The organism is Corynebacterium sp. HMSC04H06 (genome assembly GCF_001815935.1).
In the GTDB taxonomy this organism is placed as follows: Bacteria; Actinomycetota; Actinomycetes; order Mycobacteriales; family Mycobacteriaceae; genus Corynebacterium.
Window position 1 is genome coordinate 1 of the sequence record NZ_KV823433.1, and the last position, 55,781, is coordinate 55,781.

Annotated in this window: 52 protein-coding genes (1 of these 52 running past the window's edge); 11 read left to right on the forward strand and 41 right to left on the reverse strand. The window is 66.0% G+C overall.

Going from position 1 to position 55,781, the window contains the following annotated elements; all coding sequences use genetic code 11:
* Positions 1-46: 46 nt before the first annotated feature.
* Positions 47-1,276: a DoxX family protein gene (locus HMPREF3067_RS06750; protein ID WP_070768965.1), complete on the reverse strand. Its 1,230-nt coding sequence runs from the start codon at positions 1,274-1,276 to the stop codon at positions 47-49.
* A gap of 149 nt (positions 1,277-1,425) precedes the next feature.
* Between HMPREF3067_RS06750 and HMPREF3067_RS06755 the strand changes: the two genes are divergently transcribed.
* On the forward strand, positions 1,426-2,511 hold the full coding sequence (locus HMPREF3067_RS06755) for a glutathione S-transferase C-terminal domain-containing protein (protein WP_070768966.1): 1,086 nt from the start codon (positions 1,426-1,428) through the stop codon (positions 2,509-2,511).
* Positions 2,512-2,517: 6 nt separating this feature from the next.
* Here HMPREF3067_RS06755 and HMPREF3067_RS06760 read toward each other — a convergent pair whose 3' ends face one another.
* Complete coding sequence (locus HMPREF3067_RS06760) at positions 2,518-3,393, reverse strand: LysR family transcriptional regulator ArgP (RefSeq protein WP_070768967.1); 876 nt, start codon at positions 3,391-3,393, stop codon at positions 2,518-2,520.
* A gap of 69 nt (positions 3,394-3,462) precedes the next feature.
* Here HMPREF3067_RS06760 and HMPREF3067_RS06765 point away from each other — a divergent pair, with 69 nt between their 5' ends.
* Entirely contained in the window at positions 3,463-4,173 is a 711-nt protein-coding gene (locus HMPREF3067_RS06765; RefSeq protein WP_070768968.1) for a LysE/ArgO family amino acid transporter, read from the forward strand.
* A 47-nt stretch (positions 4,174-4,220) separates the two neighbouring features.
* Here HMPREF3067_RS06765 and HMPREF3067_RS06770 read toward each other — a convergent pair whose 3' ends face one another.
* Entirely contained in the window at positions 4,221-5,645 is a 1,425-nt protein-coding gene (locus HMPREF3067_RS06770) for a YkvI family membrane protein (protein ID WP_070768969.1), read from the reverse strand.
* A 361-nt stretch (positions 5,646-6,006) separates the two neighbouring features.
* Positions 6,007-7,512, reverse strand: a complete 1,506-nt coding sequence (gatB, locus tag HMPREF3067_RS06775) for an Asp-tRNA(Asn)/Glu-tRNA(Gln) amidotransferase subunit GatB (protein WP_070769025.1) — start codon at positions 7,510-7,512, stop codon at positions 6,007-6,009.
* Between the two features lie 66 nt (positions 7,513-7,578).
* On the opposite strand from gatB, the gene HMPREF3067_RS06780 reads away from it, so the two are divergent.
* Positions 7,579-8,370: a DUF4261 domain-containing protein gene (locus tag HMPREF3067_RS06780; RefSeq protein WP_141759355.1), complete on the forward strand. Its 792-nt coding sequence runs from the start codon at positions 7,579-7,581 to the stop codon at positions 8,368-8,370.
* Between the two features lie 55 nt (positions 8,371-8,425).
* Here the strand turns inward: HMPREF3067_RS06780 and HMPREF3067_RS06785 are convergent, their stop codons facing one another.
* On the reverse strand, positions 8,426-9,457 hold the full coding sequence (locus tag HMPREF3067_RS06785; RefSeq protein ID WP_070768971.1) for an ATP-dependent 6-phosphofructokinase: 1,032 nt from the start codon (positions 9,455-9,457) through the stop codon (positions 8,426-8,428).
* Positions 9,458-9,467: 10 nt separating this feature from the next.
* The gene (locus tag HMPREF3067_RS06790) at positions 9,468-10,904 is read right to left on the reverse strand and encodes an MFS transporter (RefSeq protein WP_070768972.1); all 1,437 of its coding nucleotides are present in this window, start codon (positions 10,902-10,904) and stop codon (positions 9,468-9,470) included.
* Between the two features lie 94 nt (positions 10,905-10,998).
* Here HMPREF3067_RS06790 and HMPREF3067_RS06795 point away from each other — a divergent pair, with 94 nt between their 5' ends.
* Positions 10,999-11,322: a hypothetical protein gene (locus HMPREF3067_RS06795; RefSeq protein WP_070768973.1), complete on the forward strand. Its 324-nt coding sequence runs from the start codon at positions 10,999-11,001 to the stop codon at positions 11,320-11,322.
* Between the two features lie 75 nt (positions 11,323-11,397).
* On the opposite strand, the gene HMPREF3067_RS06800 is transcribed toward HMPREF3067_RS06795, so the two are convergent.
* Positions 11,398-12,465 (reverse strand): siderophore-interacting protein, encoded by a 1,068-nt coding sequence (locus HMPREF3067_RS06800; RefSeq protein WP_083319189.1) that lies wholly within the window; start codon positions 12,463-12,465, stop codon positions 11,398-11,400.
* 168 nt (positions 12,466-12,633) lie between these two features.
* Here HMPREF3067_RS06800 and HMPREF3067_RS06805 point away from each other — a divergent pair, with 168 nt between their 5' ends.
* Positions 12,634-13,650 (forward strand): formamidase, encoded by a 1,017-nt coding sequence (locus HMPREF3067_RS06805; RefSeq protein WP_070768974.1) that lies wholly within the window; start codon positions 12,634-12,636, stop codon positions 13,648-13,650.
* A 157-nt stretch (positions 13,651-13,807) separates the two neighbouring features.
* Here HMPREF3067_RS06805 and HMPREF3067_RS06810 read toward each other — a convergent pair whose 3' ends face one another.
* The 4 genes from HMPREF3067_RS06810 to HMPREF3067_RS06825 all read right to left on the reverse strand — a co-directional run bounded on the left by HMPREF3067_RS06810 (position 13,808) and on the right by HMPREF3067_RS06825 (position 17,600).
* The gene (locus tag HMPREF3067_RS06810) at positions 13,808-14,734 is read right to left on the reverse strand and encodes an META domain-containing protein (protein ID WP_070768975.1); all 927 of its coding nucleotides are present in this window, start codon (positions 14,732-14,734) and stop codon (positions 13,808-13,810) included.
* 102 nt (positions 14,735-14,836) lie between these two features.
* On the reverse strand, positions 14,837-16,330 hold the full coding sequence (gatA, locus tag HMPREF3067_RS06815; protein ID WP_070768976.1) for an Asp-tRNA(Asn)/Glu-tRNA(Gln) amidotransferase subunit GatA: 1,494 nt from the start codon (positions 16,328-16,330) through the stop codon (positions 14,837-14,839).
* Positions 16,331-16,627, reverse strand: a complete 297-nt coding sequence (gene gatC / locus HMPREF3067_RS06820; RefSeq protein WP_070768977.1) for an Asp-tRNA(Asn)/Glu-tRNA(Gln) amidotransferase subunit GatC — start codon at positions 16,625-16,627, stop codon at positions 16,331-16,333.
* 163 nt (positions 16,628-16,790) lie between these two features.
* The gene (locus HMPREF3067_RS06825) at positions 16,791-17,600 is read right to left on the reverse strand and encodes a sulfite exporter TauE/SafE family protein (protein ID WP_070768978.1); all 810 of its coding nucleotides are present in this window, start codon (positions 17,598-17,600) and stop codon (positions 16,791-16,793) included.
* A 208-nt stretch (positions 17,601-17,808) separates the two neighbouring features.
* Between HMPREF3067_RS06825 and HMPREF3067_RS06830 the strand changes: the two genes are divergently transcribed.
* Positions 17,809-18,495: an ACT domain-containing protein gene (locus tag HMPREF3067_RS06830; RefSeq protein ID WP_070768979.1), complete on the forward strand. Its 687-nt coding sequence runs from the start codon at positions 17,809-17,811 to the stop codon at positions 18,493-18,495.
* Here HMPREF3067_RS06830 and HMPREF3067_RS06835 read toward each other — a convergent pair.
* Complete coding sequence (locus tag HMPREF3067_RS06835) at positions 18,492-19,262, reverse strand: HAD family hydrolase (protein WP_070768980.1); 771 nt, start codon at positions 19,260-19,262, stop codon at positions 18,492-18,494. The genes HMPREF3067_RS06830 and HMPREF3067_RS06835 overlap by 4 nt on opposite strands.
* A 59-nt stretch (positions 19,263-19,321) precedes the next feature.
* Entirely contained in the window at positions 19,322-21,400 is a 2,079-nt protein-coding gene (ligA, locus tag HMPREF3067_RS06840) for an NAD-dependent DNA ligase LigA (RefSeq protein ID WP_070768981.1), read from the reverse strand.
* Between the two features lie 107 nt (positions 21,401-21,507).
* Between ligA and HMPREF3067_RS06845 the strand changes: the two genes are divergently transcribed.
* Both HMPREF3067_RS06845 and HMPREF3067_RS06850 read left to right on the forward strand, forming a co-directional pair.
* Positions 21,508-22,179 (forward strand): 3'-5' exonuclease, encoded by a 672-nt coding sequence (locus HMPREF3067_RS06845; protein WP_070768982.1) that lies wholly within the window; start codon positions 21,508-21,510, stop codon positions 22,177-22,179.
* Between the two features lie 129 nt (positions 22,180-22,308).
* Entirely contained in the window at positions 22,309-23,463 is a 1,155-nt protein-coding gene (locus tag HMPREF3067_RS06850; protein WP_070768983.1) for an ATP-binding protein, read from the forward strand.
* Here HMPREF3067_RS06850 and HMPREF3067_RS06855 read toward each other — a convergent pair.
* Both HMPREF3067_RS06855 and mnmA read right to left on the reverse strand, forming a co-directional pair.
* Positions 23,460-24,380, reverse strand: coding sequence for a uroporphyrinogen decarboxylase/cobalamine-independent methonine synthase family protein (locus HMPREF3067_RS06855; RefSeq protein WP_070768984.1), 921 nt, complete (start codon positions 24,378-24,380; stop codon positions 23,460-23,462). The two genes, HMPREF3067_RS06850 and HMPREF3067_RS06855, sit on opposite strands and share 4 nt — an antisense overlap.
* 87 nt (positions 24,381-24,467) lie before the next feature.
* Positions 24,468-25,553 carry a tRNA 2-thiouridine(34) synthase MnmA gene (mnmA, locus tag HMPREF3067_RS06860; protein ID WP_070768985.1) on the reverse strand — a complete coding sequence of 362 codons (1,086 nt, stop codon included), beginning with the start codon at positions 25,551-25,553 and terminating at the stop codon, positions 24,468-24,470.
* Between the two features lie 159 nt (positions 25,554-25,712).
* Between mnmA and HMPREF3067_RS06865 the strand changes: the two genes are divergently transcribed.
* On the forward strand, positions 25,713-26,558 hold the full coding sequence (locus HMPREF3067_RS06865) for a spermidine synthase (RefSeq protein WP_070768986.1): 846 nt from the start codon (positions 25,713-25,715) through the stop codon (positions 26,556-26,558).
* Here the strand turns inward: HMPREF3067_RS06865 and HMPREF3067_RS06870 are convergent.
* From HMPREF3067_RS06870 to HMPREF3067_RS06910, 9 genes are all read right to left on the reverse strand, one after another.
* Positions 26,539-27,690 carry a glycoside hydrolase family 25 protein gene (locus HMPREF3067_RS06870; RefSeq protein WP_070768987.1) on the reverse strand — a complete coding sequence of 384 codons (1,152 nt, stop codon included), beginning with the start codon at positions 27,688-27,690 and terminating at the stop codon, positions 26,539-26,541. The two genes, HMPREF3067_RS06865 and HMPREF3067_RS06870, sit on opposite strands and share 20 nt — an antisense overlap.
* Before the next feature lie 56 nt (positions 27,691-27,746).
* Positions 27,747-30,107 (reverse strand): bifunctional lysylphosphatidylglycerol flippase/synthetase MprF, encoded by a 2,361-nt coding sequence (locus HMPREF3067_RS06875; protein WP_246819261.1) that lies wholly within the window; start codon positions 30,105-30,107, stop codon positions 27,747-27,749.
* The gene (locus HMPREF3067_RS06880; RefSeq protein ID WP_070768989.1) at positions 30,100-31,311 is read right to left on the reverse strand and encodes an alpha/beta hydrolase; all 1,212 of its coding nucleotides are present in this window, start codon (positions 31,309-31,311) and stop codon (positions 30,100-30,102) included. Before HMPREF3067_RS06880 ends, HMPREF3067_RS06875 begins: the two co-directional genes overlap by 8 nt.
* 60 nt (positions 31,312-31,371) lie before the next feature.
* Positions 31,372-32,508 (reverse strand): cysteine desulfurase family protein, encoded by a 1,137-nt coding sequence (locus tag HMPREF3067_RS06885; protein WP_070768990.1) that lies wholly within the window; start codon positions 32,506-32,508, stop codon positions 31,372-31,374.
* A gap of 1 nt (position 32,509) precedes the next feature.
* A complete protein-coding gene (locus HMPREF3067_RS06890) occupies positions 32,510-33,457 on the reverse strand; it encodes an electron transfer flavoprotein subunit alpha/FixB family protein (RefSeq protein WP_070768991.1) in 948 nt (315 codons plus the stop codon).
* Between the two features lie 40 nt (positions 33,458-33,497).
* Positions 33,498-34,295, reverse strand: coding sequence for an electron transfer flavoprotein subunit beta/FixA family protein (locus tag HMPREF3067_RS06895; RefSeq protein ID WP_070768992.1), 798 nt, complete (start codon positions 34,293-34,295; stop codon positions 33,498-33,500).
* An 80-nt stretch (positions 34,296-34,375) separates the two neighbouring features.
* A complete protein-coding gene (locus HMPREF3067_RS06900) occupies positions 34,376-35,563 on the reverse strand; it encodes a THUMP-like domain-containing protein (RefSeq protein WP_070768993.1) in 1,188 nt (395 codons plus the stop codon).
* An 85-nt stretch (positions 35,564-35,648) separates the two neighbouring features.
* The gene (locus tag HMPREF3067_RS06905) at positions 35,649-36,476 is read right to left on the reverse strand and encodes an NUDIX hydrolase (protein ID WP_070768994.1); all 828 of its coding nucleotides are present in this window, start codon (positions 36,474-36,476) and stop codon (positions 35,649-35,651) included.
* A gap of 63 nt (positions 36,477-36,539) precedes the next feature.
* On the reverse strand, positions 36,540-37,457 hold the full coding sequence (locus HMPREF3067_RS06910; RefSeq protein WP_246819262.1) for an ABC transporter ATP-binding protein: 918 nt from the start codon (positions 37,455-37,457) through the stop codon (positions 36,540-36,542).
* A gap of 58 nt (positions 37,458-37,515) precedes the next feature.
* Between HMPREF3067_RS06910 and HMPREF3067_RS06915 the strand changes: the two genes are divergently transcribed.
* Together HMPREF3067_RS06915 and glgB are read left to right on the forward strand one after the other, a co-directional pair.
* The gene (locus tag HMPREF3067_RS06915) at positions 37,516-39,534 is read left to right on the forward strand and encodes a maltotransferase domain-containing protein (RefSeq protein ID WP_070768996.1); all 2,019 of its coding nucleotides are present in this window, start codon (positions 37,516-37,518) and stop codon (positions 39,532-39,534) included.
* Between the two features lie 77 nt (positions 39,535-39,611).
* Positions 39,612-41,777: a 1,4-alpha-glucan branching protein GlgB gene (gene glgB, locus HMPREF3067_RS06920; protein WP_070768997.1), complete on the forward strand. Its 2,166-nt coding sequence runs from the start codon at positions 39,612-39,614 to the stop codon at positions 41,775-41,777.
* Positions 41,778-41,815: 38 nt separating this feature from the next.
* On the opposite strand, the gene HMPREF3067_RS06925 is transcribed toward glgB, so the two are convergent.
* The 17 genes from HMPREF3067_RS06925 to prmC all read right to left on the reverse strand — a co-directional run.
* Positions 41,816-42,799, reverse strand: coding sequence for a tetratricopeptide repeat protein (locus HMPREF3067_RS06925; RefSeq protein ID WP_070768998.1), 984 nt, complete (start codon positions 42,797-42,799; stop codon positions 41,816-41,818).
* Between the two features lie 44 nt (positions 42,800-42,843).
* On the reverse strand, positions 42,844-43,149 hold the full coding sequence (locus HMPREF3067_RS06930) for a thiamine-binding protein (protein WP_070768999.1): 306 nt from the start codon (positions 43,147-43,149) through the stop codon (positions 42,844-42,846).
* 39 nt (positions 43,150-43,188) lie between these two features.
* On the reverse strand, positions 43,189-43,473 hold the full coding sequence (locus HMPREF3067_RS06935; protein ID WP_070769000.1) for a hypothetical protein: 285 nt from the start codon (positions 43,471-43,473) through the stop codon (positions 43,189-43,191).
* 48 nt (positions 43,474-43,521) lie between these two features.
* Positions 43,522-44,214 carry an endonuclease NucS gene (nucS, locus tag HMPREF3067_RS06940; RefSeq protein ID WP_070769001.1) on the reverse strand — a complete coding sequence of 231 codons (693 nt, stop codon included), beginning with the start codon at positions 44,212-44,214 and terminating at the stop codon, positions 43,522-43,524.
* Positions 44,215-44,335: 121 nt separating this feature from the next.
* Positions 44,336-44,854: a DUF2550 domain-containing protein gene (locus HMPREF3067_RS06945; RefSeq protein ID WP_070769002.1), complete on the reverse strand. Its 519-nt coding sequence runs from the start codon at positions 44,852-44,854 to the stop codon at positions 44,336-44,338.
* 222 nt (positions 44,855-45,076) lie between these two features.
* Positions 45,077-45,448 carry a F0F1 ATP synthase subunit epsilon gene (locus tag HMPREF3067_RS06950; protein ID WP_070769003.1) on the reverse strand — a complete coding sequence of 124 codons (372 nt, stop codon included), beginning with the start codon at positions 45,446-45,448 and terminating at the stop codon, positions 45,077-45,079.
* A gap of 10 nt (positions 45,449-45,458) precedes the next feature.
* Entirely contained in the window at positions 45,459-46,904 is a 1,446-nt protein-coding gene (gene atpD, locus HMPREF3067_RS06955) for a F0F1 ATP synthase subunit beta (protein ID WP_070769004.1), read from the reverse strand.
* A gap of 3 nt (positions 46,905-46,907) precedes the next feature.
* Entirely contained in the window at positions 46,908-47,897 is a 990-nt protein-coding gene (locus HMPREF3067_RS06960; protein ID WP_070769005.1) for a F0F1 ATP synthase subunit gamma, read from the reverse strand.
* Between the two features lie 56 nt (positions 47,898-47,953).
* Positions 47,954-49,594 carry a F0F1 ATP synthase subunit alpha gene (atpA, locus tag HMPREF3067_RS06965; protein ID WP_070769006.1) on the reverse strand — a complete coding sequence of 547 codons (1,641 nt, stop codon included), beginning with the start codon at positions 49,592-49,594 and terminating at the stop codon, positions 47,954-47,956.
* An 81-nt stretch (positions 49,595-49,675) separates the two neighbouring features.
* The gene (locus tag HMPREF3067_RS06970) at positions 49,676-50,494 is read right to left on the reverse strand and encodes a F0F1 ATP synthase subunit delta (RefSeq protein ID WP_070769007.1); all 819 of its coding nucleotides are present in this window, start codon (positions 50,492-50,494) and stop codon (positions 49,676-49,678) included.
* A 6-nt stretch (positions 50,495-50,500) separates the two neighbouring features.
* Entirely contained in the window at positions 50,501-51,067 is a 567-nt protein-coding gene (locus tag HMPREF3067_RS06975; RefSeq protein ID WP_070769008.1) for a F0F1 ATP synthase subunit B, read from the reverse strand.
* A 44-nt stretch (positions 51,068-51,111) separates the two neighbouring features.
* The gene (locus HMPREF3067_RS06980) at positions 51,112-51,354 is read right to left on the reverse strand and encodes an ATP synthase F0 subunit C (protein ID WP_070769009.1); all 243 of its coding nucleotides are present in this window, start codon (positions 51,352-51,354) and stop codon (positions 51,112-51,114) included.
* A 105-nt stretch (positions 51,355-51,459) separates the two neighbouring features.
* Positions 51,460-52,260: a F0F1 ATP synthase subunit A gene (gene atpB, locus HMPREF3067_RS06985; protein WP_070769010.1), complete on the reverse strand. Its 801-nt coding sequence runs from the start codon at positions 52,258-52,260 to the stop codon at positions 51,460-51,462.
* Between the two features lie 529 nt (positions 52,261-52,789).
* Positions 52,790-53,167 (reverse strand): Cg1360 family ATP-synthase-associated protein, encoded by a 378-nt coding sequence (locus HMPREF3067_RS06990; RefSeq protein ID WP_070769027.1) that lies wholly within the window; start codon positions 53,165-53,167, stop codon positions 52,790-52,792.
* Between the two features lie 116 nt (positions 53,168-53,283).
* Positions 53,284-54,447: a glycosyltransferase family 4 protein gene (locus HMPREF3067_RS06995; protein WP_070769011.1), complete on the reverse strand. Its 1,164-nt coding sequence runs from the start codon at positions 54,445-54,447 to the stop codon at positions 53,284-53,286.
* On the reverse strand, positions 54,447-55,115 hold the full coding sequence (locus HMPREF3067_RS07000) for an L-threonylcarbamoyladenylate synthase (RefSeq protein ID WP_070769012.1): 669 nt from the start codon (positions 55,113-55,115) through the stop codon (positions 54,447-54,449). The genes HMPREF3067_RS06995 and HMPREF3067_RS07000 overlap by 1 nt, the downstream gene beginning before the upstream one ends.
* Positions 55,116-55,203: 88 nt before the next feature.
* Positions 55,204-55,781, reverse strand: partial view of a peptide chain release factor N(5)-glutamine methyltransferase gene (gene prmC, locus HMPREF3067_RS07005; RefSeq protein WP_070769013.1) — the 3' portion only. 295 nt of this gene lie beyond the right edge of the window; only the last 578 of its 873 coding nucleotides appear in the window; the start codon falls outside the window, past its right edge; its stop codon occupies positions 55,204-55,206.

Here is a 55,781-nt window from a genome sequence, read left to right on the forward strand (position 1 = left end):
CACTCCGTAGCGCCTACTCGGCGTGCCTAATCGGCGTGCGTTTAGGCTAGTTCAGCGGGTTTAGCCCTGCGCCGAACCACCAGATGGCCCCTAGGGCGACCAAGCCCAGAAGGATGAAGACCCACGAGGACGCCAGCGGACGACGCGCCCACGAGCGGCCGAAGTCCAGCGAAATAACGCCCGGGCCGGTGAACTGGACACCCAGAGCGATAACGAACAACACGACCGACAGCCACACCGATTCCGGCCAGTTAAAGACGTTGATCCCGGCCCCAGAGACAGCGAGGGCGTGCAGAGCGGTAAAGCCGGTGACGACGGTCGCGAGCATCGCGGCGACCGGCGTCAACAGACCCAAAACCAGGAAGGCTCCAGCGACCAACTGCGCGACTGGGACGCCAACGCCCAGTATGTCGGCCCACGGGTAGCCGGCGAACTGCTCGGTGACCTCGCTCAGGCCGGCGGAATCGCCCAGCTGCAGCAGCGGGCGCAGGCCCGCCAGGATGAGGTAGACACCCAAGCCGAGGCGGACCAGCAGCAGGCCGAAGTCGATGGTGCCGCGCTTGGCAGAGGCGGCGGTTTCGGAAGCCTCGGGGGCCTCAGCCGCGTCGGGAGCATAGGAGGCATCGGTGGTGCCGGCGTAGAGGGACTGGCCGTCGGCATCGTACTGCTCGCTGGCCGGGACCTGGGAGGTCGCGGCGTAGTCCGGCCCATTCGGATCCAGCGCCATGGTCTCCTGCGGCGCGGCGGCCGGTTGGTACCGGGTGGCGGGCTCGTCGGCGCGACGCTCGGCGAAGTCGCGATCGGCATAGGCCTCAGACTCGCTGGAGTCGCGGGAGTCGCGAGGATCGCGTGCCCCGCGGTCGAGCTGGACGGTCGGGTCCGCCGCGGAAGCCGGCGCGGCGGCCGGCGCACCGGAGGCGCTAAAGGCGGTGGTCTCGGCCTCGTTGCCTGCCGCCGAGACTCCGGCGGCGTCCTCTGCCTCCGGCTCGGCGGCGGCAGCGCGCGGCTCAATGTTCTGCGGCTGGGCGCGGCCGGCGCGCTCGAAGAGGGAGCTTCGCTTCGGCGCGGGCTTGCTTGGGGCGCCGGCCCGGGCGGACTCGGCCGTCTCGCCCGGCTTGGCGGCCTGGCCGAACTCGGTGGTCTCCGGGGCATCGTCGCGCTTTAGGGGACGCGCGGTGCCCTGGCCGGAAGACTGGGAGGGCCCAGTGTAGGTAGGAACGTCGTCAAAGTCATCGCCTAGGTCACGGGCGTTATCTGGCTTGTTGTTCTGGGTCATACCTGCCAACTTAGGCCAGCTGAGCGTCTGCGCGAACCACCGCCCTCGGCGCGCCGCGACATCGTGTGCAAATCGAGACCCTCCCACCTTTGTTGACGCGTCACGCTTTTGGGTACACTAGGGTCATTAGCCAAGACCTAGGAGGAACCATGACCGACAAGGACCAAGACTGGGCCGGCGACCCGCACAACGCCTCCCCGGACGGCGAATTCGTCCGCGACACCAACTACATCACCGACCGCTTTGTCGCCGGACTCACCGAGCGCCACAACAACAACGACGACGGCACCGTCAGCTGGCCAATGGCCGCCGACCACTACCGGCTCATCGCCGCCCGCGCCTGCCCCTGGGCGCACCGCTCCGTCATCACCCGCCGCCTGATGGGCCTGGAGGACACCCTTTCGCTGGGACTGGCCGGCCCAACCCACGACGTGCGTTCCTGGACCTTCGACCTGGATCCCGACGGCGTCGACCCGGTCCTGCGCATCCCCCGCCTGCAGGACGCCTACTTCGCCCGCTTCCCCGATTACCCGCGCGGGATCACGGTGCCGGCCATCGTGGAGGTGGCCAGTGGTAAGGTCGTGACGAACGACTACGACTCCATCGTGCGCGACTTCATCACCGAGTGGACCGACTACCACCGCGCCGGCGCCCCTAACCTCTACCCCGCCGCGCACGCCGCCGAAATCGACGAGCTCAACGATTACATCTTCCGCAACATCAACAACGGCGTCTACCGCTGCGGTTTCGCCGGCAGCCAGGAGGCCTACGAAAAGGCCTATGCGGATCTCTGGGAGGCCCTCGACTGGGTCGAAGAGCGCCTGGGCCAGCAGCGCTACCTTGTCGGCGAGCACGTCACCGAGACCGATATCCGCCTCTTCGTCACGCTTGTGCGCTTCGATCCGGTCTACTACTCCCACTTCAAGTGTTCCCGTCACAAGACCTCCGAACTGCCGAACATCCGGGGCTACCTGCAGGAGCTCTTCCAAATCCCGGGCTTCGGCGACACCACCGACTTCACCGAAATCAAGCAGCACTATTTCATCGTGCACAAGGAAGTAAACCCCACCCAGGTCGTCCCGGTCGGCCCGGACATGTCCTGGCTGGCCCAGCCGCACGACCGCGACCGCTTCGGCGGCAGCCCGTTCGCCGAGGGCACCACGCTGCCCGGCGCCCTTCCGAAGGGCGAGGAGCTCAAGAACCCGGAGCCCTTCCAGGAAGAGCTCTTCGGCTAAGCCGCGCTAGGCGACTAGCCCCTCCCCGGCGGCGCGCACGACGGAGTCCGTAAGCTCCTCAAGCACCTCGGATTCAAGCCGCCAGCGCTGCCAGTACAGATCGACGTCCAGCGGGTCGCCGTCGAGCTGGACCACCTGCCCGCTGTCGAACAGCGGCCGCGCCTGGGCCTCGGCCACCAGACCCCAGCCCAGGCCCGCGCGGACGGCCTCGACGTAACCCTCCGCCGATGGAATCTCCGAGATATTGGCCCGGATAACATGCGAGTCGATGAAGCGCTCCTGCATAGCGTCGTCGAGCACCTGGTCGTGTGGGCCGTACATCACCACCGGCATCTGCGTCCACGACATGCCCTCCGCCGTCCGATGCCGCCGCGCCAGCCCCGGCGCCGCCACCGCCACCAGCCTCTGCTTGCCCAGGTACGTCGACTCGCAGCCGCTGACCGGCAGCTCCTCGCGGGTTACCGCGCCGAGGACGTCGCCGCGCCTCAGCATCGCCAGCGTGCGGGCCTCGTCCTCGATAAGCAGGCGCAACGATGCCTTGCCCCCGTCAGCCACGTCCTCCAGCACTGGGCGGAACCAGGTCGCCAGGGAGTCGGCATTGACGGCCACGGACAGGGGCACGCGCGCCAGCCGTTTTTGCAGGCGGGCGTTGGTCTCGGCCTGGACGAGGGCCATGCGGCGGGCAGCTTGGACGAGGACTTCGCCGGCATCGGTAGCCATCACGGGAGTCGAGCGGCGCAGCAGGACGCGGCCAGTGCTGGTCTCCAGGGCCTTGACGCGCTGGCTGACGGCGGAGGGTGATACCCCTAACACTCGGGCGGCGCCGTCGAAGCTGCCTTCGTCCACAATTGCCAGCATGGTTTCCAGATGAAGCGGGTTCATGAAGCATAGCTTAACTAGATTTAGTCTGATTAACTAGACTTCACTTGTTCCCGGCGGCACACTAGAGGTATGTCGATCATCGTAGCTGGTTTCGCCCTGGGTATCTCCCTCATCGTCGCCATCGGACCCCAGAATGCCCTCCTGCTGAAACAGGGCATCCGCCGCCACGCTATCGGCGTGGTGATCGCTATCTGCGCGGCCAGCGACATCATCTTGATCCTCGGCGGCACCGCCGGCGTCGGCTACTTGGTCGACCGCTTCCCCTGGGCGCTGACCATCCTCAAGTACGCGGGCGCGGCCTACCTGGCCTATTTCACGTTCCTGTGCTTCCGCGACGCCCTCACCCCCGACGGCAAGGCCCTGGACGCCGGCGCGACGCCCAACAAGACCGAGGAGATCGAATCTTTCGGCCAGTCCCCCGATTCCCGCGCCGGCGTGGCCACCGTGGCGACGAAGACCCGCCGCGTCATCCGCCGCAAGATGCAAGAAAAGACCTGGCTCAAGCCCGCTCTGGCCGCCGTAGCCATCTGCTGGCTCAACCCGGCCGCCTACGTCGACGTGCTGGTCATGCTGGGCGGGGTGGCCAACCAATACGGCCCCGACGACCGTTGGCTCTTCGCCGCCGGCGCCATCTGCGCCAGCCTGGTCTGGTTCCCCACCATCGGCTACGGCGCAGCCAAGTTCTCCGACGTACTGGCGCAGCCGAAGGTCTGGCGGGTTATTAACTTCGCCATCGGTTGCATCATGATTGGCCTGACCATCAAGCTCCTGATGCACTAAAAGCCCCGCCGGAGAGTACGTCCCCGCGGGGCCAATAGGTCATCTAGCTAGTTCTTCTGCTCGCTAGCAGAAGCGTCGGTGCCGGTGGTCTCGACATCGTCGGCCTCGGGGTCTCCGGAGGCGCCGGTTTCCTCGATCCACTGCTTGATTTCTTCCTCGGAGCGGCCTTCCTCAACGTTGTCGCGCTCGGTGTAGTAGCTGACGTCGTTGCGGTTTTCGTCGTAGTCCTTGAGGTCGAAGTCGACTTCCTCGTCGCTGGCGAGGTCGCTCGTGACCTCCTCGACGATGTCGTTGTAGAGTTCCTCGCGCTCCAGGTTGGAGTCGACCAGCTGCTGGCCGATCTCGTCGTCGTAGCGCGCGGCGTCGTAGGCCTTGTCCGGGTGCAGCTTCAGGTGCAGCAGGGCGCGGATGCGCTCGCGGCGCACGCCCTCGTCCTTGATCTGGGACTGGCTGCGGAACCAGGCGAAGACCAGGATGGCCACCATGACGATGCCCATGTAGCCGATGACCGGGTAGACGTAGTTCATCAGGGTCTTGAAGCCGGCAAACGAGACCGCGAAGCCGGCCAGGCAGCCCGCGACGAAGATGACGCGGTAGCGGCCCTCATGACCCGCGGACAGGCGCTTGCCCAGCGCGTAGAACATGCCGATGGCGGTGTTGAAAATCATCAGGTAGATGATGACGGCCATGATGCCGCCCAGCACGGAGCCCATCTCGTCGACAAGCATGAGCATCGGGATGTCGGAGTCGCCGATCTTGTCGGCGTTCATCAGCAGGGAGAAGCCCGCCATGCCCATCATGATGAAGTAGATGACGCCGCCGATGATGCCGCCCATGCCGGCCTCGCGCGGGTTGATGTTGTCGCCTCCGATAACCAGGGACATGGACACGGCCAGCATCAGGGCCAGGCCGTTGTAGTTGAGGGCGGAGACCAGCCAGTTGCCGATGGGCGAATCGATCTGGCCGGAGTGTTCCATGGCCAAGCTGACGTTATCAGGCATGTTAAACAGCGTGTAGATGAAAACCAAGATGACCGCGATGATGATGGTCGGGGTCAGCGCGCCGATGACCTTGGAGACCTTGTCGACGTCCAACATGCCGCAGACCAGCACGAGGACAAGCATCAGCAGGGAGCCGACCCAGGCCGGCCACCCGAACTGCTGCTCCATGTTAGAACCGGCGCCGGCGAGCATCACGAAGCCGACGGCGAACAGCGTGATGACCACGGCGATGTCCAGCAGCTTGGAGACGATCGGGTGGGTCACGCGGCGGAAGACGGTGTTGTGCTCCGCGGCGTGGAAGTAGCTACCCAGCTGCAAGAAGACGGTGCCGGCCAGCGTCATGATGATGCCGGCGACGATGATGCCCCACACGCCGTTGGCGCCGAAGGAGGTGAAGTATTGCACGACCTCCTGGCCCGTCGCGAAGCCGGCGCCAACCAACAGGCCGACGAACGCCAAGGCGATGCTCATTGATTTGGTAATAGACACAACTTTCCTAGTTCTACTAGACAATGATCAAGTCTCAAGCGCGCACCGTCGGCTAGGGGCCCGGCCGAAAAGCCGGCGGGCCCGGCCAGCCTGTTCCCACCGCGGACCGAGGGAGCAAGCATGCAACTCAACCTCTGGCGCAGCGAAGTGGCGCGCGCTGTCGATTAAAAAGCATAACGCACCAGCACCAAACACCCCGTGTGCGGTGGCACCAGTTCACCCCTACCTGTGAGGAACCTAACTTTTAGCAGGACCTTTCGGCAGGAAAGGTCGCCAAATACTCCACAGACCCGCGGATACCATTTTGATAACATCCGCGGGTCCTGGCAGACCGCTGTGCGGTCTAGTTGAGCTTTTCCGCAATCAACTTGTTGACCTGGCCTGGGTCGGCCTTGCCCTGCGTGGCCTTCATGACCGCGCCCACGATGGCGCCGGTGACCTTCTTGTTGCCGGCGCGGTACTTCTCCACGATGTCCGGGTTGGCTGCCAGGGCGTCGTCGACGGCCTTCTCGATGGCGCCGTCGTCGCGGACGACCTCGAGGCCGCGCGCGGCGACGACCTCGTCGACGTCACCCTCGCCGGCCAGCACGCCGTCGACGGCCTGGCGGGCCAGCTTGGTGGTCAGCTTACCCTCGGCCACCAGGGCGCACACGCGGGCGACCTGCTGCGGGGTAATCGACAGCTCGGCCAGCGCCAGGCCGGCCTCGTTGGCCTTGCCGGAGAGGTAGGCGACCCACCAGGAGCGGGCATCGGAAGCCGGGGCGCCGGCCTCGACGGTGTCCACGATGAGATCAAGGGCGCCGGCGTTGACCAGGTCGCGCATCTCCTCGTCCGTCAGGCCCCACTCCTTCTGGATGCGGGCGCGGCGGACCCACGGCAGCTCCGGCAGCGTGGCGCGGATTTCCTCGACCCATTCGCGCGGGGCGATGACCGGCGGCAGGTCCGGGTCGTTGAAGTAGCGGTAGTCCTCGGCGGTCTCCTTTGGGCGGCCCTTGGAGGTGGTTCCGTCGGCCTCCTGGTAGTGGCGGGTCTCCTGGACGATCTCGCCCCCGTCCTCAATGACCTGGGCCTGGCGTTGCATCTCGAAACGCACGGCCTGCTCGACGGACTTCAGGGAGTTGATGTTCTTGGTCTCGGTGCGGGTGCCGAACTCCTCCTGGCCGATGGGGCGCAGGGACAGGTTGGAGTCCACGCGCATGGAGCCCTGGTCCATGCGGGCATCGGAAACCCCCAGGGCGGCCACCAGGTCGCGCAGGGCGGAGACGTAGGCCTTGGCGACCTCGGGGGCGCGCTCACCGGCGCCGATGATCGGCTTGGTGACGATCTCAATCAGCGGGATGCCCGCGCGGTTGCAGTCCACCAGGGACTTCGTCGCGCCGTGGATGCGGCCGTCGGCGCCGCCCAGGTGGGTCAGCTTGCCGGTGTCTTCCTCCATGTGGGCGCGCTCGATCTCCACGCGCCACTCGGTGCCGTCCTCCAGCTGGACGTCCAGGTAGCCGTCGTAAGCGATGGGCTCGTCGTACTGGGAGATCTGGTAGTTCTTCGGCTGGTCCGGGTAGAAGTAGTTCTTCCGGGCGAACCGGGAGGACTCCGCGATGGAGCAGTTCAGCGCCAGCCCAATCTTGATGGCCCACTCCACGCCCTTGGCGTTAACGACCGGCAGCGCGCCCGGCAGCCCCAGGGACACCGGGTCCACGTTGCTGTTCGGGGCGGCGCTGAAATTGGTGGCCGAGGTGGAAAACATCTTGGTTTCGGTATCCAACTCGACATGCACTTCCATGCCCATGACGGGTTCAAACTTTTCCAAGACCTCATCGAAGTCCATCAGGTCATACATCGCAGCAGTCATGCGTGCCATCTTAGTACGTTATTTTTCTTCGCCGGCAACTGGTCTTTTTTGCCTATGCTGGGGCGCATGGATACCCCGAATAGCGTCGCCGCCGACCTTGTCAACGCCCCGTTGGTCAACGTCGTCTATTGCCGCACCTTACCCACCGAGAAAGAATTAGCCGCTGCCGTGTGCGACACCTTCGGCGATCAGCTCAGCCCGCTGAAACGCGGCCCCTCGGCGGAGCTGCAGGTGGCCCAGGCCCGCGACTGCACCATTTCCTTCAAGCTTGTCGATGCCGCCCCGGATCTCAGCGAGGTCGAGCCCCACCCGGAGCTCAACGACGGCTCGGTCGACGTGTCCAGCGCCGCCAGCTACCTGCTGGTCACGGTCTTCCCCGACAACGCCCACCTAGAGCGCGGCACGAAGTACCGGGAGGACCGCCTGCGCCAGCTCTACATGCTGTCGGTGGCCACGCTGGCCGCGCTCAAGGCCCCGGGGGCACTGGCGGCCTTGGTGCCGCGGGCCGGGGTGACCATTAGCGCGCCGCGCTTTATCCAGCTAGCCGACAACGGCGAGCTGGTGATGACGGCCGCGGGCGTCTGGGTACGCCCCTCCGAGGACGCCGACCACTGGTATGCCTACTCCATCGGGCTTATCCAGGCCGGACACCCGGAGGTCCAGATCCGGAACGCGCCTGGGGATCCCAACAACTTTTACGCGGTGCTGCGCGGGCTTGTTTCCTATGTCCTAGACGGCAACACCGTCCGCGCGGGCGACTCCCTGACTATTGCCGAGGACCGGCCGGCCATCACCGTGGCCGAGGACAGCTGGGTGGTCGACCCGCAGCTGCCGGCGCTGCGCCTGGACGTCGCGTAGGCGCTGCCCTGCCGCCGGCTTACCGACTGCCCCCGCGGGCACGGCCGGGGCCACGCTAGCCGAAGAGAGCCTTGGCGGTGGCGTAGCGGGCGGGCGGGACGACCTTGAGCTCGCCGACGGCATCGGCAAGCGGGACCAGCTCAATCTTCTCGCCGTGCAGGGCCACGCACTGGCCGGACTTGCCGGCGTGGGCGGCCCGGGCGGCGTGGACGCCGTAGCGGGTGGCCAGCACGCGGTCGTAGGCGGTCGGGGTGCCGCCGCGCTGGATGTGGCCGAGCACCGTGGTGCGCACGTCGTAGCCGGTGCGGCGCTTGATCTCGTCGCCGATGACCTGGCCGATGCCGTTGAAGGTCTGGTGCCCGAACTGGTCGGTGCCCCCCTCGGTGAAGTCCATGGTCCCCTCCTTCGGGAGGGCGCCTTCGGCCACGCAGATGATGCCGTACTTCTCCCCCATCTGGAAGCGACGCTCCATGGCCTTGGTGATTTCGGCGATGTCGAAGGGTTCTTCGGGGATGACGGTGTAGTGCGCGCCGCCGGCCATCCCGGCGTGCAGCGCGATCCAGCCGACGTGGCGGCCCATGACCTCCACGATGAGGATGCGGTTGTGGGACTCGGCGGTGGTGTGCAGGCGGTCTATAGCATCGGTGGCCACGGATACGGCCGTGTCGAAGCCGAAGGTAAAGTCGGTGGCGTTGACGTCGTTATCGATGGTCTTCGGCACGCCGATGACCGGGACGCCGTTGTCCGCCAGCCACTGCGCGCCTTTGAGGGTGCCCTCGCCGCCGATGGCGATGAGCGCGTCCACCCCGGCGTCAGACAGGTTTTCCTTGATCTGATCCAGGCCGGCCTTGAACTTGTCTGGGTGCAGGCGGCCGGTTCCCAGGATGGTGCCGCCGCGCAGGAGGATGCGGTCGATCTCGGCGTCGTCGTAAAGGTCGCGGCGGCGGTCTTCCATGAGCCCTACCCAGCCGTCTTCGTATCCGACCACCGTGTCGCCGAATTCGCTAGAGGCGGTGCGCACCACGGCGCGGATTACTGCATTCAGCCCGGGGCAGTCGCCGCCGGAGGTCAAGGTGGCAAGTCGCATGCTAACCAGCTTAACGCCTCTTGGCCTCCGCTGCCCCGCCGTGGAGCGTATCCCGGAAGAAGCTGACGGTCACCAGGCCCACGGCCAGCGCCGCGATGATCGCCCAGAAGGAGTGTGCCAGCCCGGCGCCCAGCCCGAAGGCGACCTGCCCGGCTTGCATGGCCGCCGAGACGACCGCCACGCCGATGACTGAGCCGACCTGCCGGGCGGTGTTGTAGGCGCCGGAGGCCGCGCCCATGAGCGTGGCCGGGAGGTCTCGCATGGAGGTCGCGGAGTTCGTACCCCAGATAAACGACTGGCCCAGGCCTAGTAGTCCCAGCGGCAGGGCCAGCCACGCCGGCGCCTGCCCGCTAAGCATCACCCACCACGCGATGACGAACGCGCCCAGCGAGACCGCGAAGCCGAACTGCGACAATGCCCGCGGGTGCAGTTTGTCCACTAAGATCCCGGCAAACGGGGTCACCAGCATGGAGACGACCGCCATGGGGACCACGATGAGTCCGGCTTGGTTGGCCGGCAGACCCTGCACGTCCTGCATCCACATCATCATCGGCAACATCATCGCCGCGGCCATGAAGCCCATGCTGGAAATGGAGGCCACGCCCAGACGGTAGTTGCGGTCGGCGAAAAGCTCGGGCGGGATGAGCGGCTCGGTGCCGCGCCGGCGGGCCGTGACTTGTAGGCGCGCGAAAAGGCAGAGCCCGGCGATGCCGACGGCCAGCAGCGCCCAGATCCACCAGCGCCAGCCGAGCTCGGGGCCCTGCTGGATGGCGAAGACGATGGCGGCCATGGAAAGGAGGGAGACGGCGGCGGAGGTGGCATCGATAGCGCGGGCGACCGTGGGCAGCTTCGGCACCCAACGGGTGGCCAGGTAGATGGCGGCCGCGGCGAAGGGCAGGTGGAGCCAGAAGACGCCGTGCCAGCCGACCAGGCTGACCATGAGCCCGCCGGCCACGGGGCCGGTTAGGGAGGCTAGTGAGCCGACAATACCCCACACCCCGAGCGCCCGGCCACGGCGCTCCCGGGCGAAAACGCGGTTGATAACGGACATCGTCTGCGGCATCTGGATGGCCGCACCCAGGCCTTGGACGGCGCGGGCGGCGATGAGCCATTCGATGCCCGGCGCCAGCGCGCACAGCAACGCACCCAGGGCAAAGAGCCCGACGCCGAGGCGGAACATCAGGCGCTGGCCGTAGATGTCGCCCAGGCGGCCGGTAAACAGCAGCGGGACCACGACGGCGAGCAGGTAGATGGACGAGACCCACATCGCCTGGTTGAGGGTCGCGCCCATGTCCACGGCGATGGCGGGCAGGGCCACGGCCACCATGGTCTGGTCCAGCAAGGAGATGAAGAACCCGAGGCTCAGCGCGATCATCGCGCGCCACGCCTGCGGTTCGGGCAGAACCGTCGATGCCGCGGGCTGCGGCGGGGTCGTATCACGCGTCATGGTCAACGAGTCTAGCCCCCAGCGGGAAGGCCGGGGCGCTGCGTGGTCCACGCGCCTGTTTACCGCGGGTCGGAAGCGGGACTAGTGTGGTGGCATGGGAATGATTGATATCAAGAAGCCAGAAAACGTCAGCACCGCCACGACGGTTGCCCTGGGCTTGGTCGGCGGTTGGGTCACGGCCAAGGAGACGGGTGTGCGCCCGCTGGGCGGGGTCATCCTGGGCGCTGCGGGTCTGTGGGCGGGCCGGTCCTGGGCGGCCAAGACCAACGCCTCCACTACCGCCGGCCTGTCGGCGCTCTACCTGGGCGCGTTCGGTGCCTCGCACCCGCTGGCCAAGAAGATCGGCGCGTGGCCGTCCGTACTGGCGGTGACCGCCGCGACCGCCGGGGCCGCCTATGCCCTCTCGGACGCCAAATAAGGCAGCGCCCAGTAGCGCGGCGCTAAGTTATAAGACGCTGAGTAATAAGAAGAAAAGTGCGCGCGGTGGGATGAATTAATCCGCCGCGCCTTTTTCTTCGGCCTCCATGGCCGCGACGAATTCGCCCTTGGTGGACTGCCACAGGTCCTCGGTCATGCCGAGGCGCCAGTAGCCGGAGATGGACGCATCTGCCTTATCGACGCCGTTTTCCTTGAACAGGAAGCGGCGCAGGTCCTTGATCATCTCGGCCACACCGTGGATGAACCAGCTGGTGTGCCCTGCCGGGATGCCGTTCTTACGGACCGCGGCGGCCAGCGGCGCGCCCGGGGTCGCGCCGCTGCGATAGACCCACTGGAGGGTGGCGTTCGGGCGCTCGGGCATCTCGATTTCGTGGCCCGGAGCCTTGACCTCCACGAAGGCGGTTGCCTGCGCGTCGGCGGGCAGCTTCTCTAGTGCGGCGGCCACGGCCGGGGCGGCCGCCTCGTCGCCGGCCAGGACGAAGGCGTCGTAGCCGGGCTCGGGTTTCCACTTGCCGCCGGGGCCGGCAAAGCCGAACTCGTGGCCTACCTCGACGTCGCGGGCCCAGGGGCCGGCGAGTCCGGTATCGCCGTGCAGGACGAAGTCGACCTCGCACTCCCCTGTTTCGGTGTTGATGCTGCGCAGGGTGTAGGTGCGGGTGACCGGGCGCAGGTGACGCGGCTGGTTGGCGCGGGCCGCAGCCAGGTCGAAGGGCCAGGCGTAGTCCGCACCCTCGGGCACGAAGAGGATCTTGATGTAGTGATCCGTCTTGTCGAGCTCCTGTCCGACCAGGTCCGGCGCTGAGATGGTCAGCCGCACCATGTCGGGGGAAATCTGGCGCTTAGCGGTGACGGTGGCGCCGTGGGCCTTGCGCTTGGGCTTGCGTGGGGCCGCTGCCGGGGCTTGGCCGGCGGACGCGGTGGCCTTTTCCTCGCGCCGCCGCAGCTTCTCTGCCCGCTTTTCTTCCTTGCGGGCGCGGCGGGAATCATAGTGGGCTTGGGACTGCCCGGCCTGGAAACCGCGGTCGAAGCCGTTTTCAAAGCCATCCCCGAAACCTTGGGTGAAGCCGGCCTGAAAACCGGCGCGGTACGGATCGTCCGGGGTGTAAGCAGAATTCTCGCTCATTTGTGTAAGGCTACCCTACGAAAATTTTTCTCGCTAGGGGTTTAGGGCCCCAGAACTGGGCAGTCTGGAAACCCAGATGATTCCCCGCCCGCAGGAGCCACTGTGCCGGCCGTCACACCGTAGTTTGGGGCCTGCACCCGTATTCGATTTTCCAAAGGAGAGATTCCCATGTCCAGCACCGGTAGCGTCAGCGCCTCCCCCAACGGCCTGCTGATGGCCCTTATCCAGTACCCCGTCCCCGTGGTCAACCACCCCGACGACGTACAGCGCAACGTCGACGAGATCTGCCGCATGGTCGCCAGCACCAAAGCCGGCTACCCGGACCTCGACCTGATTGTCTTCCCCGAGTACTCCTCCTCCGGGCTCAACACCAAGATCTGGTCCTACGACGAGTTCCTCATCGGGCTGGACGACCCCAAGGTCGAGCAGTACAAGGCCACCTGCCGCGACAACGACGTCTGGGGCGTGTTCTCCATCATGGAGCCCAACCATGAGGAGGGCAAGCCGCCGTTCAACACCGCCATCATGATCGACAACACCGGCGAAATTGCCCTACACTACCGCAAGCTGCAGCCGTGGACCCCGATTGAGCCCTGGTACCCGGGCGATCTGGGCATGCCGGTGGCCGACGGTCCGAAGGGCTCCAAGATTGCCCTGAACATCTGCCACGACGGCATGTTCCCGGAGCTGGCCCGCGAGGCGGCCTACAAGGGTGCGAACGTCTACATCCGCATCTCCGGCTACTCCACCCAGACCCAGGACTCCTGGATCATGACCAACCGTTCCAACGCCTACCAGAACCTTATGTTCACCGCGTCGGTGAACCTGGCCGGCTACGACGGCACCTTCTACTACTTCGGCGAGGGCAACGTCTGTAACTACGACGGCGGCATGATTTCCGAGGGTCACCGCAACCCGGGCGAGATCGTCACCGCGGAGATCTACCCCGCGCTCTCCGACGACGCCCGCAAGAACTGGGCGCTGGAGAACAACATCTACAACCTGGGTAACCGCGGCTACGTCGGCTACCCCGGCGGAAAGACCGAGAACTACCTGACCTGGGTCCGCGACCTAGCCAACGGCGAGTACAAGCTGCCGTGGGACGACGAGGTCCGCATCAAGGACGGCTGGAAGTACTACCCGGACGGCCCGCAGCTGGGCCCACTGCCGGACGAATACAAATAAGGCTACAAATTACAAATAAGGCTACAAATAAGACGGCGAACGCCAATAGGGGCTAGCCTTCCCCAGAGCACACTTGACCCCTCCCGCCAGGTTGCGGGAGGGGTCAAATTGAGGAATTACGCGGCGGGACTGTCAATATCCGCGTGCGAAGAACGCCTTAGGCCGTGGCACCTGCCGGACCGGTCTGGTCGGCGGTGGTGTCCGGCTGAACGACGCCTTCGTCGTCTACGTTAGCAGTCTCGGAACCGGTGTTCCCAGCCTGGGATGCATCCTGGTTCACTTCTGCCCCCGTGGCAGGGGTCTCGTCACTTTCCGTGCCGGCAGCCTCCGGCGCGGCGGACTCGCTCGGGCCCACCGGCTGGGTGGCCGGGGCGCCGTCGCCGCTCTCCTCGGCCTGGGCGGGCTTGAACTCGATGGCGTCGTCGCCGGCGGCCAGGGCCAGGGTGGAGTCGTCAAGCTGGTAGATGGCCGGTTTGGACTCGAGGATCTTGGTGATGGCGGCGGCATCGGCCATGGCGGCCGGCTCGCAGGCCATCTGGGTCGAGGCGATGGGGCCGACCTCGAGAGCGCCCTCGGAGTCGAAGCTGTACTCGGCGGTGCCGCCGTTGCAGCCGTCCTCGAAGCTCAAGGTGCCGTCGTCCTGGAGCGTGATGCTGACAGCCTCCGGCTTGACGGTGGAGACCAGCTTGCCGGAGATGGCCGTGTTGCCTTCCTTCGGCTGCAGCTTGGTAGCACCCTCCGGCAGGGTGGTCACCAGCTCAGACTTTGCTGCCTCGCCGTCCTCGGACGGGGTGGCGGTCGCGGCAGAGTCAGTGGACGCTGCCGAGTCAGTGGACGTTGCAGACTCAGTCGACTCGGTGCCGGCGTCAGCGGCGGTCGAGGCGGCCTCACTGTTGGAGCTCAGGCCCAGCAGCTGCTCGAGCAGCTCCGGGGTCACGACGCTGGACAGCTGGTTCACGGCGGACGTTTCCTGGGCAGGTTCTTGAGAATCGGCGGGCGCGGCCATTGCTGCCGGGGCCGACAGGGCAAGGCCGGCGGCCACGGCGGTCGAAGCGGTCAGGGTCTTGATTTTCTTGGAAACCATGTGCCATAACCTACCGTCACATTCGTCACACGCAACCCATCCGATACAAAAAGAAGGTTCCCCCTATGGAAAAAACAGGGAACCTTCAGGAACCGGCGGCGGTTAGTCCGCGGAGTTGCGGCCGGCCTCGTAGGCGGCGCCCACCTTGTACAGGCGGTCATCAGCAAAGGCCGGGGCCATGATCTGCAGGCCGGTCGGCAGGCCGGAGTCGCTGGCCATGCCAGACGGCACGGACATGCCGCACAGGCCCGCCAGGTTCAGCGGCAGGGTGCACAGATCGAAGTTGTACATCGCCATCGGATCTTCGACCTTCTCCCCCAGCTTGAACGCCGTGGTCGGCGTGGTCGGTGAGACCAGCACGTCGACCTGCTCGAAAGCCTTGGCGAAGTCCTGGGCAATCAGGGTGCGCACGCGCTGGGCCTGCAGGTAGTAGGCGTCGTAGTACCCCACGGACAGCGCGTAGGTACCCAGCATGATACGGCGCTTGACCTCGGGGCCGAAGCCCTCAGCGCGGGACATACTCATGACCTGCTCGGCGGAGTGGCTGCCGTCGTCGCCCGCGCGCAGGCCGTAGCGCATGCCGTCGAAGCGGGCCAGGTTAGACGAGACCTCGCAGGGCATGATCAGGTAGTAGGCGGCCAGGGCGTCGTCGAAGTGCGGGCAGTCGACCTCCACGGTCTCCGCACCCTGGGCGACCAGCTGGTCCACGGCCTGGTGATAGGCCTCCATCACGCCCGGCTGCCAGCCGTCACGCTCGAACTGCTTGATAAGTCCCACCTTGACGCCGCTGAGATCGCCCTGCGCGCCCTCGCGGGCCGCGGCCACGACGTCGGCGACCGGCTTGTCCACGCTGGTGGCATCGAAGGCGTCGTGGCCGGCGATGACCTCGTGCAGCAGGGCGGTATCCAGGACGGTGCGCGCGCACGGGCCGGCCTGATCCAGGGAGGACGCCGCGGCGATGAGTCCGTAGCGGGAGACGGTGCCGTAGGTCGGTTTCACGCCCACGGTGTTGGTCAGGGCGGCCGGCTGGCGGATGGAGCCGCCGGTATCCGTGCCGATGCCTAGAGGGGCCTGGCCGGCGGCCAGCGCCGCGCTGGTGCCACCGCCGGAACCGCCCGGGGTGCGCTCGGTGTCGTACGGGTTGTGCACCGGGCCGAAAGCGGAGTTCTCACTGGACGAGCCCATGGCGAACTCATCCAGGTTGGTCTTGCCCAGGATCGGGATGCCGGCTTCGCGCAGCTTGGTAACCACGGTGGCATCGTAGGGCGAGACCCAGCCCTCGAGCATCTTGGAGGCGGCGGTGGTCGGGGCATCGGTAGTAGTCAGCAGGTCTTTGAGCGCCAACGGGACGCCGGCCAGGGATGAGGCCGGCTTCTCACCGGCGTCGAGGGCCTTATCGACGGCATCGGCGGCCGCCAGCGCTTCCTCCGCGCCGACGTGGAGGAAGGCGTTGAGCTCGTCGTTAGTCTCCGCGATGCGATCGAGGAAGGCCTGGGTGACCTCGCGGGAGGTCAGCTCCCGGGAGTGGATCTTGTCCGCCAGCTCGGCGGCGCTCAGAGAGGTAATCCCCTCATTCGGGGTGATGAAAGTGCTCATTTATTCTCCTCCCAGAATCTGCGGAACCGCGAAACGATCGTCCTCTGCGGCCGGGGCCTGATCCAGCGCCTGCTCGGCGCTCAGGGTCCGGACCACCTTGTCTTCGCGCATGGTGGCGTTCAGCGAGTGCGGGTGGCTCATCGGCTCCACGCCGTCGGTGTCCACCTTGCCTACCGCAGAGACCGAGTCCACGATTTCATCAATCTGGCTAGCAAACTGTTCGAGCTCTTCCTCGCTCAAGGCCAAGCGGGAAAGCTTAGCCAAGTGCGCGACCTCGTCACGCGAAATCTCCGACACGCGAACTCCATCCCTTCTCTATGTGCGCCGCCCGCACCGGCCCGTCCCACCCAGCGGGCAGTCGACCAGTAGACCGGGCAAGCGCACGGTAGTTTCTATTTCAAGCTTTTGCTCCTCACCATGCTACTGCACCGCCCGCGCCAGCCGCGTAGGTGGTCTTCGCCTAGACGAACTGCCGCACCAGCGCCACCAGCGCGACGGCGACGATCACCGCGCGCAGCACCTGGTTCGGCAGGCGCTTGGCCACCTGGGCGCCGACCAAGCCACCGACGAGTCCCCCGGCGGCCACCGCCGCCACCCCGATCCACAGGATCTCGGCGCCAAAGAAAGCCCAGGCTACAAGGTAGACCAGCGCGGCGGTGACGTTGACGAACAGGGACAGGAAGTTCTTCACCGGGTTGATGGCCTTGAGGCTGCGCCCGGTCATCACCGACAGGATGGCCATGTACAAAATCCCCTGGGCCGCGGTGAAGTAGCCCCCGTAGACCGCGGCCAGCCCCATGGGAGCCACCACCCGGGGCCGGCGGTAGGCCTGGCCCACCTCGGCGGCCGAGGCGGCATCGCCAGCAGCTACCTGTCCGGCCTGGGAACGCGCGGCGAGCCAGCGGGTCAACCTGGGCTGGAAGGTCACCATCACCAGGGCCACGACGATGAGAATGGGGATGACGAAGTCGAGGGCGTGCGACGGCGAGGCCAGCAGCAACAGGGAGCCGGCGGCCGAGGCCACGATGGTCACCAGGACCAGCGGGCCCAGGTAGGGCAATTCGCGCCGGATTTCCTTGCGGAAACCCCACGCCGAGCCGACCGAGGCGAACATCATGCCGGTGGTATTAGTACGCACCGCCACCCCGGGCGGCACGCCCAGAGCCAACAGGACCGGAAGGGTGAGCAAGGAGCCGGACCCCACCGCCGAGTTGATGATCCCGGCCAGCACGGCCATGACAAACAGCAATGCGCCGCTGACAACGGACATGATGGACTCCTCTCGCCGGGGTGCGCACGCGCGCTATTTAACGTGCCTCACATAGTAGTGTCCACACACTGCGTTTTCGCTACTAGTTTCCGCGTAGATAAAAATATAAGGGTACAGGCTATTGAGACTTGCGACACCCGGCGGGTAATATTTACGGGAAAACATCCCGTCTTCATCGCGCTAGCCACAGAAAGAATTGCCTACTGTCATGTCCTTCCTCATCCGCGTTCTTCTTCCCGACACCCCGGGCAGCTTGGGCCAACTGGCGGACGCGATCGGCATGGTAGACGGCAATATCCAGTCGGTGGACATCGTCGAGAACTTCCCCGACGGCACCGTCATGGACGACATCGTGGTCGAGCTCGCCGCCGGCGGTATGGCCGATTCGCTCATCACCGCCGCCAGCACCGTCGACGGCGTCGAGGTGGACTCCATCCGCCCGTTCTCGGGCCGGGTGGACCGCCGCGGCCAGATTGCCCTGCTGGCCCGCGTGGCCTCCCACCTGCACGACGTGCGCGCCGCGATGACCGAGGTGGTCGCCGCCATCCCGAAGGCGCTGACCTCGACCTGGGCCATCGTCATCGACAACAACGAGCCGATCCACCGCATCGCCAGCTCCGACGCCGCCCCAGAGGACGACGGGACCACCCCGCACGACATCGAGGTCACCCAGGCCCGCGCGCTCAACCCGGAGGTCGACTCCTGGATCCCGGCGTCCTGGTCCCTGCTGGACTCGGCACTTGCGGCCGCCCCCATCGGGGACACCGGCCTGGTCATGGCAATCGGCCGCACCGGCGGGCCGGACTACCTGGCCTCCGAGGTCGAGCACCTGGGCAACCTGGGCACCATCCTGGGCGCCTTCCTCAGCGACGGCCGCGCGGGCACCGCGCACTAGGCCAGCAGCTGGCGCAGGCCCTCTGCCGCGCTGCCGACGACGGTCCCGGCGGCCTCCTGGACGTCCCGCGGGGCCCAGGGGAAGGAAAACGCCTGGCGGGAAAGCCGGAACATGGACAGATCGTTCCAGGAATCCCCGAAGCTGTAGATCTCCATCTCCTCCCGGTCCCAGCCGGCGTGTTGGGCCGCCCATTCCACGCCGTTTCCTTTGGTGGTGCCGGCCGGCAGGATGTCCACGAAGCCCTGGTTCTTGGTAGACTCCACGGCGAAGTTCTCGCGCGCCCAGCGGTGGATTGCGTCCTGCACCTGCGGGTTATCCGGCGTCCAGGTCGCCACCGCCACGAAGTCTTGGTCCGGGATGGCCTCCGGGGAGGCGTAGGCAACCTCGGTGATGACGCCGGTATCTGCCGTGCTCACGCACTCGCGGAAGCAGTAGTCCAGCCCGGTAGAGGAAATGCCGTAAACGTTCGTGCCCGGGTTCCCGACCAACCCGTGGACCAGCTGGGCCACCGTTTCCCTGTCCAGACCCGCGTAGTGGACTACCTGCCGGTTCTTGTCCGCGATGACCGCGCCGGTTGCCAAGATGGAATAGTCGAATTCCACGCCGGAGCCGGCCAGCGCCCGGTAGGCCTCGTTGTAGGACTTGCCCGTCGCCGCGACCGCGATATTGCCGGCCGCCTGCCACTCGGCGATGGCCTCGGCAATATCCGGGTCAAGCCCATCGGGGAAATAGATGGTCCCGTCAAAATCGAAAGCGGCAATCTTCATGCTGTTGGTCCTTCCTCCAGGCTTCGGCGGTAACGCTTGCGGCGTGATAAGCCTTAAGCCTATCCGTCCGCGTCTTCGCCGGCTGGCGCGCCGTGGGCCAAAAGCTCCTCGAAGCCGGCCTCGTTAAGGATGGGCACGCCCAGGTCCTGGGCCTTCTGTTCCTTGGATCCGGCGTTTTCCCCGGCGACCAGGAAGTCGGTCTTCTTGGACACGGAGCCGGTGGCCTTCCCACCGCGGCTGACGATGGCCTCCTTGGCCTCGTCGCGACTGTAGCCTTCCAGGGTGCCGGTGACCACGATAGTCAGCCCCTCCAGGGTCTGGGGGCGGCGGGACTCGGCCGCGACCTCCATGCGCACGCCCGCGGCGGCCCAGCGCTCCACGATGTTGACGTGCCAATCGACCTCGAACCAGGACTTGAAGGACTCGGCGATGATGGTGCCCACGCCCTCGGTCTCCGCCAGCTCCTCGACGTCGGCCGCGCGCAGCGCCTCCATCGAGCCGTAGCGGGTGGCCAACGCCCGCGCCGCAATGGGCCCGACGTGCCGGATGGACAGGGCCACCAGCACGCGCCAGAAGTCGCGCTCCTTGGCCTCACCCAGGTTGTCGAGCAGCGCGCGGCCGACCGTGTTGACCGCAATGTTGTCTGCGGACTTCGGACCCTTTGCTTTCTTATCCGCCTTGGAGGTGTAGACATCGGAAGCCAACAGCTTGTCTTCGGTCAGCTCGAAAAGCTCTGCCTCGTCTTCCAGGATGCCCTGCTCGATGAGATCCCAGGCGCCCTTCTCCCCCAGCGCCTCGATGTCGAGAGCCTTGCGGGAGGCCAAGTACTCCAGCCGCGCCGACAGCTGCGCCGGGCACGAGCGGGTGTTCGGGCAGCGCCAGTCCGCGTCGCCCTCCTTTTGCGGGGCGAGCGGGGTCCCGCAGGACGGGCAGTTGTCCGGGAAGGTCCACTCGACCTCGCTGCCGTCGCGGGCCTCGACGACCGGGCCTAAGACCTCGGGGATGATTTCGCCGGCCTTGCGGATGACCACGGTGTCCCCCACCAGCACGCCCTTGCGCTTGACCTCGGACTGGTTGTGCAGCGTGGCCATGGACACCGTCGAGCCGGAGACGAAGACCGGGTCCATCACCGCGAACGGGGTCACGCGCCCGGTGCGGCCCACACCGACCTGGATATCCCGCAGGACGGTGGTGACCTCCTCGGGCGGGTATTTGTAGGCGATCGCCCAGCGCGGCGCCCGGGAGGTAGCGCCCAGCTGCCGCTGGGACGCCAAGTCATCGACCTTGACCACGAGGCCGTCCATCTCGAAGATGGCGTCGTGGCGGTGATCGGCCCAGTAGTTCACGCGCTCTATTACCTCTTCCGCCGAGTCCACCTGCTCGGTGTACGGCGAGACCGGCAGCCCCCAGGCCGCCAGGGCCTGGTAGGCGTGATACTGCGAATCCGGGCTGAAGCCCTCGCGGGCGCCGATGCCGTGGCAGACCATCTTCAGCCGGCGCTTTTTCACCTCCGCCGGGTCCTTCATCCGTAGCCCGCCGGCCGCGGAGTTGCGCGGGTTGGCGAACGCGGGCTTGCCGTCCTCGACGCGCTCAGCGTTGATCTCGGCGAAGTCCTCCGGCCGCATGTAGACCTCGCCGCGGACCTCGACCAGCTCCGGTACCGGGAAGTCCGCGGTGCCCTGCAACTGCTGCGGGATGTCCTCGATGACCCGGGCGTTGGCCGTGATGTCCTCGCCGATCTGGCCGTCGCCGCGGGTAGCTGCGGAGACCAAGCGCCCGGAGCGGTAGACCAAGTCGATGGAGAGCCCGTCGATCTTCAGCTCGGTCAGGTAGGTCTTGGCCGGGGTGCGGTTAAGCCAGTCGCGCATCTCCGCTTCGCTGAAGACGTTGTCCAGGCTCATCATGCGCTCGAGGTGCTCGACGTCGGCGAACGGTGAGGCCGCGCCCACCTCGCGCGTCGGCGAGTCCGGGACCGCCAACTCCGGGTGCTTTTCCTCCAGCTCCTGCAAGCGCCGGAAGAGCTTGTCAAAATCGGCATCTGGGATCACCGGCTGCTCGTTGTAATAAAGCTGGCGGTGCCGCCGTACTTCCTGGGCGAGCTCGTTCCATTCGCGTTGCACATCTACTGGATTAGTCACGGTGCTCCAGTCTAGTCGCCTAAGCGAGGCTTCCCGCCCGGCGGGTAAAGCCGCCGCATTTGCCCAGTCAGCCTCGTATGTCCGGGGTGGCGACTAAGGTGAAAGCCATGAACTTCGACGCGACCCGCATGCTCTCCTTTGACCTGGAAACCACTTCGACCGACCCCCGATCCGCCCGCATTGTTACCTCCGCGCTGGTCACTATCGACGGGCGCCACGTGGACAAGAAGGAGATGCTGGCGGATCCCGGCGTCGAGATCCCCGAGGCCGCCGCCCAGGTCCACGGGATTACCACCGAAAAGGCCCGCGCGGAGGGCCGGCCGCACGATGAGGTCCTAGAAGAAACCGTAAACGCCATCAAGCAGGCCTGGGACAACGGCCTGACCCTGGTGGTCTACAACGCGGCTTATGATCTCTCGGTCCTGCGCGCGCTGACCGGGGACTTTACTGTGACCGGCCCGGTCTACGATCCCTTCGTCATCGACCGGGTCATGGACAAGTGGCGCAAGGGTAAGCGAACCCTAGGCGCGGTCTGTGAGCACTATGGGGTCAGCCTGGACAACGCGCACGAGGCGACCGCGGACGCCCTCGCCGCCGCGCGCGTGGCTTGGAAGCAGGTGCGCCAGGTCTTCCCGGAGCTGGCCCAGAAGGACGTCAACGAGCTGATGGAATTTCAGGCCGTACGCTGGTACCACGACCGGATGGACTTCAAGAAGTACCTGGAGGGCAAGGGCCGAGACGCCGAGAGCGTTTCTACTGCCTGGCCGATGATCAGCTAGGGCCCGACGCACCGCGCCGAAGCCCTCACGACTACCCGAACTCTCCAGAATCTCCAGAGTCTCCAAGACCTTCATAAGTCTCCCCAGTCTCCACTTTCTCCATAGTCTCCAGCTGATAGGATCCGGGCCATGTCTGCACCCTCCCTCCCGCGGGACAACCCGTTCCGCCCCACCTTCGGCGCCGCTCCCCTGTATTGGGTCGGCCGCGAAGTCATCCTCCGTTCCTTCGAACGCGCGTTGGTCGGCACCGCCGGCACTCCCGGGCGCTCCCTGGTCATCAGCGGATCCCGCGGAATCGGCAAGACGGTCCTGCTCAACGAGCTCGAGGATCGCGCCCGCACCCAAGGCTGGATCGTGCTGCGTGCCTCGGACCGCAGCCCCATCGTGGAAGACTTCGTCGAGACCACCATCCCCGCGGCCATCGAGGACATCAGCCCACGCCCGACCACGCGGGTCAAGCAGTTGGGCCTCGGCAAGGTGGCCAGCATCGGCTTCGACACCGACGACCAAGCGCCCTACAAGCACAACCTCAACACCCGGCTGCGCGAACTGTCCGGCCACCTCACCGGCACAGGCGTCCTCATCAGCATCGACGAGGCCCAGGACGCCTCGCTGGAAGATCTCACCACCATTGCCGTCGCCTACCAGGACTTAATCCGCGACGACCTCAACGTCGCGCTGGTGGTGGCGGGCCTGCCCCAAGGCATCGACAAGCTGCTGAGCCTGCCGGGAGCTACCTTCCTGCGGCGGGCGGAGAAATATCTGCTAGGCCCGTTGAACCAGTCCCTGACGGCGGAGGCCTTCGAGCTGACTGCCCGGGATAGCGGGATCAGCTTCAGCCCGGACGGCATCCAGGCCGCGGTGGAGCTCTCCCACGGCTACCCCTACCTCGTGCAGCTGGTCGGCTCGCTGTCTTGGCAGCAGGCGGCTCTGCGCACGGCTGGTGAGGACAGCGCCGCCGTTACGGAGGCCGATGTCGCTGAGATAGCACCCCAGGCGATCTCCCTCATGGGCACCCAGGTCCACCAGCCGGCGGTCAAGGAGCTATCCCCGGCGCTGCGGGAATTCTTGGAGGCCATGGCCCAGGCAGCGCCCGCCGACCCGGTGCCGGTGCACGATATCGCCGCGGCGCTGGGCCGGACTTTGCGTTCCCTCTCCGGCACGCGCCAGCGGCTCATCGACGCCGACATCATCGAATCTCCCCGCTACGGCGAGCTCAACTTCACCCTGCCCTACCTGCGCGAGTACCTGCTCGCGCGGGACTTCGGCGGGCGGGTTAGCTAAAGGTCGCCCGCGTCGCGCTCGAGCATTGTTGCGACTCGATGAGCAAGCCGGTAGTCCCTGGCGGGCTCGTTAGGCCGGGCTGGGTAGACGTCCACCGCGTGGGTCAGTAGCGTGCGCGGCAGGCCCAGCCGATCGAGCAGGCGCGCGATAGCGATCGCCACGCCGCGGGTAGCATCCGGTTGGCCGGCCACGGCATCCCCCGCCGTGATGCCCAGGCCCACGCGCGCGCCCGAATCCAGGTGTTGGCCCAGCCCATCCAGGTCTTTGGGGTTGTCCAGCCGCGGCAGGTCGAGCAGCACCGTTTGGGCGGTGCGTGCCAACTCCCACTGCGGCTGGTCCAGGTGCAGGTACCGGGCTTGGAAGCGCCCCAGGGTGTCCGCGGCGACTTCGGCGGGCACCGCCGCAATGTCCTCGAAGTCGGTCACCCCCGGCAGCGTGCCGGCCAGGATTTGGCCCAGGTAGGGCTCGTCCAACTGCAGCACGACCTGCGCGCCGAAGCGGCGCGCCACGTCGGCGGCGTGGCGGGAAATGCCCTCCTGCAGGCCGAGGAAGAGGTCGCGGCGCGCGCCGCTGTCGGTGATAACGCGGTGCCCGTTGGCCAGCTCGATGGCGGCGGTAAGGCTCCACGGCCCTACGGCCTGGATCTTGACTTGGGGCACGCCTTCTCCCCAGACGGCCTGCATTTCGTCCAGATCGCGCTCCATCCGGTCCCAGACCCGGCGGGTAAGCAGCTGCGGGCGGTCGGTCATCTGCCAGGCGCGCGGTCCGCGGTCGACGGTCACGAACTCCACTAAGCCGGCGGTCCGGCCGATAGCGTCGGAGCCCAGCCCTCGGTCGGGCAGCTGCGCTAGGTGCGGCAGATCGCCGGTCTCCCCCAGCACGATATCGGCGGCCTCCGGCATGGAAGTTCCCGGCATGGGGCCTAGCCCGAATCCTGTCACGCTGTCACTATCTCCTTCGTTGGGTGCCTCGAGTCGAAGGCCCGCCGGCGCTCAAAGGGGCGCCTAGGCCGTCTCGCAGATCGTGCCAGAGCCCAAGACGATATCGCCAAGCTCGTCGTCGGTCGGCAAGTAGAGCACGGCGGCCTGTCCCCGGGCTACGCCGGAGAGCTCCCCGTGCAGGTCCAGGCGCATCTGATCGGCCGCGCGGTCGATGTGCGCGGTGCACGGCACAACCGAGCCGTGGGCGCGCACCTGGACCTCGCACTCCAGTGTGCCGTCCATGGCCGGGTGTAGGTACTTCAGCCGGTCCGCGCCGATGGAGGTCACGGCCAGGTCCTCCCGGGCGCCGACGGTGACGGTGCCAGTGGCGGCGTCGATATCCGTGACGTAGCGGGGCCGGCCGTCGGCGGCGGGCTGCTTGATGTCCAGGCCCTTGCGCTGGCCGATGGTGTAGTTCCAGGCACCGGCGTGCTCTTTAAGCTCCTGCCCCTCTTGGTCCACGATCATGCCCGGGCGCAGGCCGATCCGCGCGCCCAGGAAGGCCTGGGTGTTGCCGTCCGGGATGAAGCAGATGTCGTAGGAGTCCGGCTTCTTCGCGGTGGAGAAGCCGTGGGCGGCCGCCTCCTCGCGGATCTGTGGCTTCGGGGTGTCCCCGATGGGGAAATAGCAGTGCTCCAGCTCGTCGGCGGAAATAACTCCCAGCACGTAGGACTGATCCTTGTTCTCGTCCTTGGACCGGCGCATGTAGCCGTGCTGGTCCAGTGTCGCGTAGTGGCCGGTGGCCACCGCGTCGAAGCCTAGCGCCATGCCCTTTTGTAGCAGCGCGCGGAACTTGATCTTCTCGTTGCAGCGCAGGCAGGGGTTCGGGGTCTCGCCGCGGGCATAGGAGTCCACGAAGTCCCCGATGACCTCCTCCTTGAACTGCTCCGAGAAGTCCCAGACGTAGAACGGGATGCCCAGCTTGTCGCAGATACGGCGGGCGTCGGCGGAGTCCTCCAGCGAGCAGCACCCGCGGGCTTTCTCCCGGGTCTGTTGCGCGTCCTTGTGCAGCGCCAGGTGCACGCCGACAACCTCGTGGCCCGCCTCGACCGCGCGGGCAGCCGCCACGGAGGAATCCACTCCGCCACTCATCGCCACCAGTACTCGCACGCCGCGCCACCTTTCTTTCCATCACTGCCGCCTGCCGGATTATCTAAAGCGGCTCAAAAGTCTACTCCCTCGGCCCAACGCAGGGATAATCATCGCCATTCCCGCCCGGATCGGGCCGGGCATTGGTCTACCTCCCCTCGGTGTCTACAGTAAGGGGTCATGGGTAGGAAACGGAACCGAGGCAGTGAGGCTGGCGCAGGGATTATCGGCCTCTACGACATTGATACGGGCCAGGCGGAGGTGGTCGCGGACGAGTTCCGCCGCGACGGCTATATCCTCAACGTCAATGGAGTGCCCAGCAGCCACATCGTGCTCGGTTCGCCGGGCGAGCTGGAATTCGAGTACATGCGGTGGATCGCCGCCGCCGTTGAGGTGCTCAACCCCGTCGACCCGGTGGCGCTGCGCGTTACCCACCTGGGCGGGGCGGGGTGCTCGCTGCCCCGCTACTTCGCCGACCTGTGGCCGCGCTCGCGCCACACCGTCGTGGAGCTGGACGCCAAGCTCGCGGAGCTGACCCGCACGCTGTTCGACGTGCCGCGTGCGCCCACGGTCAAAATTAGGGCGGGCGAGGCCCGCGCGGAGACGATGGCCTTCCAGCCGGCCAGCCGGGACATCATCATCCGCGATGTCTTCGCCGGGGCCACCACGCCGCGCCCGCTGACCACGGTTGAGTTCTTCGCCGCGTGCCGAAAGGCCCTGGCGGGCGCGGGGCTATACGTATCCAACTGCGGCGATCACTCGGAGCTGCAGGGCGCCAAGGCGGAGCTGGCCGGCATGGCGGAGGTCTTCGACCATCTGGCCGTCATCGCGGATCCGCCCATGCTCAAGGGCCGCCGCTACGGCAACATCATCCTGATTGGCTCGGAGTCTCCCCTGCCTGCGGCCGGATCGGTCGAGGCCGCCGCCCTGGCCAAGCAGCTGCTGGGCGGCGCGGTGCCCGCCCACTACAAGGACGAGGCTTTTACTCGCAAGTTTATCGGCGGGGCTAGCTCACGACGCGACTGACGATGCCCGCCAGCTGCTGCACGTCCAGGTGCCCGCCGTTGGCCCCTGCGGCCGTGGCGGCCTGGGTGGCGTCCGCGACCGTCTGCTCGTCGACCTCGATGCCGGCAGTGTGCCCGGCGTTTTCCAGCAGCAGCGCCAGGTCGCCGACGGAGTAGTCACCCGCGGCCATGGCCTCGAGCTGCTCGACCGGCAGGGCGCCCTCGGCGTTGAGCTTTTCGACGTAGTCGATAAGACCCTCCGCGGCGTCGCGGTCGATGCCCGCCTCACCGGCGGCATCGGCCAGCTGCGGGGCGGCGGCCACGCCGGCGGCGATAGCTAGGATGGCGGCAACCAGGGCGGTCGAGTCCTTGCCCAGGTCCGGGGCGCCGGTCACCACGAGGTCCTCGAGGACCCCGCCAAAGTCGACGTAGTTGCCGGCGCTGAAGGAATCCAGCTGGGCGTGGGTACCGTTGAACAGGTTCATGTCCACCTGGGTGGGGATACCGGCGACCTTGCCGGAGCCCGAGCGCTGCCAGAAGGACAGCTTGTTCCAGCCGCCGACGGGCTGCGGGGCGGCGTCCTGGTAGGCGGCCAGCCACAGCGGGTACTCCGAGAACTGAGTGGTATTGCCCATCTCCACTTCCCAGAAGTACTTGTAGGTGTAGATCATCGGGGTCCGTCCGGTGAGCTTCTTGAGCTCATCGGTGAATTCGCGGACCCAGGCCTGCATCTGCTGCGGGTTCTTGCCGTCGGTGACCTCGATGTCGAGCACCGGCGGCAGGGACTGATCCGCCACCAGGGCCAGCTGGGAGGCGAAGTGCGCGGCCTGCTTCTTCGGGTCCGTGTTCGGGCGCCCGTAGTGGTAGGCGCCGACCTTCAGCCCGCTGGCGGCAGCCGCGTTGGCGTCGACGGCGAAGTGCGGGTTGCTAAAGCCCTCGCCTTCGGAGGCCTTGACGAAGGCGAAGGACTGCCCGTCGGACTTCACCTGGCCCCAGTCGATGGGCACCCCGCCGGGGTGCTGGTGAGCGGCGACATCCACGCCCGCGGGCGCAGACGTGCTCAGCGGAGCGGCGTGCGCGGGGGCGGCGGTGGCGACGAGGACGCTGGCGACGACGGCGGTCAGGGCGGACTTGAGCGACTTAGTGACGGTCATGCCGGCGAGTGTACCGACTAAACCACAACAGTCACACAAATAACACGCGTTTCAGATCATTTTTCTTTCTCCGGCCGCCGCGCCTGGGTCCACGTCCGCACCGCGGACAGGGCCTGCCCGACGTTGAGCTCGGGCAGGTAGGCGTTCGTCGCCGCCAGGCCGATGGCCGGCAGCTTCAGCTCGTCGTCGAAGCAGAGGAACCAGGGGTGCTCTTCCGGCAGGAACTTACGCTTGCTGGCCGCCAAGGAGCGGAAGCCGTAGAGCGGCTCCAGGTCCTGGCCCACCCGGGACAGCGCCTGGTCCAGCCAGCTGGGATCCTCGGCCGCGCCGGCCAGCGGCGCGCCGGATAGCGAAATCCACTCGCAGCCGCGGTCCGCGGCGATAATGAGCGCCTCCGAGATCACAAGCTCCATGACGCCCTTGAAGCCGTCCGCGGCCCGACGCATCACGTCCAGGGTGTAGCCGACCACCTCGCCGTCGCGGCGCACCGGCAGCCAGCTGGTGACCCCGTGTAGTACGCCTTCCGCATCGATGGCGTAGAGAATCTGGGTGCCAGGCACCTGCATCTCCTTAAGGCCGCCCAGGGTATACCCCATCTCCGGCAGCGGCTTGTCCGAGACCCACTCCTCGCTCAGCGCCTTGATCTTCGCCGCCACCGCGAGGTCGAGCTCGTCCCAGGTGGTCCAGACGGTTTCCACCCCTTGCTTGGCCGCCTTGTTGCGCGCGGTGCGGATGTTTTGGAACTTCTTGCCCTTGAACTCGGTGTTGACGCAGCTGAGCACGGCCTCCTCCGCGACCTTGACGCGCTTGAGCCTCGGGTGAGCGTCGGCGAAATCCGCGTCGACGGAGTACCAGGCAACGCTGAGTCCCTGGTGGTGGGCGAATTCCTCGAAGCGCGCGGCGATGTCCTCCCCCGCCGGGCCCACCGGCGCCCCGACGGTCAGGGCAATCCCGCTGCTCGCGTGGTAGGCCACGTAAGACCCACCGAAAAAGAAATAGCGGTTGCCTTCCCAGAGCGTCATAAACGACAGGTGGTCGCCGCTGGTAGAGCCGAGGATCTCCCGGGCGCGGGCGCGGTCGGCAGCGTTTTCCGGATCCGCTGGGCGCGCGAAGCAGGTATACAGCTGCCAGGCCAGAGCCGCCCAGGCGAGGATACCGACCCATTCGTAGACCAGCCAGCCAAACCACGTTGCCGGGACCACGTAGTGGGGCCCGATGAGGGAAACGACCGTCGGCAGGAAGCGCAGCGGCAGCTCCGCCAGCACGTCACCTGCCGTGTTGATGGTGATAAACCCCTCCGGGTAGAGCAACGCCACGGCCACCCAGGTCCCCGCCCCGACGAGCACGACGCTGGCCACCAGCACCCCGGCCCGCCGCAGCAGCGCCGGGTTGGTCGCAACGTGGAAGAGCGAGCGGGTGGCGACCAGCACGGCCGTGGCCATAATCCACGGCAGTAGCACCAGCGCGAGGTTGATGACCAGCAGGTCGACCTCGCCCGGCACCCACAGCTGGGCCACCAGCACGCCCATCACGCAGAATTGGAAGGCCAGCGACAGCCACCAGGCCAGGCGGCGGCCGCGGATGAGGCCGAAGGCCAGCACAAGCTGGACGATAAAGGGCATCAGGTTGGCCACCACGGGGCCTATCCCGTGGGCCCGAGCGATGTCGAGGGCGTTCAAGCACTCGTCGCTCAACGGGCTGGCCGTGCACAGCTCGGCCACCTCGATCCGGGATAGGTCCGCCGACCACAGCAGCTGGGTGACCACGCTAAAAGGCCCTTCGGCCAGCGGGTCCAGCGCCACGAAGAACGGGCCGACGGCCACCGAGAGCACCACGACCGCCACCAGCACGCGCCGCTCGGCCACCGACGCCTCCACCCGGTGCGGCCGGTAGAGCGCCTGGCCGGCCGCCAGGCCCAGGGCCATGGCCACGACTGCTTGCACGTCCGCCAGGGTCCCCGAATACAACACGAAGGTCAGCGTCAGGGCAATGATGCTCAGGCGCAACCGGCGGCGCCACAGGCGCGGCATCTGGGCGGAGGAAAACGCCCCCGCCCCCGCGATAAAGCCCACCGGGGTCAGGAAGCTGGCGTGCAGCAAGTCGTCGCCCCACTGGTTCAGCCCGGCCAGCTCCACCCCGCGGGCGGCGTAGACGGCCAGCGGCGTGGAGACTACTTGCGCGACCACCCCGACGGCGGCGTAGCGCAGCGAACCCATCTGCCATTCCGCCGGCACGCCCCAGGCCAGTGCCAGAATGGTCAGCACCACTGCCCCGCCGACGTGGCCGGCGGTTAAGCCGATGGTTTGGATTCCCGCGACGGGCCACACCTGCAAACCCCACATCACCGCCAGCGCCACCAGCGTCACCGAGAAGCGCGGCAGGGTCTTTAACACCCAGGCCAGTGCGCTTTTAAGCACGTACATCCTGGTCCTCAATTCCGTCGAAGGGGTCTTTGTCGATTTTCATCCCGCCGCGCTGGGCGGCCCAGGCCAGCACTTCCCGCAAGGCCGGGCGCCACACCTGGAAGCTGTGCCCGCCGGGCCGGGTGCCGTTATAGGTGCGCATCCCCGCCGCGCGAGCCTGCTGGGATAGGGAGCTCAGTGCCGCGACCGAGGCATGATCGTCGTCGCCGGCGATGAAGACTGCCGCTAGCCCCGGGTAGCGGTTCTGCTTGAGCAGGTGGGCGGGGTCTTGGGCGTTGAAGGCTTTCTCGTCACCGCCGAAGAACTTGTCCACGGTGGCCTGGTGGCTGCCGATGGTCGGCTCGGCCTCGCCGGAGATATCCACGATGGACCCGTACGCGGTAGGCTGATTGGTGGCGATCTGCAGCGCGCAGGTGCCGCCGTAGCTTAGGCCCGCGACGGTCCAGTGGGACTGGTCCTGGTTCACGCGGAAGGCCTGCTTGATCCCGGCCGGCACGTCCTGGGACAGGTAGGTCATGACGTGGGCCAGGCTAGAATCCGCGCAGATAGGATTGGCGGTCTCCGAGCCAGTGGAATCGACGGCCACGATGATCGGGCTGCGCCCGTCGTTGGCGGCCTGGAACTGGTCGGCGGTCTGGGCTGCCTCGCCGGAGCCGAACCACTGGTCGGGCCCACCGGGGTTGCCGTGGAGGAGCACCACGACGGGGAGGTTCTCGCCGCGCCAGTAGGCTGGCGGGACGTAGGCGATGGCCTGGCGTGCCGCGAACTGCGAGCGCGTGCCCGGCAGGTCCAGGTGCACGATCGCGGCGTCTTTGAATCCCTGGGCGGACTGGAACTCGGCCAGGCTCATCTCCTGGGCCACCGGCGTCGGGTCGAGCGACCCGACGTCCGGATAGGTCTGGTATTCGATGTTGACCAACCCAACGGTGGCCAGCAGGGAGAAAGCGCCGGCGAGCACCGTGGGCACCTTCGGCTTGCGAATCAGGGCGGCCAGCGGGACGGCGGCGGCTGCCACGAGGTAGAAAGGCACGTCCCAGCGCTGGAGGAAGAATCCGGCGGCTATACAGATGACCGCGGCAACGGCCACCGGCCACCAGCGGCGCTGCCACACCACGACGCCGGCCGCGATGACCAAAATGCCGATGACGATGGCGGCATCGACTGGCTCGGCCAGGGGCAGATCAGAAAGAAAGTTCACCCTCTCAACATAGGACTGCCCCGCCCCAGAATCACTGGGGCTTAGCTGGGAATATGGTGTCTATACGCTCCGGGCCCGACGAATGACCTCCGGCAGATGCGCCAAGACGTAGTCCACGTCCTCGTCGCTGGTGTTGCGGCCCAGAGTGAAGCGAAGGGAGCCAATCCCCTCGCTTTCGGTCACGCCCATGGCCTCGAGGACATGGGACATGCGGTTGACGCCGGCCGAGCAGGCCGAGCCCGTCGAGGCCTCGATGCCCAGCTGGTCGAGCAGCATGATGAGGCTGTCGCCATCGGTGCCCGGGAAGGACACATGCAGGTGCGACGGCAAGGCGGGCTCGCTGGAGTTGACCACGACGTCGTCGATCTCGCGCAGAATGCCCTCGCGCAGCCGGTCCCGCAGGGCGCCCACGCGCGCGGACTCGGCGGGGATTTCGGCCACGGATTCTTCCAGGGCCGCGGCCAAGCCGGCCGCGCTGGCCACGTCGACGGTGCCGGGGCGAATACCACGCTCTTGGCCGCCGCCGTAGGCGATGGGCTGGGGCGCCGGGCTGCGGCGGGCCAGCAGCAGGCCGATGCCGCGCGGGCCGCCGAACTTGTGCGCGCTGGCCGCCAGGGTCGTCGCCCCCAGTTCCACGAAGTTGATGGGCAACTTGCCGACCACCTGCACCGCGTCGATGTGGACCGGGATTTCCTGGGCGCTGGCGCGCGCCACGATATCCTCCACCGGCTGGAGGGCGCCGATCTCGTTGTTGGCCCACATACAGGTCGCCAGGTCCGCCGGGGTGTCCAGGGCGCTCAAGTCGCTGACCCGCGAGTGCCGGTCGACCGGCAGCAGCTCCACGGTCGCGCCCTGGCGCTCCAGGGTGGCCACGGTATCGCGCACCGCCGGGTGCTCGATCGGGGTGGAGATAATGCGCCGGGTGCGGCGCTCCGCCGGCCCGCGCTCGGCGGCCCGGTAGAGGCCCTGGATGGCGATGTTGTCCGCCTCGGTACCGGAGGCGGTAAAGATTACCTCGATGGGCTCGCAGCCCAGCAGCTCGGCGACCTTCTCGCGGGCGTCGTCGAGCACCGAACGAGACTTGCGCCCGGAGGCGTATTGGGCGCCGGAGTTGACGCTGTCGGCGGCGGCAACCCAGGCGTCGATGGCGGCCTGGCGCATGGGCTGGGTGGCGGCGTAATCGAAATAGTGGGACATCTTAGGCGCGATTCTTCAGCTGCTCGGTCAGCGCCGGGGCGATCTCGTGCAGGTCCCCAACCACGCCCAGATCAGCGATCTGGAAGAAGGGCTCGTCCTGGTCCTGGTTGACCACGACGATGTTCTTGGCCGTCTGCATGCCCGAGGTGTGCTGGATGGCGCCGGAGATACCCAGGCCAATGTAAAGGTCCGGGGTCACCGTCACGCCGGTCTGCCCAATCTGGTAGGCCGCGTCGTAGAAGCCCTCATCGACGGCGTCGCGGGTAGCGCCCACGGCCGCTCCCAGGGCGTCGGCGAGCGGCTCGACGACACCGGCAAACTCATCGCCCACGCCGCGGCCACCGGCGACCACGGTGGCCGCCGACGGCAGGTCCGGGCGGGCGGATTTCTCGGCTGGGGTAAAGGATTCGACCTTGACATCACGGTCGGTCGCGGCCGGCAGTTGCATGGCGGCCACCTCGCCGACGCTGGCCTCGGCCTCGGCGGCCACGCTGCCCGGCAGCAGGGTGTAGATCGGGCAGGGGCCGGCCGCGGTGGCATAAGCGTCGTAGGAGCCGCCGAAGATGGCGTGCTGGGCCGCGCCGTCCGGGCGGATGCCGGAGACGTTCGACAAGACGCCGGAGGCCAAGCGGGCGGCCACGCGGCCGGCGATCTCGTTGCCGGTGGCGGACGCGGCAATCAGGATGGGGGCCGGGTTGGCCGCGCCCAGCCCGTGCAGAGCGTCGACCTCGGGGGTCAGCAGGCGGGAATCGTAGTCCGCAGCCTGGGCGTCCACGACCTGGGCCGCACCCCAGCGGGCCAACTCCGGGGCCAGCTTGTCGCCGGTGCCGGCGGGACCGACCACGACGGCGGAGACGGTGCCCAGCTGGCGGGCAGCGGTAATCAGCTCACCCGTGACCGGGCTCAGCTGGTCACCGGTGTGCTCGACCAAAACATAAACGTGAGACATGAAAAGAAAACTCCTTATAAGCGTTCGCGGCGAGCGGGTGTTAGAGCAGGTTCTTGGACTCGAGGAACTCGACAATCTTGGCGGCCTTGTCCTCGGCAGAGCCGGTCTCCACCAGCTCGCCGGCGGTGCGCGGCGGGCGCTGGGCGGCCTCGGTGATCTGGGTGGTCGCCGAGTTCAGACCCACCTGCACCGGGTCGACGCCGATAGCGGCCAGATCCAGCGTGGTGATCGGGTGCTTCTTGGCCGCCATGAGGCCCTTGAAATTCGGGAAGCGCGGCTTGTCGGCCTTGTCTCCCACGGCGATAAGGGCCGGCAGCGGGGCGGACAGCTCCCAGGTGCCGCGGTGGTCCTCGCGGGTACCACGCACGGTGCCCTCAGCCAGGCTCACCGCGTGCAGCTGCGTGAGCGCCGGGATCTGGCGGTACTCGGCCAGCAGGCCGGCCAGCAGGCCCGTCTGCGAATCGGAGGCGTCCGTACCCATGGTGATAAGGACAACGTCGTCCAGGGTGTTGATGGCGTTGCTCAGCGCCCAGGCGGTGCCGATGGCATCCGAGCCCGCCAGCGCCTCGTCGCTGAGCAGGACCGCGTCGTCGGCGCCCATGGCCAAGGCCTTGCGCAGGGCCTCCTCGGCGCCGGCCGGGCCCATCGTCAGGGCCACCACGCGGTAACCGGCTTCTGGGTTCGCGTCGCGCAGCCGCAGCGCCTGTTCCACCGAATACTCATTGACCTCATCAATAATGTTGTCCACCGCGTCGCGGTTTAGCGTGTTGTCCTCTTCCAACGTCTTAGTGGACCACGTATCGGGTACGTACTTGACCAGAGCCACGATAGTGGGCATGGGTATTCGACCTTTCCGTCAATTTGGTTGAAGCGTTCTAGAAACTTATTCTCCGCGCCATAGTAGTAGCGAAGGCGGGACTAATTCCATTGGCGTGGCTCACAAACCAGCGCCACGGCGCCGCGGCCCAGCCGCGTGACGACCACCGCCAGAGGGCGCGAGCCCCGCAGCTTCAGCTTCTTGCGCAGCTGGTCCGGGTCAATGTTGACACCGCGGACGAGGATCTCCAGGCTGCCGGCGTCCAGGGACTTCAGGCACGAGCTCAAGCGCTTCAGGCTCACCTGCTCGATGAATGGAAACCCCGACCGGCCCGGTGGGATTGTCTCCCCCGTCAGGTAGGCGATTTTCTCGTCCAGCTGCCGCAGGCCGTGGCGCGCCGCGTAGTGCTTGACGAGGCCCGCGCGCACCACCGCGCCGTCCGGGTCCACTATGTAGCGGCCCACCTCCCCGGCCGCCGGCAGCTCGTCCGCGGCAAAATCGGCGCTACTGATGGTCTCGTCTCCGTCGCGGGAGTCGGCGCCGCCGCGAAGCAGCCACGCCGCGCGCACCGGCTGGCCGTCCGGGGCCGAGCGCTGCTGCAGATCCGGGGTGTAGAGGCAGGCCTCCTTGACCGCGCCGTCGACGCTGGCCACCACCACCGGGCCCGCCCACTCGCTGTAGTCCAAGCCGGGCGCGCACTTCACGGCCATGGGGCGGCCCGGGTAGGCGGCCAGCAGGTCCGGCAGGGTCGGCAGCAGCTGTTCCGGCTTGGTGATGCGCTGCCCGCCTGCCCGCCGGGCCGGGTCCGCCACGACCACCCCGCGCGCGCTGACCGGCGCCAAGGCGTCGGCGACCACGAAGGGCACGCCGGGCACGTTGTGCTGGGCCATCGCCACGCGCGGCCTATCCAGGTCGCTGCCCAGGTAGCCGATGCCGGCTGCCTGCAGGGCCGGGGCCTCGGTGCCCACCGAGCAGGTGACATCGTGGACGAAGTCCACGCCCATACCGGCCAGGTGCCGGGCCCGAGCCCGGGCCACCGGCGCGGGCGTGGCCTGCTGGACGGCGTCGACGTCGCTTAACCAGGTGTCCGCGAACTTCGCGGCGCGCAGCGCGCGCCGGCGGGCGTCGGCCAGCTCCCCCACCGCGCGCCCGTGCTCGCCGAAGCGCTCGCGCAGGAACTCGGCCTCGGCCAGCGCCTTGGCCCGGGTTCCCTCCAGCCGCTGACTGGCCTGCCGGATGTCGGCGGCGTTGTCTTGGAAGAACCGGATGTCGGCTAGTTCGAATGCCACGGTGCAGCGGTGCCTTTCTCGACGGGTCGGGAGGAAAGAGGGGTAAAGGTAAAAATTAATTTGGGCGCCAGGCAGCTTGCTCGGCCTAAATGCGGTCGACGGGCCGGGTGGTGAAAAACTCGCGGTAGCGCGGGTCATCCACCGGATCGCCCACCACCGGCCGCATGTCGGAATAATCGACGTCGTCTAGGACCTCCTGCACGGTGCTTAGCCGGCACAGGCGCTGCAAGTTCGCCCAGGTCGGCGCGACCAAGCGCACCAGCCCGGCGCGCCAACCGTCGATGAGCAGCTGCGGAGAGAACCAGCCGGCATCGGCGGCCTCGCCCGTGTTGCCGTCGGGCTCCTGGCCGGGCGGCAGGGTGGCGACGAAGAAGAAGGTGTCGAACCAGTGGCCGGCCGGGGAACGGCCGACCCAGCGGCCCCAGGGAAGCAAGCGGTCAGAGTCCATGCGCAGCGACTCCTGGCTCAAGAAGTCGGAAAACGACAGCTCGTGGCCTTCCAGCTGGAGGCGTTCGGCGTGAAAGCGTGCGGCGTTGGACTCGACGCGGCCTTTCTCGTCGACGACCAGGAGCGTGCCGGCTTCCTCGAACAGTTCCCGGGCCGCCGCGAAGACCAGGGCGTGGGCCTTGTATTTGGTCACCCCCAGCCGGCGGGCCTTGGAAACCAGGGAGGCGCCGGCCCAGAGCTTGCCGGAGTCCCAGCTGCGCGGCGGGAAGTCGCGGGGGTCTACCCCGCCGCCCGGGAAGACGGCGTGGCCCGGGTAGTTGCGCATGGTGGCCACGCGCTCTTGGACCCAGACCTTGAGCCCGTCGGGTTCGTCGCGAATGAGCAGCACTGACGCCGACAGCCGGCCGCCGTTGAAGCCGGTTGTGTCGGTCGTGTCAATGACATCTAAGGGGTTTATCTTGCTCATCTTCTCCACCGGGACTTGGGCGCGGCGAATTCTTCGTCCACCAGTTAGGGAGGTCGTGGCCTCCTAGCGTACCCGGCGCGCGAAGTAGCGCTCGCCGATCCGGTCGACCTGGATGGGCTGGCCGAAGGCGCGGGTGAGGCTGTCGGAGGTGAGCACGCTGTTGATAAGCCCCTTGGCGACGACTTCGCCCTCGTCCAGGATCATCGCGTGGGTGAAGCCGTAAGGGATCTCCTCGACGTGGTGGGTGATCATAACGATGGCCGGGGCGTCAGCGTCCAAGGCCAAGTCCCCCAGATAGCCCACCAGATCCTCGCGGCCACCCAGGTCCATGCCGGCGGTGGGCTCGTCCAGGATGAGTAGTTCCGGGTTGGGCATGAGCGCGCGGGCCAGGATGACGCGCTTCTTCTCACCTTCGGACAGGGTGCCCCAGGTGCGTTCGGCCAGGTGGGTGCAGCCGGTCTGTTCCATGATCCGGTTCGCGCGGCTAAAATCCATGTCCCCGTAGTCCTCGCGCCAGCGCCCCAGGACCGCGTATCCCGCGGAGACCACCAGGTCGTCGACGCGCTCGTTGTCCGGGATGCGGTGCTGCACGGCGGCCGAGGAGATGCCGATCATGGCGCGCAGATCGCGCATGTCGGTCTTGCCGAGCTGCTCGCCCATCACGAAGGCCGTGCCCGTGGACGGGAATTCTTCGGCCGCGGCCATGCGCACCAGCGAGGTCTTACCCGCGCCGTTAGGCCCGATGATGACCCAGCGCTCGTCGAGCTCGACCTGCCAGTCGACCGGGCCGACGAGGGTCTTGCCGCCGCGGCGTAGCTCGACCCCGCGGAAGTCGATCAGCCAATCCTGATCGGTTTCTGCGGCGGCCGTCTCTGCCGTCCCCGTCGCGGCAGAGGCGGCGGTGCCGCGGGTGGACTGGGCGGCGGCGCGGGCGGCGGCGATTTGTTCTTGGCTAAACATCGAGGAACTCACGTGTCCCATTGTGGCTGATTTTCCAGTTGCCGGGCGACACTGAAACACCTCGACTACGCTAATTTCCATGACGACCCGCCTTGGTATTGACGACGTCCGGCCCGTAATCGATCACGGAAACCTACCCGCCAAAGGAACAGTCGGTGAGGTCATTCCCGTCACCGCCTTAGTCTGGCGCGAAGGCCACGACGCGGTGGCCGCCAACCTCGTGGTGTACTCGCCTGACGATGCCACTCTGTCCAACCCCGCGTTCAACACCCGCCTGAGCGTCGATCCGGAAGAGCAGGACCGCGTCCACGGCGTCTTCGTGCCCGACAAGCCGGGCACCTGGCGCTTCCAGATCCAGGCCTGGTCGGATCCGGTAGCCACCTGGACGAATGCCGTCACCAAGAAGCTGGCCGCGGGCCAGTCCGCCGCGGAGCTGGACAACGACCTGCGCCACGGCGCCGACCTCTTTGACCGCGCCGCCATGACCCGCAAGAATTCCGCCTCCCTCTACAAGGAGGCCGCCGAGTCCCTGCGGGATGCCACCCGGGACGTTAACGCACGGGTAGCGCCGGCCCTGTCCGCGGCCGTTGCCCAGGCCCTGGCCGAACAGCCCCTGCGCGACTTGGTCGTCGAAGACACCGTGCGGGAGGTCTACGTGGAGCGCCAGGCCGCGCTCTACAACTCCTGGTACGAGCTCTTCCCGCGCTCGACCGGCGGCCGCGACGCTCACGGCGAGCCCGTCCACGGCACCTTCGCCACGACCGCTCAGGCCCTGGACCGCGTGGCGGCGATGGGCTTTGACACCGTCTACTTCCCTCCCATCCACCCCATCGGCCAGGTGCACCGCAAGGGCAAGAACAACACCCTGAACGCCGGGCCCGACGACGTGGGCTCGCCGTGGGCTATCGCCGACCACCGGGCCACCCACCCGCAGCTGGGCACCCTGGACGACTTCCGCGTCCTGGTACAGCGCGCCGAGCAGCTCGGCCTCGAGGTGGCCCTGGATCTGGCCCTGCAGTGTTCCCCCGACCACGTCTGGGCTAAAAAGCACCCGGAATACTTCACGGTGCTGGCAGATGGCACCATCGCGTACGCGGAAAACCCGCCCAAGAAGTACCAGGACATCTACCCGCTCAACTTCGACAATTCCCCCGCGGCACTCTACGAAGAGATCCTGGACGTGGTCTTGTTCTGGGTTGCGGCGGGCGTGAAAACCTTCCGCGTGGACAACCCGCACACCAAGCCAGCCAATTTCTGGGCCTGGATCATCACCGAGGTCCACCGCGACTACCCGGAGGTCATCTTCTTAGCGGAGGCGTTTACCCGCCCGGCGCGCCTGTTCGGCCTGGCCAAGCTGGGCTTTAGCCAGTCCTATACCTATTTCACGTGGAAGACCACCAAGGAAGAGCTCACCGAGTTCGCCCAGCTGCACGTGGAGCAGGCCGATATCTGCCGCCCCAACTTCTTTGTCAACACCCCGGACATCCTGCATGCCTCCCTGCAGACCGGCGGGCGGGCCATGTTCGCCATCCGCGCCAGTCTGGCGGCCACCCTGTCGCCGCTGTGGGGTGTCTACTCCGGCTACGAGCTCTACGAGCACCTGCCTCTCGCTCCGGGCAGCGAGGAATACCTCGACTCAGAGAAATACGAGCTGCGCCCCCGCGACTTCCAGGTCGCCGTCAACTCCGGAGATTCTCTGGAGGGTTATCTACGCCTGCTCAACCAGATCCGGCGGGAGAACCCGGCGCTACAGCAGCTGCGCACGCTGCACTTCCACGCCGCCGACAACCCGAACATCCTTGCCTACTCCAAGGCGGACGCGGTCACGGGCAACGTGGTGCTAGTGGTCATCAACCTGGATCCGCGCAACCCGCAGGAGTCCACCGTAGACCTGGACTTGGGCCGCCTGGGGCGCAACCCCGGCGATGTATTCACCGTCCAGGACATGGTTACCGGGGCCGCCTACAACTGGTCCGAGCGCAACTTCGTGCGGCTTGAGCCCATGCGGGACGTCGCCCACATCTTCCTGCTCCCGCCCGCCGAGCCGGACCTGCGCGAGCAGCTGGCCTGGCGAGAAATCACCGACTACCGCGCCTAGGCCCCGCGGTCTGTTCCCGGCCGCCCGGGTCCGCATTCACCCTCCGAAACCGAAGGAACTGACGTACAGTCTTAGCCATGGATACCAGCCCAGATTTCGAGCCCACCATCGCCGCCGAAGACCTCAGCCGGCTGGACCACTGCCAGCACCACGACCCTCACGCCTTCTACGGCTGGCACGACGGGACGGTGCGCACCCGCCAGCCCGGGGCCGAGTCCGTCGAGCTGCTCACTGCCGCCGGGACTACCCCCATGCGCGCGGCCGGCCACGACATCTTCGAGGCCGACCTGCCCGAGCAGCAGGACTACCGCCTGCGGGTTGGCTACCCCGGGGGCGCAAACCGCACCGTGGCGGACGGCTATGCCTTCCTGCCCACGCTGGGCACGCTGGACCTGCACCTGGTGGCCGAAGGCCGCCACGAACGCCTCTGGGAGATCTTGGGCGCCAACCTGAAAGAGTACGACACGCAGCTGGGCACCGTGACCGGCACGGCCTTTGCCGTGTGGGCGCCCAACGCGCTGGGCGTGGCCGTGGTGGGCGATTTCTGCGGCTGGAACCCCACCCAGTACCCCATGCGCAGCCTGGGCGCGACTGGCATCTGGGAGGTCTTCATCCCGGGCGTGGGCGAAGGGGAGCGCTATAAGTTCGCCATCCAGTCCCGGGAGCACGGGCGCATCGACAAGGCCGATCCGCTGGCCAAGGCCACGCTCGCCCCGCCGGAGACCGCCAGTGTCGTGGCCAGCAGCAGCTTCAACTGGACCGACGCCGAATGGCTGGCCGCCCGCGACGGCAACCTCGACAAGCCCATGAATATCTACGAGGTCCACGTCGGCTCTTGGAAGATTGGCTCTAACTACGCGACCCTGCAGTCCGAACTCATCGACTACCTGCTGGAGCACAACTACACTCACGTCGAGTTCCTACCCGTGGCCGAGCACCCCTTCGGCGGCTCCTGGGGATACCAAGTCTCCGGCTACTACGCCCCGTCGGCACGCTGGGGCAGCCCGGACGAGCTGCGTGCGCTGATCAATGCCTGCCACCGCGCCGGCATCGGCGTCATCATCGACTGGGTGCCCGCCCACTTCCCCAAGGACGAATTCTCCCTCGGGCGCTTCGACGGTCGCCCCTGCTACGAGCACCCCGACCCGCGCCGCGGCGAACAGACGGACTGGGGCACCTACGTCTTCGACTTCGGCCGCAACGAGGTCCGCAACTTCCTGGTGGCCAACGCCCTCTACTGGGCCGAGGAATTCCACGTCGACGGCCTGCGCGTCGACGCGGTGGCCTCCATGCTCTACCTGGACTATTCCCGCGACGATTGGCTGCCGAACGTGCACGGCGGCCGGGAGAACCTGGAGGCCGTGCGCCTCCTGCAGGAAACCAACGCGACCGTCCACCGGGTCAGCCCCGGCATCCTCACCATCGCCGAGGAATCCACCTCCTGGCCGGGGGTGACCGCCCCCACCGAACACGGCGGGCTAGGCTTCGACCTGAAGTGGAACATGGGCTGGATGAACGACACCCTGGAGTACTTCAGCCGCGATCCCATCTACCGCAGCCACCACCATCACGAGATCACCTTCTCGATGGTCTACGCCTATTCCGAGCGCTACGTACTGCCTTTTAGCCACGACGAGGTCGTCCACGGCAAGGGCACGCTGTGGACACGGATGCCCGGCGACGACTGGAACAAGGCCGCCGGGGTGCGCACGCTCTTTGGCTACATGTACTCGCACCCGGGCAAGAACCTTTTGTTCATGGGCGACGAGTTCGGCCAAGTCACCGAGTGGTCGGAGGGCTCCTCCGTGGACTGGGCCAACCTGGAGGGCTGGGGGCACGAGTACCACCAGGGCATTAAGCGCCTGGCCCGCGACATCGGCGCGATCTACCGCGACACCCCGGCGCTGTGGGACCAGGACTTCGATCCGGCCGGCTTCCAGTGGGTGGTAGGCGACGACGCCGCCCGCAATGTGCTCGGCTACCTGCGCTACGCGCGCAACGGCCAAACGCTGCTGGCAGTGGTGAACCTCGCGGGCAACTCCCACCCGGGCTACGAGGTCTGGGTGCCGCACGCGGGCGCCTGGGAGATGGTGCTCAACACCGACGACGGCGTCTACTCCGGCGCCGCCAACGACCTGCCGCGCCACGTGGAGACGGTGAGCCGCGACGGCAACAACTTCCTGCGGGTCCTGCTGCCGGCCAATTCGGTGCAGTGGTACCTCTACCGCGGCACCGAGTCTTAATCCCGGCCCCTCCCCCCGGGGCCCGGATGCAGGGCGCCCTAGTACAGGGCGCTGGCCAGCTGCGTGCGGGCGGACAGCACGCGCGGATCGGCGGCGTCGAAGAGCCCGAAGAGCTCTAGGAGTCGCTCCTTGAGGCGGTCCTTGTCCGCGCCGGCGGTACGCCGCAGGCCCGCGATAAGCCGCGCGAAGGCGGCCTCCGGGCGGCCGGCGACAACGTCGGCGTCGGCGGCGTCGAGCTGGGCGTCGATATCATCCGGGTGCGCGTCGGCCTGACCGATGTGGTCCACGCCCTGGCCGGCGGCGGACAGGCGCTTGAGCAGCAGCGTGGTATCCCGGGCCTGTTTGATTTCTTGGTTGCCCGGCTTCTCGGCCAGGATAGCCTCGTAGGTGGCAATCGCGCCGTCGAAGTCACCGTTGCCAAGCTGGCCTTCCGCCTCGCTCAAACGGGAATCCTCCGCCGGGGCAGCCTCCTCCTCGCCCGCCGGCGCCTGGCCGGCCTGGGCGGCCTGTAGCTCGGGGCCCGGGCCTTGAAGCTGCGGCGAGACCTGCTGGACCAGGGCGTCCATCCACTGCTCGAGGGCTTCCATAGGCTGGGTACCCTCGAAGTTGGTCAGCGGCTGGCCCGCGCCCAGCGCGATGGTGGTCGGCAGGTTGCGCACGCCGAAGACCTGCGCGATCTGCGGGTGCTGGTCGGCGTCAATATAGCCCACCAGGAACTTAAACCCGCCGCGCTCGGCCAGCTGGCGCAGGTTGGACTTGAGCTCCTCCGACTGCGTGGAGCGCGCGGTGCCAATGAGCGCGACGACCGGCACCTCCAGGGAGCGGCGCACCAGGTCGGACTCAAAATTGGCCTCGGTGACCTCAAAGAAGGCGCGGAGGCCGGCACCTGCGCCGGACTGCTCCGCGCCTTGGGCGGGCGACTGGGCGCCGTGCTTTTCGGCCTGGGCGCGCGCTTCGGCACGCGCCTTGACCTCGCCCAGATCCAAGGCGCCGGCCACCTGCGGTCCGCGGGGATTCGTCATACTAGTCCTTTCTTAGCTGATTTCGACTTAAGTTGCGCCGGCTGCTAGTTCTGGTTCAGGCGGCGGTTGACGGACTCGACCTTCTGAGTCAGCTGCCCGGTGTGCCCTTCGCGGATGTCCGCCTTGATGACCAGCGAGGTGCGCGGGGAGACCGCGCGGACAGCATCGGTAGCACGCTTGATGACGTCGAAGACCTCATCCCACTCGCCCTCGATGAGCGTGAACATCGCGTTGGTCTCGTTCGGCAGGCCAGACTCGCGCACCACGCGCACGGCCTCCGTGACGGCGTCAGCCATTTCGGCGTCCGGGGTATCAACAACTGCGGGGGCTACAGAGAAGGCAACAATCATGCCCGCCATCCTACTCGCCGAACGCCGACCAGTGGGCCGTTAGCGGCGATCCCAACACCCGCGGTGCCAGTGTCGCCTATCGTCAGCCTGACCACCAGCGTCCTTCGGCCACGCCACCACGTGGGCGACCCCGGGGAAGATGGTGTGGTTGCAGCCCGGGCACACGTAATTCTTCACCGCCCGCGCCGCGCCAATCTGGCGCACGACGTAGGGCTGGCCGAAGCTCCAGCGCGGCCCCTCCTGGACCTGGGCGACGTAGAAACCGGCGCCGTCAGCGGGCAGCTTGCGCGGGCTCGGGCGCTGCCGGCGGTTGCGTCGCGGCACGTCTACCTCCTTCGGGACTCATCACTGTGGGGACCTAGACAAGGCGGGCTAAAACAGGCGCAGCTCATTCGACTCGATGCCGCGCAGGTCCTGGTAGTCCAGGATGACGCAGCGGATGCCGCGGTCCTCTGCCAGGGTGCGGGCCTGGGGCTTGATCTCCTGGGCGGCGAAAACGCCGTGCACCGGGGCCAGCAGGTCGTCGCGGTTGAGCAGGTCCAGGTACCGGGACAGCTGCTCCACGCCGTCGATGCCGCCGCGGCGCTTGACCTCGACCGCCACGTGCTCCCGGTTGCTATCGAGCGCCATGATATCGACTGGGCCGATGGCGGTCGGGTACTCGCGGCGCACGAGGCTGTAGCCCTCCCCGAGCGTCGTGATGTGCTCGGCGAGCAGCTCCTGCAGGTGGGCCTCCACGCCGTCTTTGACCAGGCCCGGATCCTCGCCCAGGTCGACCTCGATGTCCTGGTGCACCTTCGCGATGGTGATGCGCAGCTGCTCCCCCTTCGGGTTTTCCACCAGCCACAGGGTGTCCCCGGTCGGCTCCCCATCAATGTCCTCGATGGCGGACTCGGTGACCGTGCACGGCGGGGTCATCCAGTTCAGGGGCTTGTAGGCGCGGTCGTCGGCGTGGATCGAGACCGAACCGTCGGCCTTGAGCAACAGCAGGCGGTCTGCCAGCGGCAGGTGGGCATCGACGCGACCGACGTAGTCGACACTGCAGGAGGCGATTACTAAACGCATGGCTACCACCCTATCGCCTTAGCGCCACCCCACCGCACACCAGGCAGGGCGGAAAGCCCCTAGACGCACAAAAACCGCCCTTACAGCGGGCGGGAACGGCACAGTGGGCGGCGTTTTCGGGCTATTCGTAGTAGGACTGCCAGCTAGCAATGTCGTGCGGCAGGTTGGTGCGCGTGGGGCGTTCCATCTTCTTGCGCATCTGGTGGAAGTCGCGGTGCTCCTGGCGCTGCGAGGGCGCGGCCTCCACCCAAGCGGAAAAGGCCATGTGCGCGTGCGGGGCCAGGGCCAATTCGTACTGCTGGTTGCGCACGATGATGTGGACGGCCTTCATGCCAGACGAAATAAAAACCGCCTCTTCATCGTCCAGGGCGCGGGTGCCCAAGATTTCGATGTCGCGGCGGTTAAAACGGCGGTCACAGCTGGGAGATACAGAGCGCAGCTCGTAGTACTCAACAAACTCCCCGGCGTAAGAGATGACGCCATGGCGCCAACCCCGGGTGTCCTTGGCGGGCACCGAGCGCATCAACATCGGCGTGCCCTTGGAACGCAGAGTGAAAAAGCGCACCGCCGCCAGGAGGACCACGCAGACCACGAGGGCGAGAACGACCCAGAGGACGATAGAAACCACGGTCGAGCTCATAACCTCTCACCTTCCCTGCAAAACGTGTTTGGCGTGGGTGCCACAAGTGATGATCTGAGTCTAGTCGGTATTCCGCGGAAAGTGCTAATACGAAAGACCGCATAAAAACGACAAAGCGCCTGTAAGCCGTTCCTTTTATCAAGGAACACTTACAGGCGCAAAGCCTAAATGACGAGAGTAGAAAGGCGGCAGTTGCTGCCCCTTACGTGCCCTTAGCGCACGCTACTTTTCCTGCGAGCGGCGCAGAGCACGAAGCCCGGCCTCGCCGCGGGACTGGACGATCTGGTCGTCAGACTTGGCATCTTCCTGAGCCTGCGAGCTATCGACCTCGTCAGCCCAGACGGCCCAGTCGGCCAAGACGGTCACCTTTTCATCAGTCACCGACAGGAAGCCACCCTGAACGGCGGCGAAGCGACGCTCCCCGTCCACCGGGCGGAAGGTCACGACGCCGTTCTCGACCAGCTGGCCGATCATAGCCTCGTGGCCCGGAAGCACGCCGATCTCACCCTCGGTCGTTTCCGCGGTCAGGATGCTTGCCTTACCGGTCCACAGCAACCGCTCCGGGGAAACGAGTTCTACGGTGATGTCAGCCATGTGCCTCTCCCTACTTCTCGGTCATCTTCTTGTACGCAGCCTCGACGTCGTCCAAGCCACCCAGGCCGTTGAAGGCCTGCTCCGGGTAGTGGTCGAATTCGCCGTTGCAGATGCGCTCGAAGGCGTCGATGGTCTCCGACAGCGGGACGTAGGAGCCCGGCAGGCCGGTGAACTTCTCTGCGACGAAGAAGTTCTGGCCCAGGAAGCGCTCCAGACGACGGGCACGCTGCACCGTCAGCTTGTCCTCTTCCGACAGCTCGTCCATACCCAGGATGGCGATGATGTCCTGCAGCTCCTTGTTCTTCTGCAGGATACCGATAACGCGCTGGGCGATGGCGTAGTGGCGCTCGCCGACAATACCCGGCTCGAGAATACGAGAGGTAGAGGTCAGCGGGTTCACTGCCGGGTAGATACCCTTCGAGGCGATGGAGCGGTCCAGCTCCGTGGTCGCATCCAGGTGAGCGAAGGTGGTCGCCGGTGCCGGGTCGGTGTAGTCATCCGCCGGCACGTAGACGGCCTGCAGCGAGGTAATCGACTTACCCTTGGTGGAGGTAATGCGCTCCTGCAGCACGCCCATCTCGTCCGCCAGGGTGGGCTGGTAGCCCACGGCCGAAGGCATACGGCCCAGCAGGGTCGAAACCTCGGAACCAGCCTGGGTGAAACGGAAGATGTTGTCGATGAACAGCAGCACGTCCTGGTTCTGCACATCGCGGAAGTACTCCGCCATGGTCAGGCCGGACAGAGCCACGCGCATACGGACTCCCGGCGGCTCATCCATCTGGCCGAACACGAGGGCGGTGTCTTGCAGCACGCCCATCTCTTCCATCTCCAGGAACAGGTCGGTGCCCTCACGGGTGCGCTCGCCGACGCCGGCGAACACGGAGGTACCGGAAAACTCGCGGGCAATACGAGTGATCATTTCCTGAATCAGAACGGTCTTGCCCACGCCGGCGCCGCCGAACAGGCCGATCTTACCGCCCTTGACGTACGGGGTCAGCAGGTCGATGACCTTGATGCCGGTCTCAAGGATCTCAGTCTTGCCCTCGAGCTGGTCGAATGCCGGCGGCTCGCGGTGGATGCCCCACTGCTCACCGTCGCGGCCCAGGCCCGGCTCGTCCAGGCAGTCGCCCAGAGCGTTGAAGACGTGGCCCTTGACGACGTCACCGACCGGAACCGAAATCGGGTTGCCGGAGTCGGTCACAGTTGCGCCGCGGACGAGGCCGTCCGTCGGAGCCATGGACACGGTACGGACAAGGTTGTCACCGAGGTGCTGAGCGACCTCCAGGGTGACGGTCTTAGCAACAGCCTCGAGCTCAATCTCGACGGTCAGTGCGTTGTACAGTGCCGGCATTGCGCCGCGCGGGAATTCCACGTCGACGACCGGACCGATGACACGCACCACACGGCCGGCGGCAGCCGACGACTGTGTGTTCTGCTCTTGCAGAGCTGTAGTCATAATCTAGTCACTTTCTGCGCTTTCGGCGAGCGCGCCAGCGCCACCGACGATCTCTGTAATTTCCTGGGTAATCTGCGCCTGACGGGCCTGGTTCGCCACGCGGGACAGGTCCTTGACCAGGTCCGTAGCGTTGTCAGTCGCGGACTTCATGGCGGTACGGCGAGCCGCGGACTCGGAAGCGGAAGCCTCCAAGAACATTGCGAACAGGGTGCGGGAGACGTACTGCGGAAGCAGGGCTTCCAGCAGGCTGTCCGCGTCCGGTTCGAAATCGAAGTCCGAGCTCAGTTCCTCAGTGTTCCCGCTATCGGAGAGCGCCGACTCACCCTGGTTGAGTTCCACCGTATCAATGACCGGCTCGATGGGCAGCAGCTGCTGCGCGCGAGCGGTCTGAGTCAGCATGGACTCGAACTCGGTGTAGACGACGTGCACCTGGTCGAAGCCGCGGACCGGCTGGCCCTCGCCCTCGGCGTGCAGGCCCTCGCGGGCCTTGGTGGTGCCTTCGGAACCAGCGATGAACCCTTCCACGATGTGGTGGCGGACATCGTGCGTCTCGTCCCACGTCGGGTCCTGGGAAAAGCCGGACCAGCTGCCGACCACTTCTTCCTCACGGAACTGGTAGTAGCCCACGCCCTTGTTGCCAGTGACGTAGCGGGCTACCTCGTAGCCCTCCTTCTTGAGGAGAGCTTCCAGTTCGGCGGCCTTCTTAAACACGTTGTTGTTGTAGCCACCGCACATACCGCGGTCGGAAGAAACAACCAGCACGGCCGCGACCTTGGCGTTCTCGCGTTGTCGCAGCATCGGGTGATCCAGCGAGCTGGCGGCCGCCAGGCGGTTCATCACTGCGCTGAGCTCCTGAGCGTAGGGCAAGGATGCCTCCACACGGGTCTGCGCCTTGGTAATGCGCGAGGTAGCGATGAGCTCCTGAGCCTTGGTGATCTTCTTAGTGGAGTTGACGGACCGGATACGGTCGCGCAATTCACGAAGAGTTGCCATGGTTTACTTTCCTCCCTTCTTAATCAATCGACTTGTGTGTCCTCGTAAGCGCGTGCCTACTTGGAAGCCTTTCGGGAGACGTTGAGCTCGGTCTTCTTAACCTCGTCGGCACCGAGCGACTCAACCGGAGCCTCGGAGCCCAGGTTGTGGCCTTCGGTGGTGCGGAAGGTCGGGGTGAAGTCCTTAGCCGCGGAGACCAGAGCCTCCTTGGACTCGTCGGTGAACGGAACGCCGCCGGCGATCTGCTCGTAGACCTGCGGGGTGTTCGCCTGCAGGTACTCGTGCACCTCAGTTTCGAAGCGACGCACATCTTCGACGGGAACGACGTCGAAGATGCCCTGGTCTGCCAGGAAGATGGACACCATCTGGTATTCCACCGGCTGCGGGGAAGACTCGCTCTGCTTCAGCAGCTCGACCAGACGCTGGCCGCGCTCCAGCTGAGCCTTGGAAGCCGAGTCCAGATCGGAAGCGAACGCAGCGAACGCCTCCAGATCACGGTACGCAGCCAGGTCCAGACGCAGGTTACCGGCAACCTTCTTCATACCCTTGGTCTGCGCGGCGCCACCGACACGGGAGACGGAGACACCGACGTTAATAGCCGGGCGCACACCTTGGTTGAACAGGTCGGACTCCAGGAAGACCTGGCCGTCGGTAATGGAAATAACGTTGGTCGGAATGAACGCGCCCACGTCGTTTGCCTTAGTCTCGATGATCGGCAGTGCGGTCATCGAGCCAGCGCCCATGTCGTCGGAGAGCTTAGCAGCACGCTCCAGCAGGCGGGAGTGCAGGTAGAACACATCGCCCGGATATGCCTCGCGTCCCGGCGGACGGCGCAGCAGCAGGGAGATGGCACGGTAGGCCTCGGCCTGCTTGGTCAGGTCATCGTAGATAACCAGGACGTGGTTGCCCTGGTACATCCAGTGCTGGCCCAGAGCGGCACCGGAGAACGGTGCCAGCCACTTGAAGCCGGCGGAATCAGAAGCAGGGGCAGCCACGATGGTGGTGTAGTCCAGCGCACCGTGGTCGGCCAGGGTCTGGCGCACACCAGCGATGGTGGAACCCTTCTGACCGATGGCCACGTAGATACAACGGACCTGCTTGTTCTTGTCGCCAGATTCCCAGTTGGCCTTCTGGTTCAGGATGGTGTCGATGCAGACCGCGGTCTTACCGGTCTTACGGTCACCGATGATCAGCTGACGCTGACCGCGACCGATTGGGGTCATGGCGTCAATAGCCTTGATACCCGTCTGCATCGGCTCTTCGACCGGCTGGCGCTGCAGCACGGACGGTGCCTGCAGCTCGAGAGCGCGGTCTTCTTCACTCTCGATCGGGCCCATGCCGTCAATCGGCTGGCCCAGCGGGTTGATAACGCGGCCAAGGAAACCCTCGCCCACGGGAACGGAGAGGACCTCTCCAGTTCGCTTAACCTCGTCGCCCTCCTTGAGGGTCTCAAAATTACCCAGCACCACAACGCCGATGGAATTGGTGTCCAGGTTCTGTGCAACGCCGATTACGCCGCCAGGGAACTCGAGCAGCTCATTCGCCATAACAGACGGCAGGCCAGAAACCTGTGCAATACCGTCAGCTGCCGAAATGACCACGCCGACCTCCTCACGGGAGGCCTCCGCGGAGTAGCTCGAGGTGTAGTTCGCAATCGCGCTACGGATCTCATCGGAGGAGATCGTCAGCTCCGCCATGTTCTTCCTACTCTCGGTAGTATCGTCCAGCAATTACTTAAAGTTTGTGTCGTAGTCTTCACGTAGTGACCGTCAACGACTCTACTTGGCCATCGCGGTGCGCAGCCGGGCAATCTTGCCCGCCGTGGAACCGTCGATGACCTCGTCGCCGACACGAATAGTCATGCCACCGAGGAGGCTGGTGTCAACCTCAGAGTGGATGGACATCGCACGACCATAAATCTTGCCCAGCTTCTCAGCGAGTCCTGCCTGCTGGCCTTCGTTCAACTCACCCACGCTGACCACGTGTGCGACCTCGCGTCCCTGCAGCTCGGCTGCGAGCGACGCCAGATTGGCAACGTCGTCGATCGGGTTCTGCTCCGGGCGCCCGATGGCCTGCAGCGCGAGCGCCTCAGTGAACATCGTGACCTTGCCGTAGAGCACGTTAGCCAGCAGCCCGCGCTTCTTGGCGGACTTGGCAGTGCGGTCGGAAAGCAGCTGGGTCAGCTCGCCCTCGCGGTCCAGGATGCGCGACAGGCGGAAGAGTTCGTCTTCCACCTGGCCGAGCTTCCCCTCGGACTCTGCGCCGCGCAGAAGGGAACGCCGGCCCAGGGCCACCAGGCCCCGAACCAGGTCCCGGCCCGAAGACCACTTAGCGGAGGCAGCCGCTTCCAGCACCTGCTGGGTGCTGGGGGCCACCTTGCCGCCGAAGAGGTCAGCGACCAGCTTCTTGCGGGTGTCTTCCGAAGCCGCGGCGTCGGACAGATTGGCGCGCAGTTCGCGCTCCCCGTCCAGCACGTCAACAACTTCGAAGAGTTCGAGGCCGGTTTGAGCGGCAATCGCTACGGCGGTGGACTCGCCCAGGATCTTATCCAGGGTCAACTCCACACCGGCGAGTGCTTCGCGGCTAGCTGCCTTCATAGCCTCCTACTTTCCGGCCGGTGCCACAGTGTCGAGCTCGGACAAGAAGTTATCAATGGTGGAAGACTGCTTGGCGGAGTCAGAAAGCTCGCCGCCCAACAGCTTCTCAGCCAGGTTGATGGAGTTTTGTCCGATGTCGGAACGCAGATCGGAGATGACCTGGGTGCGGGAAGCCTGCAGCTGCTTTTCGCCATTGGCGATAATGCGGCGGGACTCCTCCTCGGCCTTCTCCTTGGCTTCGGCCTCAATCTGCTTGCCGCGCTCGCGCGCCTGCTCACGAATCTCAGCTGCCTCTGCACGGGCATCTGCCAACTGCGCGTTGTACTTCTCGAGGGCCGCCTTGGCCTCGGCCTGCTGGGCCTCGGCGCGCTTCAGGCCACCCTCAATCCGGTTCTCACGCTCTTCGAGCAGGTTGTTGTACATAGGAAGTACGAACTTCCAGAACAACAACAAGATGACAACGAAACAGAGTAAAGACCAAAAAATGTCATAGTTTTTGGGTAAGAGTACGGAGAAACTGCCAGAACCAGGGTTCTCGCCCTCTTCCGCAAGTACGTAAAACACGTTGCTCATGAGTCTCCAGTCCTGAAAGGTCGGTTTTTCGAAAACGTGAACTTTTAGAACAAGAACCCTGCTACGAGACCGATCAGGGCCAAGGCTTCAGTGAAGGCGATACCCAAGAACATGGTGGTACGCAGCTGGCCGGCCATCTCTGGCTGACGGGCCATACCTTCGACGGTCTTGCCAGCAACGATGCCGATACCGATACCCGGACCGATCGCAGCCAATCCGTAACCGACCGTCTTCAAAGCATCAAGGTTCGCCTGAGCAGTGTCAGCAGCGAGAATGATTTCGTTCATGGTGGAAGTCGTTCCCTTTCGTAGAGTACAGAGCCAAGCTTTTAGCTCCGAAAAATTCCAAATGTAGAGGTGAGGTATACTCGGTCGCCTTCGTCGACCTCGTAATTAATGCGAATCAGCATGGAGGGACAGTTCGATGTACACCGCGGCCAGCAGAGCAAAAATGTAGGCCTGCAGGAAAATCACGATAAGCTCGAACAAACTGAAAGCGATCGCAAGCACGATGGTCAGTGCTGAGAGTGCCGTCCAACCATTCAGCTGCCAGAAGAAGAAGTTCGTGGCAGAGAACAACAAGACTAGGATGATGTGTCCAGCCAAGAAATTCGCCATAAGACGAATAGCAAGGGTGACGGGACGTAAAATGAATGTCGAGAAAAACTCGATCGGCACAACCAACAAGTGCAAAACCGGCGGCAGATTAGGAATAACCACCGACGATTTAAAAAACTTGCCTAGCCCGTAACGCTTCGCGCCCGCGTAAATCATCGAAATGTACGCAACAGCGGCAAGCACGATGGGCATACCGATCCGACCATTCGGGGAGATATTCAGCCCTGGAATAATAGTCGGAATATTCATGAAGAGTACCGCAAAGAAGATTGCCGCGATGATCGGTAGAAATCGCTTCGCCTCCTTCTTGCCCATTATGTCTTCAGCGATGTAAACGCGAACAAAATCAACCGCGCTCTCACCGATATTCTGCAAGCTCCGCGGAACCAGCCGTGGGTTCTTGAAGGCTAGCAGGAAAAGAACCACCAGTACGAGTGTCACTAAGATGCGCACTAGCATGAGGCGGTCAAGTGCGAACCATCCGCCAGCGAAGTCGCCGAAGAACAGATGGTCGGCATCTAGCTGCCCCGGGAAGAATTCCTCACCCAGATCGGGCGCGTGAAAGTGCCCGTTCATGGCCAATGTTGTAACGCTCAGCGTTCTCTCCCGTGTTCGGGCCGTATGATTTACAAAATCGTACGGTGCGATGGACGTCTAAAACTATCTGCTGCAGCAACGGACTCCGTCGCACATCAGCGATGCTGCAGCAGGGATTCACCGCAACGGACTATAAGGCGTAGCAGTCCGTCACTCACAGACTGCGGACCCTAGATCCGCGGTAACCCGCAAGAAATTCTAGCAGCTTGTTATTGAAATTTCGCACGCGGGGGGCCAGTTTGTGCAAGTAGCTGGTAGGAAACCCGAACAATTGGTCCACTCTCGCCCCAAAACTGCCCGTTCCCACTGAAAACCCAGGCGGGTAAGGTTAATCACAGCCTTATGCTTTGAGCCCCCGCGGGGGTGACAAATACCTGCTAAACACACCCCCGAAGCCCCAACACGGGCCCCTCTCGTTTGCCCCGGCACGACAAAGTGCCCGGGAAGCATTACTTCCCGGGCACCAGGCTCACGGGCCCTCAAAGGCCAACGCATTGGCCCACGCGTTTTAAGACACGTAGGTCACCCGAGAGGTGATAATCCCCCACACCTCGGTGCCGAGCACGATAATGAGTGCCAAGATGACGGTCATGAAGAGCGCGACGTTGTCGTAGAAATCCATACCACGGATGGCCAACAGGACAATAATCAAGAGAACAACCTTGACCAACCAGCCGCCGAGAACGACCGCCATGGTGGTCGACGGGCTGGAGTTGGCGGTCACGAGCACCGAAAGCGCGGTCAGCAGGACGAAACCTCCGCCGATGGCCGCGCCGAGAAGCACGCCCCAGATGCCGGGCAGGTCCTTGGCCCAGCCCCAGCCGACCAGCGACAGCACGGTCACGACCGCCAGCGCCATGGAGCCGAAGCGCACCGCGCGCACCATCGGCCGGCGGTGGTCGTCGAACTCGGAGCGTGGCGCCCCGCCGTTCGGGTTAGTTTGCGTAGAATCAAAGCTTTCAGACACGAATACGAATCCTACAGGTTGTACGGGTGGACCTACTAGCCCGGCTTATCGGCCGAGGCTGGCACGCGGCCGATCTTGCCAGCGCGCAGCGGGATGAGGGTCGCGACGGCGGCCGTCACGATGGCCACAGCCGTGGCCCCGGCCGCCACGGGTACCGGCACGACCGAGAAACTCACCGCCCCGAAGGCGACGGCCGAGACCCACAGGTAGAGCACCAGCACGGTGCGGCGGTGAGTGTGCCCCAGCGATAGCAAGCGGTGGTGAATGTGGGCCTTGTCGGCCGAAAACGGCGAGCGCCCCTGGGACAGGCGGCGGATAACCGCCCAGACCAGGTCCAGCACCGGGATAAAGACCGCGGCGATGACGACGATGAGCGGCGAGAGGACCGCCACCATGTCGGCGCCGCCGTAGAGCGACATATTGATCTTGCCCGAAACGGACGTCGAGGCCGCCGCCAGCAGCAGGCCGATGAGCATCGAACCGCTATCGCCCATGAAGATGCGTGAGGGCTCGAAGTTGTGCGGCAAGAAGCCGGCGCACATGCCCACCAGGCCGGCCGCAATGATGGCGGGCGGGTACGCCGAGACCGCCCCGCCCTGGTCGTGCAGGACCGTCAAAGAGAAGATCAGGATGGCCCCGCCCGCAATAAGGCCCAGGCCGGCGGCCAGGCCGTCCAGCCCGTCGACGAAGTTGATGGCGTTGACCAGTAGGACCGCGATGAAGATGGTCACCAGCGAGGACTGGAACTGGTCCAGCAGCAGCGTGGTGCCGCCGCCAAACGGCACGAACAGCAGCGACCAGGTCAGCCCCAGGGCCGAGAGCAAGGTGGCTGCGACCAGCTGCCCGGCCAGCTTTACCAGCGCGGACAGCTCGACCAAGTCGTCGACGATGCCCACCAGGACGATGGCGCTGGAAGCCCAGATGACCGCGGTCATCTCCGGGGTCACCGGCATGAAACCGCGGGTCAGCGCGGGCAGCTGCGCCGCGAAGAAGACCGCGGAGATAAACCCGGTGTACATGGCCAGCCCGCCCAGCTGGGGCGTGGGCTGGGAGTGGCTGTCGCGCTGGCGCACCTCGGCGACCTGGCCGCTGCGCACCAGCACCGAGCGCACGATCCCGGTGGTCAGGTAGGTGATAATCGCCGCGACGAGGATGACGAGTCCGATTTCGCGCAGCGGCACCCCGGCTCCGCCTAGCATTAGGCTCCCGGGCGGGTCCGGAGGGCCTCGGCGGAAACGCCGATGACCTCGGAGATTTGCTCGGCCGAGATGGCGCCCTCCCGCAGCAGGTAGGGCTGCGGCGCAGCCAGGTCAATAATCGTCGACGGCTTGCCGATGGCGGTTTCCCCGCCGTCCAGGTAGACCGAGACCGACTTGCCCAGCTGCTGCTTGGCGGCAATCGCCGTGGTCGGCGGCTGGTGGCCGGAGATATTGGCGCTGGACACAGCCATCGGGCCGACTTCGCGGAGCAGCTCGATGGCAATCGGGTGCAGCGGCATGCGCAGCATGACCGTACCCCGGGTATCCCCCAGGTTCCACGGCAAGCTCGGCGCCTGCGGCACAACGATGGACAGCCCACCCGGCCAGAAGGCCTCGACCAAGAGCTTCGCCTGGTCGGAATACGTGGCAACGAGGCCCTGGATGGTGTCCCAGGAGCCGATGAGCACCGGCACCGGCATGTCCGGCCCGCGGTGCTTGGCGGCTAGCAGGTTGGCTACCGCGTCGTTGTCGAAGGCGTCGCAGCCGATGCCGTAGAGGGTGTCCGTCGGCAGTACCACCAGGCGCCCGGACTTCGCGGCCCTAGTCGCCGCAGCGATACCGTTCGCACGCCCCGCTTCGTCAGCGCAACTATAGATTTTGCCTTGCATCAACTTCTCCCACGAAAAACTAAAGTTCTCTGGTTTTTGGTCCCGGTGTCTTTTCGGCACCGCTTCCCTGGTTACGGGAGCTTTAACCCTACTCTTTACGCTGCGCGCGCACGAAGCGGGCGGTGCCGGTGAGATCGAGCATTGGTTCTACTGTACTAAAGGCGCCGGTGTCCCGAAGGACGCTCTGCACGGCCGCGGAGGTGGCATCATCGTGCTCGATACCGAGCCACCCGCCGGGTGCCAGCCAGCGCGTGAGGTTGTCTGCCATGGCCCGGATGACGTCCATGCCATCCGATCCGGCGAAGACCGCCTCGGCTGGGTCGTGGTAGACCTCCGGGGCCAAGACCGGCGACTCCGGCACGTAAGGCGGATTGGTCACCAGCACGTCGACGCGCCCGTCCAGCTCCGGTTTCAGGGCTGGGTCGCAGGCGTCGCCCTCGACGAATTCCACCTGAAGCCCCAAGTCGGCGAAGTTGCGCGCGGCATACTCCGCGGCCTTAGGCGACTTCTCCACCGCCACGACGCGGGCGGCGGGTACGAGGTAATAGGCCAGGTAGGCCGCTAGGGCGCCCGAGCCGGTGCATAGGTCGAGGATCGTTAGGGGGGAATAATTCCCCCGCTTAATCAAGCCCTCAGCCTTGCCTTTAGCCCAGTCGGCCAGGACCT

Excerpts from the sequence above, each read along its gene's own strand:
- HMPREF3067_RS06750 (WP_070768965.1), bottom strand. The coding sequence starts at position 1,276 with ATGACCCAGAACAACAAGCCAGATAACGCCCGTGACCTAGGCGATGAC.
- HMPREF3067_RS06755 (WP_070768966.1), top strand. The coding sequence starts at position 1,426 with ATGACCGACAAGGACCAAGACTGGGCCGGCGACCCGCACAACGCCTCC.
- HMPREF3067_RS06760 (WP_070768967.1), bottom strand. The coding sequence starts at position 3,393 with ATGAACCCGCTTCATCTGGAAACCATGCTGGCAATTGTGGACGAAGGC.
- HMPREF3067_RS06765 (WP_070768968.1), top strand. The coding sequence starts at position 3,463 with ATGTCGATCATCGTAGCTGGTTTCGCCCTGGGTATCTCCCTCATCGTC.
- HMPREF3067_RS06770 (WP_070768969.1), bottom strand. The coding sequence starts at position 5,645 with ATGAGCATCGCCTTGGCGTTCGTCGGCCTGTTGGTTGGCGCCGGCTTC.
- gatB (WP_070769025.1), bottom strand. The coding sequence starts at position 7,512 with ATGACTGCTGCGATGTATGACCTGATGGACTTCGATGAGGTCTTGGAA.
- HMPREF3067_RS06780 (WP_141759355.1), top strand. The coding sequence starts at position 7,579 with ATGGATACCCCGAATAGCGTCGCCGCCGACCTTGTCAACGCCCCGTTG.
- HMPREF3067_RS06785 (WP_070768971.1), bottom strand. The coding sequence starts at position 9,457 with ATGCGACTTGCCACCTTGACCTCCGGCGGCGACTGCCCCGGGCTGAAT.
- HMPREF3067_RS06790 (WP_070768972.1), bottom strand. The coding sequence starts at position 10,904 with ATGACGCGTGATACGACCCCGCCGCAGCCCGCGGCATCGACGGTTCTG.
- HMPREF3067_RS06795 (WP_070768973.1), top strand. The coding sequence starts at position 10,999 with ATGGGAATGATTGATATCAAGAAGCCAGAAAACGTCAGCACCGCCACG.
- HMPREF3067_RS06800 (WP_083319189.1), bottom strand. The coding sequence starts at position 12,465 with ATGAGCGAGAATTCTGCTTACACCCCGGACGATCCGTACCGCGCCGGT.
- HMPREF3067_RS06805 (WP_070768974.1), top strand. The coding sequence starts at position 12,634 with ATGTCCAGCACCGGTAGCGTCAGCGCCTCCCCCAACGGCCTGCTGATG.
- HMPREF3067_RS06810 (WP_070768975.1), bottom strand. The coding sequence starts at position 14,734 with ATGGTTTCCAAGAAAATCAAGACCCTGACCGCTTCGACCGCCGTGGCC.
- gatA (WP_070768976.1), bottom strand. The coding sequence starts at position 16,330 with ATGAGCACTTTCATCACCCCGAATGAGGGGATTACCTCTCTGAGCGCC.
- HMPREF3067_RS06825 (WP_070768978.1), bottom strand. The coding sequence starts at position 17,600 with ATGTCCGTTGTCAGCGGCGCATTGCTGTTTGTCATGGCCGTGCTGGCC.
- HMPREF3067_RS06830 (WP_070768979.1), top strand. The coding sequence starts at position 17,809 with ATGTCCTTCCTCATCCGCGTTCTTCTTCCCGACACCCCGGGCAGCTTG.
- HMPREF3067_RS06835 (WP_070768980.1), bottom strand. The coding sequence starts at position 19,262 with ATGAAGATTGCCGCTTTCGATTTTGACGGGACCATCTATTTCCCCGAT.
- HMPREF3067_RS06845 (WP_070768982.1), top strand. The coding sequence starts at position 21,508 with ATGAACTTCGACGCGACCCGCATGCTCTCCTTTGACCTGGAAACCACT.
- HMPREF3067_RS06850 (WP_070768983.1), top strand. The coding sequence starts at position 22,309 with ATGTCTGCACCCTCCCTCCCGCGGGACAACCCGTTCCGCCCCACCTTC.
- HMPREF3067_RS06855 (WP_070768984.1), bottom strand. The coding sequence starts at position 24,380 with ATGCCGGGAACTTCCATGCCGGAGGCCGCCGATATCGTGCTGGGGGAG.
- HMPREF3067_RS06865 (WP_070768986.1), top strand. The coding sequence starts at position 25,713 with ATGGGTAGGAAACGGAACCGAGGCAGTGAGGCTGGCGCAGGGATTATC.
- HMPREF3067_RS06870 (WP_070768987.1), bottom strand. The coding sequence starts at position 27,690 with ATGACCGTCACTAAGTCGCTCAAGTCCGCCCTGACCGCCGTCGTCGCC.
- HMPREF3067_RS06885 (WP_070768990.1), bottom strand. The coding sequence starts at position 32,508 with ATGTCCCACTATTTCGATTACGCCGCCACCCAGCCCATGCGCCAGGCC.
- HMPREF3067_RS06890 (WP_070768991.1), bottom strand. The coding sequence starts at position 33,457 with ATGTCTCACGTTTATGTTTTGGTCGAGCACACCGGTGACCAGCTGAGC.
- HMPREF3067_RS06895 (WP_070768992.1), bottom strand. The coding sequence starts at position 34,295 with ATGCCCACTATCGTGGCTCTGGTCAAGTACGTACCCGATACGTGGTCC.
- HMPREF3067_RS06905 (WP_070768994.1), bottom strand. The coding sequence starts at position 36,476 with ATGAGCAAGATAAACCCCTTAGATGTCATTGACACGACCGACACAACC.
- HMPREF3067_RS06910 (WP_246819262.1), bottom strand. The coding sequence starts at position 37,457 with ATGGGACACGTGAGTTCCTCGATGTTTAGCCAAGAACAAATCGCCGCC.
- HMPREF3067_RS06915 (WP_070768996.1), top strand. The coding sequence starts at position 37,516 with ATGACGACCCGCCTTGGTATTGACGACGTCCGGCCCGTAATCGATCAC.
- glgB (WP_070768997.1), top strand. The coding sequence starts at position 39,612 with ATGGATACCAGCCCAGATTTCGAGCCCACCATCGCCGCCGAAGACCTC.
- HMPREF3067_RS06925 (WP_070768998.1), bottom strand. The coding sequence starts at position 42,799 with ATGACGAATCCCCGCGGACCGCAGGTGGCCGGCGCCTTGGATCTGGGC.
- HMPREF3067_RS06930 (WP_070768999.1), bottom strand. The coding sequence starts at position 43,149 with ATGATTGTTGCCTTCTCTGTAGCCCCCGCAGTTGTTGATACCCCGGAC.
- nucS (WP_070769001.1), bottom strand. The coding sequence starts at position 44,214 with ATGCGTTTAGTAATCGCCTCCTGCAGTGTCGACTACGTCGGTCGCGTC.
- HMPREF3067_RS06945 (WP_070769002.1), bottom strand. The coding sequence starts at position 44,854 with ATGAGCTCGACCGTGGTTTCTATCGTCCTCTGGGTCGTTCTCGCCCTC.
- HMPREF3067_RS06950 (WP_070769003.1), bottom strand. The coding sequence starts at position 45,448 with ATGGCTGACATCACCGTAGAACTCGTTTCCCCGGAGCGGTTGCTGTGG.
- atpD (WP_070769004.1), bottom strand. The coding sequence starts at position 46,904 with ATGACTACAGCTCTGCAAGAGCAGAACACACAGTCGTCGGCTGCCGCC.
- HMPREF3067_RS06960 (WP_070769005.1), bottom strand. The coding sequence starts at position 47,897 with ATGGCAACTCTTCGTGAATTGCGCGACCGTATCCGGTCCGTCAACTCC.
- atpA (WP_070769006.1), bottom strand. The coding sequence starts at position 49,594 with ATGGCGGAGCTGACGATCTCCTCCGATGAGATCCGTAGCGCGATTGCG.
- HMPREF3067_RS06970 (WP_070769007.1), bottom strand. The coding sequence starts at position 50,494 with ATGAAGGCAGCTAGCCGCGAAGCACTCGCCGGTGTGGAGTTGACCCTG.
- HMPREF3067_RS06975 (WP_070769008.1), bottom strand. The coding sequence starts at position 51,067 with ATGAGCAACGTGTTTTACGTACTTGCGGAAGAGGGCGAGAACCCTGGT.
- HMPREF3067_RS06980 (WP_070769009.1), bottom strand. The coding sequence starts at position 51,354 with ATGAACGAAATCATTCTCGCTGCTGACACTGCTCAGGCGAACCTTGAT.
- atpB (WP_070769010.1), bottom strand. The coding sequence starts at position 52,260 with ATGAACGGGCACTTTCACGCGCCCGATCTGGGTGAGGAATTCTTCCCG.
- HMPREF3067_RS06990 (WP_070769027.1), bottom strand. The coding sequence starts at position 53,167 with ATGGTGCGCGCGGTGCGCTTCGGCTCCATGGCGCTGGCGGTCGTGACC.
- HMPREF3067_RS06995 (WP_070769011.1), bottom strand. The coding sequence starts at position 54,447 with ATGCTAGGCGGAGCCGGGGTGCCGCTGCGCGAAATCGGACTCGTCATC.
- HMPREF3067_RS07000 (WP_070769012.1), bottom strand. The coding sequence starts at position 55,115 with ATGCAAGGCAAAATCTATAGTTGCGCTGACGAAGCGGGGCGTGCGAAC.